The 49,337-nt window shown below is 66.3% G+C and carries 47 protein-coding genes, 2 tRNA genes and 1 pseudogene (1 of these 50 only partly in view); 16 read left to right on the plus strand and 34 right to left on the minus strand.

All coding sequences use genetic code 11. The features are described 5' to 3' along the window. Positions 1-81, plus strand: partial view of a hypothetical protein gene (locus tag FBZ88_RS24495; protein WP_145619686.1) — the 3' end only. 981 nt of this gene lie to the left of the window's left edge; the window shows 81 of its 1,062 coding nt (coding positions 982-1,062); its start codon lies beyond the left edge, outside the window; the stop codon is at positions 79-81. A gap of 80 nt (positions 82-161) precedes the next feature. Here the strand turns inward: FBZ88_RS24495 and FBZ88_RS24500 are convergent, their stop codons facing one another. The 5 genes from FBZ88_RS24500 to FBZ88_RS24520 form a co-directional block, all read right to left on the minus strand. Continuing rightward, on the minus strand, positions 162-701 hold the full coding sequence (locus FBZ88_RS24500; protein WP_145619687.1) for a hypothetical protein: 540 nt from the start codon (positions 699-701) through the stop codon (positions 162-164). Positions 702-874: 173 nt separating this feature from the next. Further along, positions 875-3,523, minus strand: coding sequence for a valine--tRNA ligase (locus FBZ88_RS24505; protein ID WP_145619688.1), 2,649 nt, complete (start codon positions 3,521-3,523; stop codon positions 875-877). Between the two features lie 113 nt (positions 3,524-3,636). After that, positions 3,637-3,996 carry a DUF2497 domain-containing protein gene (locus FBZ88_RS31130; RefSeq protein ID WP_246138843.1) on the minus strand — a complete coding sequence of 120 codons (360 nt, stop codon included), beginning with the start codon at positions 3,994-3,996 and terminating at the stop codon, positions 3,637-3,639. A gap of 538 nt (positions 3,997-4,534) precedes the next feature. After that, positions 4,535-5,908 (minus strand): TolC family outer membrane protein, encoded by a 1,374-nt coding sequence (locus tag FBZ88_RS24515; RefSeq protein WP_246138838.1) that lies wholly within the window; start codon positions 5,906-5,908, stop codon positions 4,535-4,537. A 314-nt stretch (positions 5,909-6,222) separates the two neighbouring features. Beyond that, the gene (locus FBZ88_RS24520; protein WP_145619691.1) at positions 6,223-6,876 is read right to left on the minus strand and encodes a protein-L-isoaspartate O-methyltransferase family protein; all 654 of its coding nucleotides are present in this window, start codon (positions 6,874-6,876) and stop codon (positions 6,223-6,225) included. A gap of 309 nt (positions 6,877-7,185) precedes the next feature. Here FBZ88_RS24520 and FBZ88_RS24525 point away from each other — a divergent pair. Beyond that, positions 7,186-7,259: transfer RNA gene (locus FBZ88_RS24525), tRNA-Cys, on the plus strand. Between the two features lie 200 nt (positions 7,260-7,459). Here FBZ88_RS24525 and FBZ88_RS24530 read toward each other — a convergent pair. The 18 genes from FBZ88_RS24530 to FBZ88_RS24615 all read right to left on the minus strand — a co-directional run bounded on the left by FBZ88_RS24530 (position 7,460) and on the right by FBZ88_RS24615 (position 19,413). After that, positions 7,460-9,058, minus strand: a complete 1,599-nt coding sequence (locus tag FBZ88_RS24530; protein ID WP_145619692.1) for a terminase large subunit — start codon at positions 9,056-9,058, stop codon at positions 7,460-7,462. After that, on the minus strand, positions 9,055-9,453 hold the full coding sequence (locus tag FBZ88_RS24535; protein ID WP_145619693.1) for a phage terminase small subunit P27 family: 399 nt from the start codon (positions 9,451-9,453) through the stop codon (positions 9,055-9,057). The genes FBZ88_RS24530 and FBZ88_RS24535 overlap by 4 nt, the downstream gene beginning before the upstream one ends. A 94-nt stretch (positions 9,454-9,547) precedes the next feature. Next, positions 9,548-9,886: an HNH endonuclease gene (locus FBZ88_RS24540; protein ID WP_246138839.1), complete on the minus strand. Its 339-nt coding sequence runs from the start codon at positions 9,884-9,886 to the stop codon at positions 9,548-9,550. A 4-nt stretch (positions 9,887-9,890) separates the two neighbouring features. Then, the gene (locus tag FBZ88_RS31605) at positions 9,891-10,109 is read right to left on the minus strand and encodes an HNH endonuclease (RefSeq protein ID WP_145619694.1); all 219 of its coding nucleotides are present in this window, start codon (positions 10,107-10,109) and stop codon (positions 9,891-9,893) included. Positions 10,110-10,115: 6 nt separating this feature from the next. Next, positions 10,116-10,325 carry a hypothetical protein gene (locus tag FBZ88_RS24550; RefSeq protein ID WP_145619695.1) on the minus strand — a complete coding sequence of 70 codons (210 nt, stop codon included), beginning with the start codon at positions 10,323-10,325 and terminating at the stop codon, positions 10,116-10,118. A 116-nt stretch (positions 10,326-10,441) separates the two neighbouring features. After that, complete coding sequence (locus FBZ88_RS24555; protein WP_145619696.1) at positions 10,442-11,056, minus strand: head-tail connector protein; 615 nt, start codon at positions 11,054-11,056, stop codon at positions 10,442-10,444. Positions 11,057-11,066: 10 nt separating this feature from the next. After that, the gene (locus FBZ88_RS24560; protein ID WP_145619697.1) at positions 11,067-11,462 is read right to left on the minus strand and encodes a hypothetical protein; all 396 of its coding nucleotides are present in this window, start codon (positions 11,460-11,462) and stop codon (positions 11,067-11,069) included. A 13-nt stretch (positions 11,463-11,475) separates the two neighbouring features. Continuing rightward, entirely contained in the window at positions 11,476-12,639 is a 1,164-nt protein-coding gene (locus tag FBZ88_RS24565; protein WP_145619698.1) for a phage major capsid protein, read from the minus strand. After that, a complete protein-coding gene (locus FBZ88_RS24570; RefSeq protein WP_145619699.1) occupies positions 12,639-13,163 on the minus strand; it encodes an HK97 family phage prohead protease in 525 nt (174 codons plus the stop codon). Before FBZ88_RS24570 ends, FBZ88_RS24565 begins: the two co-directional genes overlap by 1 nt. Next, the gene (locus tag FBZ88_RS24575) at positions 13,150-14,400 is read right to left on the minus strand and encodes a phage portal protein (RefSeq protein ID WP_145619700.1); all 1,251 of its coding nucleotides are present in this window, start codon (positions 14,398-14,400) and stop codon (positions 13,150-13,152) included. The genes FBZ88_RS24570 and FBZ88_RS24575 overlap by 14 nt, the downstream gene beginning before the upstream one ends. A 208-nt stretch (positions 14,401-14,608) precedes the next feature. Beyond that, the gene (locus FBZ88_RS24580) at positions 14,609-15,178 is read right to left on the minus strand and encodes a FliH/SctL family protein (RefSeq protein WP_145619701.1); all 570 of its coding nucleotides are present in this window, start codon (positions 15,176-15,178) and stop codon (positions 14,609-14,611) included. A 1-nt stretch (position 15,179) separates the two neighbouring features. Next, the gene (locus FBZ88_RS24585; protein ID WP_145619702.1) at positions 15,180-16,484 is read right to left on the minus strand and encodes a DnaB-like helicase C-terminal domain-containing protein; all 1,305 of its coding nucleotides are present in this window, start codon (positions 16,482-16,484) and stop codon (positions 15,180-15,182) included. Then, entirely contained in the window at positions 16,471-17,223 is a 753-nt protein-coding gene (locus tag FBZ88_RS24590; protein ID WP_145619703.1) for a DUF1376 domain-containing protein, read from the minus strand. Before FBZ88_RS24590 ends, FBZ88_RS24585 begins: the two co-directional genes overlap by 14 nt. Next, entirely contained in the window at positions 17,223-17,597 is a 375-nt protein-coding gene (locus FBZ88_RS24595; RefSeq protein ID WP_145619704.1) for a hypothetical protein, read from the minus strand. The genes FBZ88_RS24590 and FBZ88_RS24595 overlap by 1 nt, the downstream gene beginning before the upstream one ends. A gap of 5 nt (positions 17,598-17,602) precedes the next feature. Further along, complete coding sequence (locus tag FBZ88_RS24600; RefSeq protein ID WP_211102788.1) at positions 17,603-17,914, minus strand: DNA-binding protein; 312 nt, start codon at positions 17,912-17,914, stop codon at positions 17,603-17,605. A 24-nt stretch (positions 17,915-17,938) separates the two neighbouring features. After that, entirely contained in the window at positions 17,939-18,445 is a 507-nt protein-coding gene (locus FBZ88_RS24605; RefSeq protein ID WP_145619705.1) for a hypothetical protein, read from the minus strand. A 238-nt stretch (positions 18,446-18,683) separates the two neighbouring features. Beyond that, a complete protein-coding gene (locus FBZ88_RS24610; protein ID WP_145619706.1) occupies positions 18,684-19,178 on the minus strand; it encodes a hypothetical protein in 495 nt (164 codons plus the stop codon). Next, entirely contained in the window at positions 19,171-19,413 is a 243-nt protein-coding gene (locus tag FBZ88_RS24615; RefSeq protein ID WP_145619707.1) for a hypothetical protein, read from the minus strand. The genes FBZ88_RS24610 and FBZ88_RS24615 overlap by 8 nt, the downstream gene beginning before the upstream one ends. A 174-nt stretch (positions 19,414-19,587) precedes the next feature. Here FBZ88_RS24615 and FBZ88_RS24620 point away from each other — a divergent pair, with 174 nt between their 5' ends. From FBZ88_RS24620 to FBZ88_RS24640, 5 genes are all read left to right on the plus strand, one after another. Further along, on the plus strand, positions 19,588-19,800 hold the full coding sequence (locus tag FBZ88_RS24620) for a helix-turn-helix domain-containing protein (protein ID WP_145619732.1): 213 nt from the start codon (positions 19,588-19,590) through the stop codon (positions 19,798-19,800). After that, on the plus strand, positions 19,800-20,168 hold the full coding sequence (locus FBZ88_RS24625) for a helix-turn-helix domain-containing protein (RefSeq protein WP_145619708.1): 369 nt from the start codon (positions 19,800-19,802) through the stop codon (positions 20,166-20,168). Before FBZ88_RS24620 ends, FBZ88_RS24625 begins: the two co-directional genes overlap by 1 nt. A gap of 548 nt (positions 20,169-20,716) precedes the next feature. Then, the gene (locus FBZ88_RS24630) at positions 20,717-21,025 is read left to right on the plus strand and encodes a hypothetical protein (RefSeq protein ID WP_145619709.1); all 309 of its coding nucleotides are present in this window, start codon (positions 20,717-20,719) and stop codon (positions 21,023-21,025) included. Positions 21,026-21,104: 79 nt separating this feature from the next. Beyond that, positions 21,105-21,497 carry a hypothetical protein gene (locus FBZ88_RS24635; RefSeq protein ID WP_145619710.1) on the plus strand — a complete coding sequence of 131 codons (393 nt, stop codon included), beginning with the start codon at positions 21,105-21,107 and terminating at the stop codon, positions 21,495-21,497. A 13-nt stretch (positions 21,498-21,510) separates the two neighbouring features. Then, complete coding sequence (locus FBZ88_RS24640; protein ID WP_145619711.1) at positions 21,511-21,783, plus strand: hypothetical protein; 273 nt, start codon at positions 21,511-21,513, stop codon at positions 21,781-21,783. A gap of 66 nt (positions 21,784-21,849) precedes the next feature. Here the strand turns inward: FBZ88_RS24640 and FBZ88_RS24645 are convergent, their stop codons facing one another. From FBZ88_RS24645 to FBZ88_RS24680, 8 genes are all read right to left on the minus strand, one after another. Continuing rightward, entirely contained in the window at positions 21,850-22,233 is a 384-nt protein-coding gene (locus FBZ88_RS24645) for a type II toxin-antitoxin system death-on-curing family toxin (protein WP_145619712.1), read from the minus strand. Beyond that, entirely contained in the window at positions 22,230-22,457 is a 228-nt protein-coding gene (locus tag FBZ88_RS24650) for an AbrB/MazE/SpoVT family DNA-binding domain-containing protein (RefSeq protein WP_145619713.1), read from the minus strand. The genes FBZ88_RS24645 and FBZ88_RS24650 overlap by 4 nt, the downstream gene beginning before the upstream one ends. 59 nt (positions 22,458-22,516) lie before the next feature. Further along, the gene (locus FBZ88_RS24655; protein ID WP_145619714.1) at positions 22,517-23,713 is read right to left on the minus strand and encodes a site-specific integrase; all 1,197 of its coding nucleotides are present in this window, start codon (positions 23,711-23,713) and stop codon (positions 22,517-22,519) included. A 367-nt stretch (positions 23,714-24,080) separates the two neighbouring features. Next, the gene (locus FBZ88_RS24660) at positions 24,081-25,022 is read right to left on the minus strand and encodes an aldo/keto reductase (protein ID WP_145619715.1); all 942 of its coding nucleotides are present in this window, start codon (positions 25,020-25,022) and stop codon (positions 24,081-24,083) included. A 2-nt stretch (positions 25,023-25,024) separates the two neighbouring features. Beyond that, a complete protein-coding gene (locus FBZ88_RS24665; RefSeq protein WP_145619716.1) occupies positions 25,025-26,512 on the minus strand; it encodes an efflux transporter outer membrane subunit in 1,488 nt (495 codons plus the stop codon). Positions 26,513-26,529: 17 nt separating this feature from the next. Then, on the minus strand, positions 26,530-27,984 hold the full coding sequence (locus tag FBZ88_RS24670; RefSeq protein ID WP_246138841.1) for a DHA2 family efflux MFS transporter permease subunit: 1,455 nt from the start codon (positions 27,982-27,984) through the stop codon (positions 26,530-26,532). Between the two features lie 29 nt (positions 27,985-28,013). Next, positions 28,014-29,141 (minus strand): HlyD family secretion protein, encoded by a 1,128-nt coding sequence (locus tag FBZ88_RS24675; RefSeq protein WP_145619718.1) that lies wholly within the window; start codon positions 29,139-29,141, stop codon positions 28,014-28,016. 75 nt (positions 29,142-29,216) lie between these two features. Continuing rightward, the gene (locus FBZ88_RS24680; protein WP_145619719.1) at positions 29,217-29,588 is read right to left on the minus strand and encodes a hypothetical protein; all 372 of its coding nucleotides are present in this window, start codon (positions 29,586-29,588) and stop codon (positions 29,217-29,219) included. A gap of 259 nt (positions 29,589-29,847) precedes the next feature. On the opposite strand from FBZ88_RS24680, the gene FBZ88_RS24685 reads away from it, so the two are divergent. The 7 genes and pseudogenes from FBZ88_RS24685 to glgX all read left to right on the plus strand — a co-directional run bounded on the left by FBZ88_RS24685 (position 29,848) and on the right by glgX (position 43,158). Further along, positions 29,848-30,471: a TetR/AcrR family transcriptional regulator gene (locus FBZ88_RS24685; protein WP_145619720.1), complete on the plus strand. Its 624-nt coding sequence runs from the start codon at positions 29,848-29,850 to the stop codon at positions 30,469-30,471. 14 nt (positions 30,472-30,485) lie between these two features. Then, the gene (gene mug, locus FBZ88_RS24690; protein WP_211102789.1) at positions 30,486-31,019 is read left to right on the plus strand and encodes a G/U mismatch-specific DNA glycosylase; all 534 of its coding nucleotides are present in this window, start codon (positions 30,486-30,488) and stop codon (positions 31,017-31,019) included. Between the two features lie 408 nt (positions 31,020-31,427). Next, entirely contained in the window at positions 31,428-33,842 is a 2,415-nt protein-coding gene (locus FBZ88_RS24695; protein WP_088873447.1) for a glycogen/starch/alpha-glucan phosphorylase, read from the plus strand. 10 nt (positions 33,843-33,852) lie between these two features. Beyond that, entirely contained in the window at positions 33,853-36,072 is a 2,220-nt protein-coding gene (gene glgB, locus FBZ88_RS24700) for a 1,4-alpha-glucan branching protein GlgB (protein ID WP_145619721.1), read from the plus strand. 129 nt (positions 36,073-36,201) lie between these two features. Then, positions 36,202-37,431: pseudogene (glgC, locus tag FBZ88_RS24705) on the plus strand (glucose-1-phosphate adenylyltransferase); the annotation flags it as partial. Positions 37,432-37,495: 64 nt separating this feature from the next. Then, entirely contained in the window at positions 37,496-38,950 is a 1,455-nt protein-coding gene (gene glgA, locus FBZ88_RS24710; protein WP_145619722.1) for a glycogen synthase GlgA, read from the plus strand. After that, the gene (gene glgX, locus FBZ88_RS24715; protein WP_145619723.1) at positions 38,947-43,158 is read left to right on the plus strand and encodes a glycogen debranching protein GlgX; all 4,212 of its coding nucleotides are present in this window, start codon (positions 38,947-38,949) and stop codon (positions 43,156-43,158) included. Before glgA ends, glgX begins: the two co-directional genes overlap by 4 nt. Before the next feature lie 9 nt (positions 43,159-43,167). Here the strand turns inward: glgX and FBZ88_RS24720 are convergent, their stop codons facing one another. Continuing rightward, complete coding sequence (locus FBZ88_RS24720) at positions 43,168-43,803, minus strand: NUDIX hydrolase (protein ID WP_145619724.1); 636 nt, start codon at positions 43,801-43,803, stop codon at positions 43,168-43,170. 300 nt (positions 43,804-44,103) lie between these two features. Between FBZ88_RS24720 and FBZ88_RS24725 the strand changes: the two genes are divergently transcribed. Continuing rightward, positions 44,104-44,179: transfer RNA gene (locus FBZ88_RS24725), tRNA-Asn, on the plus strand. A gap of 588 nt (positions 44,180-44,767) precedes the next feature. Here FBZ88_RS24725 and FBZ88_RS24730 read toward each other — a convergent pair. Then, complete coding sequence (locus FBZ88_RS24730; protein WP_145619725.1) at positions 44,768-45,718, minus strand: ThuA domain-containing protein; 951 nt, start codon at positions 45,716-45,718, stop codon at positions 44,768-44,770. A 357-nt stretch (positions 45,719-46,075) separates the two neighbouring features. On the opposite strand from FBZ88_RS24730, the gene FBZ88_RS24735 reads away from it, so the two are divergent. Beyond that, positions 46,076-48,418: a TonB-dependent receptor gene (locus FBZ88_RS24735; RefSeq protein ID WP_145619726.1), complete on the plus strand. Its 2,343-nt coding sequence runs from the start codon at positions 46,076-46,078 to the stop codon at positions 48,416-48,418. A 276-nt stretch (positions 48,419-48,694) separates the two neighbouring features. On the opposite strand, the gene FBZ88_RS24740 is transcribed toward FBZ88_RS24735, so the two are convergent. After that, on the minus strand, positions 48,695-49,337 hold a 643-nt coding region (locus FBZ88_RS24740), incomplete at its 5' end, for an autotransporter outer membrane beta-barrel domain-containing protein (protein ID WP_342780202.1).

Consider the following 49,337-nt stretch of genomic DNA (forward strand, 5'->3'; position numbering starts at 1 on the left):
CCGTTCCTGGCGGTCGCCCCCCTGCTGTTGAACCGGACCCGCTGGCTGGACGAGGAGGCCATCAAGGCGCCCGCCCCTTGACCATAGGCGGACACGGGTGTGGCAAAAGCCGGGGGCCGCTTCAGCCTGGCCGGACCGGGCGCACCGCCGGAATGCGGATGTTACTGGCCAGTGGGCGCGGCGGGACGGGTGGTGGCGCCCTGGGTGGCGTTGCCCTGGGTGGCGTTGCCCTGCACGTTGATGGTGTAGGTCTGCTTCTGGGTCGTTCCCATGGGGTAGAAAACCTGCACCTCCAGCACGTCCGCACCGGCATAGCCTGGGGCGGGCTGGTACCACAGCTGTTGGGCGGGCATGGCCTTCTTGTTGCAGGCGGCGCGGGGATTGCCGGCAGGGAAGGTCGGATAGTCCGTCCCATCGCGCAAGCTGGCGGTGCCGTGGGCTGGCGCGGTGAGGATTTGCACCGTGATGCCAGAAATCGGGGCGCAATCCTCATGCAGGCCCTGATAGAAATTCAGCTCGCGCTCCTGTCCCACGGGAACGGTGCGGGTCAGCATGACCTTTTCCGGCGTGCCGACCGTACCAGCCGGCCGGGGCGCCGTGCCGCCGTTCATGGTGACGGGTACGACCTGCACATGCTGCACCGCGCAGCCCGCCACAAGGGCCACGGCAGCCATCATCACCATCCAACGCCCAGCGGTCATCGCATCCTCAAGGGGGAAGTCAGGATGCCGCCCCGCGCGACACCTCCCGCATAGGTCGCATTATTCCAATGAATACATCCATGTGACAAACGGCCGCCCCAAAGGCTTTTCCCCGGAGCGGCCGTGCATCACGTCATCTTGACCCGGAGGAGCCCGTGTCAACCCACCCGGCATCAGCCCAGGCGGGACAGCGCCTCGGCCAGCTTGGTGCGGGTGCCATCGGCCTCGGCCCGGCGCTCCCGCTGTTCCTCGATGACCTCGGGCGGGGCCTTGTCGACGAAGTTGGGATTGCCCAGCTTGGCGTCGACCTTGGCGATTTCACCCTCCAGCTTCTGGATTTCCTTGGCCAGGCGGGCCTTCTCCTTGCCGATGTCGATGAAGTCGGCCAGGGGCAGGACCAGCGTTGCCTCATCCACCACCGCCTGCACGGCACCAGTGGCCGGCACCTCCTCGGTCAGGGCGATGTCGGACAGGCGGGCCAGCTTCAGGATCAGGTCGCGGTGGGTGCCCAGGCGCGCAGTCGTCTCCGCCCCCGCCCCTTTCACCAGCAGCGGCAGCTGGGCTGACGGCGGCACGTTCATTTCCGACCGGATGGTGCGGATGGTGGAGATGAAGCGCACCACCCAATCCATCTCGGCCAGGGCACCGGCGTCCTTATAGGCGGCCGGGTAGTTCGGCCAAGCGGCGGTGATCAGGTCACCGCGCTGCTGGCCCTCGCCCAGCTTCTCCCACAGCTCTTCCGTCAGGAAGGGCATGATGGGGTGCAGCAGGTGCAGGATCTGGTCCAGCACCCAGGCGGTGACGGCCCGTGTCTCGGCCTTGGCGGCCTCATCCTCGCCGTTCAGGATGGGCTTGGTGAATTCCAGGTACCAGTCGCAGAAGCTGCCCCAGGCGAAGTGGTACAGGGCGTTGGCGGCATCGTTGAAGCGGTAACCCTCCAGCGCCTCGGTCACCTGGGCGGCGCAATCGGCCACCGCGCCCACGATCCAGCGGTTGACCGTCTGGGTCAGGTCGGTGGGGGCGAAACCCGGGACGGGCGCCACCTGGTTCATCTGGGCGTAGCGGGCGGCATTCCACAGCTTGGTCGCGAAGTTGCGGTAGCCCTCGACGCGCGAGGTCGCCAGCTTGATGTCGCGGCCCTGGGCTGCCATGGCCGTTAGGGTGAAGCGCAGGGCGTCGCAGCCGTACTGGTCGATCAGGTCCAGCGGGTCGATGACGTTGCCCTTGGACTTCGACATCTTCTGCCCCTTCTCATCCCGCACCAGGGCGTGGATGTAGATGGTGCGGAAGGGCACGTCGCCCATGAAGTGGATGCCCATCATCATCATGCGGGCGACCCAGAAGAAGATGATGTCGAAGCCGGTGACCAGCACATCGCCGGGGTAATAGCGCGCCAACTCCGGCGTCTTCTCCGGCCAGCCCAGGGTGGAGAAGGGCCACAGGGCGGACGAGAACCAGGTATCCAGCACGTCGGCGTCGCGGGTCAGGGGCGTGGCGGCGCCGTAATGGGCATCCGCCTCGGCCTGGGCCTCGGCCTCCGTCTCGGCGACGAAGAACTTGCCGTCCGGCCCGAACCACGCCGGGATCTGATGGCCCCACCACAGCTGGCGGCTGATGCACCACGGCTGGATGTTGCGCATCCACTCGTAATAGGTGTTTTCCCACTGCTTGGGCACGAACTGGGTCTTGCCCTGCTCCACCGCCTCCAGCGCGGGCTTGGCCAGGGTGACGGCGTCGCAATACCACTGGTCGGTCAGCCAGGGCTCAATGACCACGCCGCTGCGGTCACCGTGCGGCTGCATCAGGGTGTGCGGGTCGATCTTCTCCAGCAGGCCCAGGGCCTCGATCTCCTCCACCACCTTCTTGCGGGCGGCGAAGCGATCCAGCCCCTGATACTCGGCCGGCGCATGCTCATTCAGCTTCGCGTCGCGGTCGAACAGGTTGATCATGGGCAGGTTGTGCCGCTTACCGACCTCGAAATCATTGAAGTCATGGGCGGGGGTGATCTTCACCGCACCGGTGCCGGTCTCCGGATCGGCATACTCGTCGGCGACGATGGGGATGCGGCGGCCGGTGATGGGCAGGATGACATGGCGGCCCACCAGATCCTTGTAGCGCTCATCGTCCGGATGCACGGCCACGCCGGTGTCGCCCAGCATGGTCTCGGGCCGCGTGGTGGCAACGGTGATAAAGGTGTCCGCCATGCCTTCCACCGGATAGCGGAAGTACCACAGGCTGCCCTTCACCTCCTTCTGCTCGACCTCCAGGTCGGAGATGGCGGTGTGCAGCTTGGGGTCCCAGTTCACCAGGCGCTTGTCGCGATAGATCAGGCCCTGGCGGTACAGCTCCACGAACACCTTGCGGACGGCGGCGTTCAGGCCCTCATCCATGGTGAAACGCTCGCGCGACCAGTCGGGCGAGGCGCCCAGACGGCGCAACTGGCGGGTGATGGTGCCGCCCGACTCCGCCTTCCACTCCCAGACCTTCCGCAGGAAGGCTTCGCGGCCCAGATCATGGCGCGTCTTGCCTTCCTTGGCCAGGTTGCGCTCCACCACCATCTGGGTGGCGATGCCGGCGTGGTCCGTGCCCGGCTGCCACAGGGCGTCGCGACCACTCATGCGGTGATAGCGGATCAGCAGGTCCTGCAGCGTGAAGGTCAGCGCGTGGCCCATGTGCAGGCTACCCGTCACGTTGGGCGGCGGCATCATGATGGTATAGGGCTGGGCGTTGCTGTCCACATGGGCGGCGAAAGCGCCCGAGCGCTCCCAGCGCTCATAGCGGCTGCTTTCGACATCGGCGGGGGAGAAGGTCTTGTCCAGCATGGCGGGCACCTGAAATCGCACTAAAGCGGCAAAAGAAAAGGGCGGCGCGGGGTAGAGCGCCGCCCCCTATGAAATTACCTGGGGCTTGGCAAGGTTTATCGAAGCGGCGCGCCTCAGTCGAGTCCGCGCCGTACCACCTTCTCGATCTCGCGCTTGACCAGGCGCTCGACCAGGGAGGGCAGGTTCTCATCCAGCCATTCGCGCAGGATGGGGCGGACCAGGACGTGGACGATCTCCTCCAGCGTGACGTCGGAGCGGCCGATGGGCCCCTCCCCCGTCAGGCTGGGGCCGCCGCGGCGGAAGCCGGACAAACCGGCGAAGGCGCGGCTGGCCGCATCCTCCGTGAACTGCGACATCAGCCGGTCGTCGTCCATGGGCGGCGGCGGGCGGCGCGGCGGCGGCGGCTCGTACGCGAAGGGGTCCGGCAGGGGTTCGGGCGCCGGCTCGGGCTCATCCGGGATGATGTCCGTCAACTCCAGCACATCATCCTCGGGCGGAGGCGGAGGTGGTGGCGGAGGAGGCGGGGGCGGCGGCATGGGCACCGCCTCGAAAATGTCGTCCTCCGGCGGGGGCGGAGGGGGAGGCGGCGGAGGGGGCGGGGGAGGCGGCGGCGCCTCCGGCTCGGGCGGCGGGGCGTCGGTGTCTTCAGAAATGATCCGCCGGATGGAGGCGAGGATTTCCTCCATCGAAGGTTCTTGTTGTGACTTGTCAGCCATTGTTGCCTAACCTGACCTGTAACGGCGTGGACCTGTAAGCGCGCCGGCCCCGCACCGACGTATGGGCACCGACATTCGGGGCAGCCTAGGGCAAGAACAGTAAAAATGCCATTGGGTTAATCACGGCCGTGCCGGGCGCCAATGCTGGCCCGCGTCATCCCGCCCTCCCCTATTCGCCCCCGCTATTGCTTCCCCTCAAGAATAGGGTGGGTCGCCGCCTTTCCACAAAAGAAAAGGGCGGCTCCCAAGCCATGGAGCCGCCCGTCTGGCGCGTACGATCGGGCGGATCGCCCGCTTACTTCTCGATCGAAGGACCCCAGAGCTTGTCCTTGACCTCTTCATAGTGGGCTTTGGCGTCGTACAGCGGGACGTTCAGGCCCAGCTTGGCGGCGGTCAGGTCGCCCACGGCCGACAGCACCTCGTAGGACGCCACCTGCTCGTCATGTTGGGCGCGAACCAGTTGCACCTTGGCGTTCACCAGTTCCTGCTCGGCGTTCAGCACGTCCAGGATGGTGCGGGAACCCACCGACTGTTCCTGACGCACGCCTTCCAGCGCGATCTCGTTGGAGGCGACGGCGCTCTTGTAGGCCTCGATGGCGGCGCGGGCCGTCACCAGGGCCTGCCAGGCCTTCACCGCCGTCTCGTCGGCCGAACGCACGGCCTCCATCACTTGGGTGCGGCGCTGCTGTTCCGTCTGCTTGGCGCCGCGCACCTTGGCCGAGGTGCCGCCGCCCTCATACAGCGGAATGGTGACGCGGGCGGAAATGACGGCCGTGTCGTACTGCACGCCGGGAAGCGACTGGTCCCAGTTGCGGTAGTACTGGGCGCTGGCCGACAGCTGCGGCAGCATCTGGCCGAAGGCACCGTCAACCGCGTCCTGCGACGCCTTGTGATTGTAGCGCGCGGCGACGACCACCGGGGCCGACACCTCGGCCGCGGCCATGGTCTCTTCCTGGTTCACCGGCAGGTGCACCACGCGGGTCGGCTGCTTCAACGTGCCGGGCACCTGGCCCATCAGCTTGGCATAGGTGGCGCGGCTGGCGGCCAGAGCGCCCTGGGCCGAGATGCGGTCGGCGGTGGCGCCGGCCAGGCGCGACTCGGACTGGCTGACGTCGGTGCGGGTCAGCTCACCCACGCGGAAGCGATCACGCGACGCCTCCAACTGCCGGGTCAGCACCTGCTCGTTGTTGATGTTCAGGTCCAGGACGGCCTGATCGCGCACCACGTCCAGATAAGCGGTGGCGGCGGCCAGCAGCACCTGCTGTTCGGTGTCCAGCAGGCTGGCCCGGCCAGCCTCCACCTGATTCTCAGCCTGGCTGATGCCGGCCTGGATGCTGCCGCCAGCGTAGATCGCCTGGTTGATGGTAACGCCGGTCTGCGCCGGATTCATGTGCGTGATGGCGTTGCCCTGGCTCAGCCGCTCCTTGCCCAGGTTGCCGTCGGCCGTGACGGTGGGCAGCATGCTGGCGCGGGCCTGGGGCACGCCTTCATCCGTGGCGCGCTGGCCGGCGCGGCCGGCTTCCAGCGTGGGATTGTTCTGGTAGGCCTGGCTCAAGGCGTCTTCCAGCGACTGCCCGTGGGCCACGGTCGCCACGGTCAAGGCCAGCGCCGTCAGCGGCAGGGCGGCGGCCAGCCGGCGCGCCCGCTTCACCCAATGTCCGGTTCCCATGCCCTCTGCCCCACATCCAGCGGTGTTCACTTGCATCGCCATTTTCCCCAAACACCTTAAATAAATATCATAGGTGGGGCGCGCCCTGACGCACGCGACCGTAGCAGAACCACACCCCGAATCCCCATCGGCGCCAACGCGCCCCTTAAAAAACACTCTGTAACATGATCGGTGGAACCGCAAAGGTCCACTTAAGGCCATGTTTCGGGGGACCGTCTCCCCCCTAATCCGCCCCTTCCCGGCCCAGGTCGGCAGCGAAAGGGCGGAACGAAGCCCCATGGCGGACAGCGAGCACCCAGCCATGGGGCTTCGGATTAGAACACGAATTCGGCGCGGCGCCCGAAACCCGGCAGGGGCCGGACGGCGGCGTCGAACAGGATGCGGTGCGACACCACGCCACCCACCTTGCGGTAATAGCGCGCCTCGCCCAGGCCGGCGGCGTTGATGACCACAGCCACCAGGCGGCCGCCCTCGGGCAGCTGGTCCAGCAGGCTGGCCGGCACCTCGGCCACCGAGCCGTCGATCAGGATGGCGCCGTAGGGCGCCTTGGCGGGGTAGCCGGCGGACAGGTCACCCTGCACCACGGCGACGCCGGCGACACCGGCCAGCGCCTTGCGCGCGGCCTCGACCAGGGCGGGGTCGCTTTCCAGCGCCACCACCGAACCGGCCATCTCGGCCATGATGGCGGCGGCGTAGCCGGTGGCCACACCCACGGCCAGCACCTTGTCGGCACGGGTCAGGGACAGTTCCTGCACCAGGCGGGCCAGGACCATCGGCTCCATCAGGTAGCGGCCGGGGGCCACGGGCACGTCCTCGTCGACATAGGCGACGCCGGCCAGCGCCTCCGGCACGAACCGCTCACGCGGGATGGCCAGGAAAGCCTCAACCACGAAGGGGTCGGTGACCTTGTTGGGGCGAATCTGCCCCTCGATCATGTTGACGCGGGCGGCGGTGTAGTCGGCGGCCATGGGATATACCGATCTGATGGAAACGAGGCGGAGGAAGATGCGCGCCACAGGGCCGTTCGGCCCGCACACGCTTGAAAAACCAGGATCGGTATATATCTCCCCCGCCGCCCGAAGACAATTGATGCCTGCACCGGGCATCCATCCGCCGCCGCCCGCCAAGCCCTCGGCGCGGCCGGGGCCCCGCGCCGTCACCGAAACGTCAGAAAGCGACGCCAGCATGCTTGACCGCCCCGACGGGCGACGCTATAGAGGCGCCCTGCCCTGACCGCAGGCGCCGCTGGACGGCCCCTTCGGTCGGTTCTCGTGGATGGCGCGGTGGCAGAATGGTGATGCAACGGACTGCAAATCCGTGAATCCGGGTTCGATTCCCGGCCGTGCCTCCAATGACTTAGCAGAAAATCCAGACATAAATTCCAGTGCCAAGTCTCACCGGGGACTCACGGTAGAGCTTGGAATTGCCGGCCACGCCCTAAGGAGAAAGCCGCCGGCTGTCGCGGTTCGTTTCATGCCTGGCCACTCACGACTTACGCCAGTCCGGCGATCCCAGCGGTGAACTACGCCGCCAGGCCCTGCCGGCAGGGTTTCAAATGAACAAGAAGCCGTCCGGTCGCTCGTCCGTCTCGTAAACCGATGGGCCGCCTTCGCCGTGCATGGCCAGCGCAACCGCAGTCGCGCACGCCGCGGCGCCGTCGATCCGCTCCCGGGCCTTGCCCTTGCTGAACAGCCGATTCCCCGCCCTGTCCGTTTCGACCTGGATATTGTCGAAGCACCAGCGCAGCACCGGATGGCCACCATGCTGGAACTGCCGGCCGATGATGGCGCGCTCCAGATCCTTGATGGCGGGCGCCATGGTTACCCACCCTTGCCGCACCTCCACCGCCGGCAAGCCGTCTTCCATCAGGTTGTTGATGGTGTTGCGGGCCAGGTGCGGGTCGAGGCCAATCCCCTGGACGTCAAACTTGTCATACAGGTCACGGATGCAGTCCTCCACGGCTCGGAAGTCCACCACGTTCCCCGGGGTGGGTTCGATTAGTCCCTCCTCCGCCCAGCGCACGTAAGGCACGCCGTCGCGGTCCTGGCGAAGGCGTAGGTTGTCCTTGGGACAGAAGAAGTGAGGCAGCACCGCGTATCCGTCGCCGACGCGCCAGCAGGCCACCACCACCGTCAGGTCAGAGTTTGACGACAGGTCCACGCCAAGCCAGCACGGTTCGCGCTCCAGCTCGTCCAGGTCCAGGGGTTCGGCGCCTTGGTCATAGACGCCCATTTCGACAAAGGGGTCTGTCGAATGGTCCAGCCACACGTTCAGGTGCAGTTGCCGGAACGCCTCCCGGTCGGCGGGCCTGTTCTCTGCCTCACGGGCGAGCTGGCGCAGCCCCTCGATATCGGGGAAGCCGTGGACCAGGCCGGGGTTTGCCCGATACCACAGGGCCTCGTCCCGCCAATCGGCGTCCGCCGCCGTCTCAAACAGCACCGGCAACGTGCCGGGGTCATCAATATCGCCACGCGCCACACGGCGGGCGTAGTCGATGAGGTCGTGGGCGACGTTCTGCTGGCCCCGGCCGGCGGTGGTGATCACCACGCACAGGGAACCGGGCACCTTGGTAAGGCCGGTGCGGATGACGTCCCACAGGTCGCGCTTGGGCCAGGCGTGCAACTCGTCCACCAGGGCGAAGGTGGGGGTTGTACCGTGCTGGCGGGCCGCGTCGCAGGAGATGGCGCGCAGGCTGGCGCCGCTTTTCGGGTGTTCGATGCGGTGCCGGTAATCGATGAACCGCAGCTTGTTGGCAATCCGGCCGTCTTCCCGGCAGATGCCGGATGCCTCCTCGAATCCGATGCGCGCCTGTTCACGGTCGGATGCCGCGAACAGCGCCAAGCCGCCGGGCACGCGCTCGGGTCCGATGGTGTGCAGCAGGCCCAGGCCAGCGCCCAGGCTGGTCTTGCGGCCGCCGCGGGGCAGCAGCATCACCACATTGCGGACGATGCGCCGGCCGTCGGGATGGCGGGGGCCGTAGATGCGCCGGACAAGGCGCTCCTGGAAGTTGTATAGCTGGAAGGCCCGCTTCGGCAGGGTGGACTTTGGATGGCGCAGTACCCGCAGGAAATCGACGGCCCGCTGGCCATAGCCGAACGGGTCATCAATCGCGGAGCCGTCAAACAGCCAATCAGGATAGGTCGACTTCACAGGTCCAGGTCCCCCAGCTCGTCGTCGCTCTCGCTCGGGGCCGCCTTGTTTCGGCTGGCCGGCGTCAAGCCCAACTCGGAAGCCAGCCGGCGGGACTCGGTGAGGGCCTGGAACAGCGTTTGGAAAGCGGGGTGCCGGCGGCTGCCGCCCTTGTCGGTGGTGATGATGTCGCCCTCGGCCGCGATGGTCGCCTGGGCGCGGCGCACCGTGCCGGCGGCCAAGCAATAAGCCTCCAGCATGGGTAGATCGGCCTTGGTGATGGTCCGCCGGTCTTTCAGGGCCGGCACCACCCGCCGCCACTCGGCCTTTCCCTCCGTCGGCAGCCATGACGGCGCCGGCGGGAGGCGGGAAAGTCCACCTTCAATCGCCTTCAGGTCCGGCTTCCGTCCTCGCATTTCACACCTCAATTCCGTATTTGCTCAATTCGGTTCTGTCGGGAGCGTGACCCCCCAACGGTCCCTGACCCCCAGGCGGCCAGGGCATGACCCCCTACCCCCTGGGCCTGGGGCCTCCCTGGTCGCGGCGCGTCCGCTCGGAATGGTGGGCGTGGCAGTAGGGGCGAAGGTTGGTCGGGTCCAGGCGGCGGTGCGGCGCCTCACGCACGCTGACGATGTGATCGGCGTCGATCGCCGCACGGCCGCAGCCTGGCTCATCGCACACGGGGTTCGTCTTGATGAACTCAGCACGCACCCGCTTCCAGTCGCCGTCATAGCCGCGCTGGTGGGCCGTGCCGCGGGCCTTGTCATGGGCCTTGGCGCAGCGCGGACACCGGCGCCCATAAGGCACCAGCGCCCCGCATTTGCACGCCTTGGGTGGGGCATAGGGCATAGCGTCAGCTCCGGCTTGGGCGGTTCAGGTAGTGACAAGTCCGGTGGACGGCGCGGAGATTTTCCGGGTGGTTCGTTCCACCCTGCCGGCGGCCCCGAAGGTGATGCACGATGTCGGCGCCCGGTTGGCCGCACAGATGGCAAATGCCCCCGTCGCGCTCGATGATGGTCTTTGCCGTCTCGCGCCAGCGCGTCTTAGTCATGGATGGAGCAACGCGCGTCATCTGGCGTCACCCCGTAAAGTCGACTTCGATACGGACGGGAGCGGTCCCGATGGGCAATGGCCAGGCGAAGGTGATGACGCGCTGCTGACCATTCCACAGGATTTTGTCCGTAGTACGCAGCGGCAGGAAGCCGGCCGGAAATGGCGTCGGGGACAGGATGGCCCGGTAGTTGCCCTGGCTGCTGCTGGAGCCGGGACGGATGCTCTCCGCCGTCAAGCCGTTGACCCTGGCCCTGCAAGGCACAGAGGGCAAGCCCGTGCGTATGATCGTCACGTCTGCACCAGCGCGTGCCAGGGCACGGTCAAGCGCCGCGATTTCTGCGCTTACGCTCATCACACACCCGGCATCCTGTAGCTGCACAGCAGGGCCTCAACCTCGGGCGGGAGCGCGCCATCCTCACCGGCGCCCCCAACCGCCCAGGTGGTGCTGAGCACACCCGGCACCGTCTCGGACTTCACCAGCGGGTCGCGGGTGCGAGAGAAGTACGCCGACTTGACCAGAAGCACCGCGGCCCGCTCGATATCCTCGGGTAGGTCGCGGCCGGCATCCTCGGGCAGCAGATAGCCGGCGGTGTAATTCGCCACCACCTTGCCGCAGGCCCACGCCTGGAGATGGTCCTGGCCGTCCAGTCGCCAGACGGCGCCGTACTGGTCCACCTCGTATTGGATGGGATCGAGGGGGATGCCGGCTTCGGTGATGGAAGTCAGGGCCGCCAGCGGCCACCGCGTCAGCAAGAGGGACGGTTCAGGGTGCGATAGCCGCCACGTCTCCCGCACACCCTCGCGGGGAAGGACGCGGTTGACGTAGCGGCCTATCGTGGCGCTTGCGCTGTCGATCAGGTCGGCCATCCAACTGTCGTCCGCCGTGCCGGTCAACTGCAACTCAACCTTCACCGCGTCGAGCGTGGTGAGCCGGGTATGGGCGGCGGGCGTGACGACGGTCAGCATGGGCGGCCCCTTATGCCACGGGCGCGTTGCTGGGGAAGCCCAAGACGGCCACCGCCGCGTAGGTCCCGCCAGAAGTGGCGCCCGTGGGGGTCAGGGTCAGGCGGACGTACCGGCGGGAGCCGGAGTAGCCGACGCGCTTGGTCTTTCCGTCGTCCGTGGCGACGAAGCTGGGCAGCGTGCCCAAGATGCCGTCGCTGGTCACCGCGGCGCCGTCGGACAGGTTGGCGGCGTCACCCTCGGTCAGGGTGGCGGCCACCGTGCCATCGGTGATCGTGCCGGCGGTGACGACGAACTCCAGGCCGTTGAATCCCAGGGTGTCGATGATGGCGCCATTGACGGCGCTGGTGGTGATCACCTGGGCGGACAGGGCCGTGACGGCCCCGATGTTGTGGTGCAGGTCCCGCATTGGGGGTTCCTCCTTAAGACGTGGCGATCTTGAGCTTGCGGATAGCTTCGGCCCGGCGGACACCGGCGGCGACGCGGCGCCGGCCGTGGAACCGGACGCGACCCTTGGTTCTCTGGGTGAAGTCGTCGCGGACGATGGACAGGGCGACCCGGTCATAGATCCGGTAGCCGATGCCGAAGTCACCGAAGGCGATGGGGTAAGCCCCGCCGGCCACGTCGGGCATATCCACCGCCTCCACCACGGGGCGGCCCAGCAGCAGGGTTGAGGGCGCGTTGGCCATGCCGCCAATGTCCACCAGGTAGCGGCCCTGGCTGTCCTTCAGCTTCCGCACGGCGGCCAGGGTCGTGCTGTTCATCAGCCACACCCCGTTCTGGCGATAGGCCGGCTTCAGGGCGTGGAACAGGTCGATCAGGCCGTCCGCCTTCACCGCGCTCGCGTCACCGCCGGGCGTATAGGACAAGCTGGGGTCGGCCATGAAGCCCATCGGTTTCAGGGCGCCGTCGCCATTCACGAACGCCTGGCTTTCCGTCACCCCGAAGGCTTCGGCGAACTCGCTGGCCAGTTCGGCCGCCACGTCGACGGCGGCGTCTTCCAGCAGGCTCAGCGACACGTCGACGTAGGTCCCCAGCTCGCGGACATTGAAGGTCTGTTGCCCGTATTTGACTTCCGTCTCGGGCCGGTCGTCGTCCTCGCCAACCCAGGTCGCGGTGGCGGGGCTGGTGCGGCGCAGGGTGTTCACCTCGCTGCGGCCCGTCGTGCGGACGGTCGCCAGCGCCCGGATGGGGCTGAACAGGGTCAGGTCCTTGTCGATTTCAGCCTGGAAGTCCGGTGGCGCCAGATAACCAGCGGCTTCATCGTCCGACAGGCGCAGGGCCCGGGTTTCGTCGGCGCTCATGCCGGCGGTGCCGGTGCGCAGGTAGCGCGCGAACGCCCGGGTCTCTACCTGGACCGCTTGGCCCTGGTCACCACCGCCGTTGCCACCGCCCGGGCGACGCATCACCTGTTCCGTGCGGTCCATCCGGGAGCGCAGTTCGCTGGCGCCCGTCTCAATGGCGGTAAGGCGCTGCTCCACCGTGGACGTCAGCCCATCGACCGCAGCGCGAATTTCGGTCAGGGGGTCATTGCCGGTGCCGTCGTCGCGGGTTTCCCACGGCGCCGGTCGCTTGATCATGCTCATCACTTCATTCCTTTCAGACGTTCCGCGCACTGGCGGATATGCGCGGCGATCCCGGCCGCCTCGGGATGCGAACGAACCGAGGTAATCCGGGCCGCCGGCTGAGCCGGGCGCGCGACCAGGGACACCTCAATCAAATCCATGGCGTCGACCCGCCGGCCGCCTTGGGGTTGCTTCTGCGCTTTGGTGGTGCGGAAGCCGATGGACAGGCCGTCCACGGCACCGGCCTTCACCATGGCGAAGGCGTCGCGGCCCGCCGTGGCATCCATGACCAGACGCCCGGTGACCTTCAGGCCCCGGGTGTCTTCCTCGATGGCGTCCCACACCCCAATCGGCGTGGCTGGGTCATGGGCCCACAGCATCAGGGGGCGGGTGCCGGCGGCGCGGTGCTGCTCCAGGCTCTTGGCAAAGGCGCCAGGGGTCACCACGTCGCCAAAGGCGTCCGGCTTGCCCCACAGAGCGGCATAGCCGCTGATCAGCCCGGTATCGTCAGGCGTCAGGCGGATTTCTATGTCACGGCGTTCCATTGGTCGCCTCCGGGATGTTGGCCGCTGGCGTTGCCGGGCCGGCGCTTGGGGTGGGCGCCACGTTCACGGCCCTGACGAACTCGTCGCCACCGGCGTAGGGCGCCCTACCCTCCAGGCGGCGGGCCTCGTTCGGGTTCAGCACGCCGCTCGTGATCGCCTGCGAATAGCTGGCGAACCGGGCCGCCATGTCGGCGCGGGCGATGCTGTCGGTGTCGAACGCGATATAGAGGGTCTTGCGCTCCTCAGGGGTCAGGAGCGTCAGGGACAGGCTGTCCACCCAGATCCGCACCAGGGGTAGAATGCAGAAGGTCAGGAACTGGCTGCCCAGGATTTCGGCGTTGCTGTAGGTGATCCTTTCCAAGTCGGCGATCAGGTGCAGGGGCACGCGCCATACCCGGGCGATTTCCTGGATCTGGAACTTCCGCAGTTCCAAGTATTGGGCATCGGTCGAGTTGAGCTGAAGCGGCTGGAACTCGACGCCATCCTCCAGGATCAGCGTCCGGCCGGCGTTGTCGCCACCGCCGTAGAAGCCCTGGAAGGACCGGCGCAGGCGGCCCAGCAGGTCGTCGCCCATCTTCTTTCCGTACTTCAGCAAACCGGACGGGCGGGCGCCGCGGCCGAACAGGCCGGCGCCGTACCGCTCCAGCACGAGGCCCAGGCCGATTGCTTCGCGGGCCGCCGTGATGGGGCTGTCGCCACGATAGGTTTCCAGGCCGATGGTCCGCAGATGGACCATATCCCGGCGTGATACCTTGGTCTGCTGCCCCGCCAGGTTGCTAAAGATGTAAAGGGGTTCCTGCGTTACCTGGTCCACTTCGATTGCGACCTGGGTGGGCTTCAGCACCAGCAATTCCGCCACCGCGCCATCGGCGCCCCTGTTGGCGTAGGCATAGGCGTTGCCATAGGTGGATAGGTAGGTCTGCAGCTGCTGCCGAAACTCTGCGGCGGGGGTCCACTCGTTGGCGGCGGACGTCAGCAGAGGGTGCAAGGGGTGATCAGTCGCCTCATCCCCACCATCGCCTTCAGTGCGCCGATAGATCGAACAGGGAAGCTGGGCCAGCGTTTCGGCAAGCACCCGGACGCACCCGTAAACAGCAGTGTTCCGCATGGCGGTTTCGGGGGAGACGGGGACACCGGAGTCCGTTGGCCGGCCGATGTCCATAAATGCGTGCGGCGGCGTAACGGTAATCCCGCGCCGCTCAATCTTGCCAAAGATTGAAAGTAGGCCATTCAGCATTTGAGCCGACCGCTATAGTGAATTTGACGATGGTCGGTCCAAATTTCGGCACCAACAAGTCAAATATAGCTGGTGGTATGAGTTAGTTTTTCTGCTGTTTTCCCGAGTTTTCTGATGCTTTCTCGGGCATGACTATTATTCGATCTTAGTTCAATTGCCGAGATGGAACAAGTCATGGACATGTGTGTCAGGTGCGACGGCGGCGAGCCTACCGACTTACCCGTGTCGAGCTGGGCGCCGCGAAACGGCGGAGCGCGGCGCGGTCGATAAGCGTCAACTGGCCAATACGGGCACGCATCAGCACCCCTCGGGCGAAGGCGACTTGCGCACCTCGCTGGTTCTTATGGGCGAACCGTTCGGCCAGGGCCGGCCAGTCGAGCGGCGGTCTGTAGGCCTCAAGCTCCACCTCCAGTTCGCGGAGCCGCGCGTTCGCCTCCATTTGCCCTTCTATGCGGCCAGCCTCTTGCCCGCGCCGATACCCCTGGGCGTGGGCGGCTTCGAGTTGCGCACCATCGGCGCCCGCAGCAAGCCGCCCCTCCAGGTCGACCAAGCGCCTCCGGCACGCGGCCAGTTCACAGCGGAGGATTTGGGCCTCAAAATCGGCAACCGGGGTCACGGGCACGGGCGCCGTCATCGCTTCCGGCAGGCTCAGGCCAGCGGCCCTTGCCATAGCGGCGGCCTTGCGTACCGCGCCCAAGGCTTCGCCGTCATGCGGGGATTCCGACAGCGCCAGCAGCTTCAGCAGGCGGTCGCGGTTGATGGAGTGGTTGGCGACCATATCAACCCCGCAGAGTGGACAAGTCACGGAAGTGCGGCCCTGGCGATTCAATGGCAAACGCAGGGCGATCCTTCGATCCAACGTCAGCGACGGGCGTGAACCGGCTCGCCTTCATCTCCAGCCATCGGGACGGGCCGTCGGGTTCTCCGCGGATGAAGAACACCTGGTCCGCGTTGCGGGTAAGGCCGGTGCGGCTTACTGCCGTCGCCTCCCCATCATCCGCGAGCTGGGCGAGTATCATCATCCACATGCTCAAGCGCTTGGCGGCGGCGGCTAACCACTCGGCCACGCGGCGGAGATGCTCCTCCTCCGTCACCGTCCTATCCCGGCCACCGATCAGTTGCCAGTAGTCGATAACGGCGCCAGCGCATCCATGCCGGTGCTTGGCCGTCAGCACCTCGCTACGCAGTTGGTCGGCCGTGCCGCCGGGCATGTCGAGGTAGCGGATGTTGTCGGGGGCTTCAGCCGCGTACAGGCCCGCCCGGCTAAGCAGGTGGGTGGAGACGTTACCCCGAAACATCATGGCGTTCACGTCCAGATCCCGGGCCATGCTGCGCAGCTCGATTTCCTTGGCGCCCATTTCCAAGGCCGCATAGGCGTGGCGGACCCCCGCCCGGTTCAGGTTGGCTGAGATGGTGCCGGCCAGCAGGCTCTTGCCACTCTTGCCCTTCCCGGCGAAGGCATACATGCGCCCCACCTCCAGGCCGCCGCCCATCGCACGGTCGAGGGCCGGCAGGCCGGTGGGGTAGACTGGCGCCGGCTTCTCCATCGCGGCCACCGCCGTCCGCAGAACCTCTGCGCGGGTCTTCGACCGGCCGCCGTCGATCAGGGCCTCCGCCGTCGAGATCGTGGCGGAAATGGCATCGTCCACGTCGGGCCCTTCGGCCGCTGCAACCAGCGCGGCCAAGGCGGCATCCATCAGCCGACGGCGGCGGGCCGCATCGCGCACCTGGTCGGCGTAGTCCGGCACGGCCATTGGCGGGCAAGCGGCGGCCACAAGCTGGGCGATGTAAGCTATACCGCCGCCGTGGTCTTTCAATTCACCGTCCAGCGCCCGGCCCAGGTCCGCCAGCAAGGCCGCGTCCACCGTCTTGCCGGCGCCACGCCGCTCAGCGATGCCGGCGAACAGGCGGGCGTGGGCCGGGTCGAAGAAATCGCCAGCGTCCACACGGCCCAGGGCCCTGCCCCAGGCGGCCGGGAAGTTCAGCAGCGCCCCCAGCAGCATCCGCTCCACCTCGTTGCAGGCCGTGGCGGAAACGAGATGCTGGACGGCGGGGGCCTGGTTCAGGGCGTCAATGGCGGACAAGGTCGAACTCCGGGACGTCTGCGGCTTGGGGGCGGGACTTGGTGGTAGCTGTCGGCGGGGGCGCCAAGTGGTCGGCCCATCGCTCCTGCCGCAGCCAGGTTGCCGCCTGCGCGACGAACTGCGGTTCGGTCTTCTCCCGCGCCACCGCCGCGGCGTAGTTCGCAGCGCCGCGGATGATGGCCAGCGGGTCGACACCGCGCCTCACCGCCGCCTGGAACTTCTCCGCCGCCGGCTTGCGGGGGTTCCCGTGGGTGCCCCGGCTCGGGTACGCCGACCAGAACTTTTCGAAATTTTCATCCGGCTTCTCGGTCCCCCGTTTTGGGGGACTATAGGGGGTTATATTAGGTGTAGGTGTAGGGGCATCGAATTGGGATGCGTTTGGCTCTGCCACGGCATCACCAGTTTCCTTTGTTTTCGACCACTTAGCCTTTGCATTGGCCGATTGAGAACGCCGCTTGCGATTCACAAAATCGTGTTCCCTTAACAACTGGTCGTGCGTCCAGAATCCCGCTTTCAGATTCCAAAACGACATGATGCGATCCCGCACTTTCGGCCACCGCCTGGGGTCAATGCGGCTCCAGCGCTGGAGCAACGTTTCGTCGTCCGGAAGGTCGCAATCCGGCCGGCGCCAGGCACACATCATCAGCATCAGCAGGCCGCCCGTTTCCTCGGCTGTCAGGGCCGACGTGTCGGCAATGAAGGCGTCGGTCAGCAGGGGCATCGTCGGGAATACGGACATCACCTCTCCGCGAAACGATCGGTGTAGATTTTCCGAAGGGTGGCCACCTGCCTGTCGCTGAGGCCCCGGACCTGCTTCAACTGCTCCAGGACGGACCCGACGAAGCCCTGTTCCCATTCGGTGAGCCGCTGGCAGCGCCAGAGGGTTTCGGCCATGACGCGAGTGTTGGGATGGGCTGCCCGGGCGGACTGGCTGAGGCGCCCGGGCGACGGGTCCAGAGCGGCCACGACGTCGTGCCAGGTCAAGCCGGCGCCCGCCAGCGTTCGCCCGATGGCCGCAGCCGTGGCCACCACTTCTCCCGGCTGGTCGGACCCCAACAGGGGGATCAGCTTGACCAACCGCGGCGCGATCGGGGAAAGCGAGGGGGCGCCCATGATGATCAGGTCCCGGCCTTGGGTGTGTCGTACTCGGAGGTGCTGGCCACCAGCTTGCCCAGGCGGGCGGTGGCCCAGGCATCCAATTGGCTGGTGGGATATAGCGGGCTCCTCCCCACAAGCTGGTAGCTGGGGCCGCCACCGACGCTGGCCAGCTTTGCCAATGTGGCGGGCTTGATGGCCAGGCCGTGAACCAAACCGAGGTAGTCGGCCGCTTCCCAGCGGCGCAGGCGGGGCTTACGGAGGGCGGGCGGCAGGCAAACCTCAGGCGTTTCCAGCCGAGGGGTTTCCCCCGGCTGGCTCATCGACATGATCATGGTTCGATCTCCTATCGGGGCGGATTACTCGGCGTCGTCTTCCTCGCCGAAGGTGTTGCGCTCCACGTCGATCGCATCCGCGATGATCTTGCGGACATGGTTGACGTAGAAGTCGATCGTGAACAGCACCGGGCCAACCCCGGGATAATGGGTGCCATTCTTGGTGTGGTCCGGGTCGTACTGAATCTTAACCTCGCCATTCAGGAGGCGAGCCGTAGGGGCGGTAAAGAACGAGCCATAGACGCCCTTGACGAACGTGATGCGGTCGTTGTGCTTCGCGTTTTCCAGACGGCTTTCCGTCGCAATCTGGCAGGACATCGGCCCAGCAACCGAAGCCGGGAGCCCCAGGTCGGTGAGCCGCGCGAAGAAGTACAGCGGCAGCAAATCCTCCTCATGGAAGAGCCTGGCGGAGCCCTTCATCGTGTGGGGCGCGCAGGGGTAGCTGCCGTTGGAAACGGCGTCGTTGAACTTCACACGGTCCAGGCCGGCGATGCGGCAGGCCAACGCGGCGCGGATGCGAACCTTAGACATGGGAATCTCTCATATGGCTGTAACTGCGATGGGCCAGTTATAGCAAAACCATAAGTACATTCCTAAAGCTTTTTTGGCATGGTTTTTACGCCGCTTCGACCTTTCCGCTTCTGACCACGTAACTTTTAATCATGGGGTCGTGGGTTCGAATCCCACCCCATCCGCCACCCAAGGAAACGGCAGGGCCGCAGCAGATGGCCGGCGTTCTTCGGGCCCAGGGCGACGGTGGGAAGGGCGGTCATGATACCGCCCTCTCATCGGCCATGAGGACGGCCTGAATCAGATTGCGGATCACCGGGCCCTCATCCGCCCCCAGAAGGCCCCAGCCGGCGCCATCAAAGACTTCCGGCGCCGGGATCTCATCATAGTAGACGAAGCGCTCCGCATAGGTTTCGCAACTGACCTGGGTAATGCAGTAGCGAAGTCCTGCCGCCAGGCCGGCCCAGGTGGTCCCGCCCTCGATGGCGTTGAACTCATCAAGCGCGGCTTGCGCCCGATCCCACGCAGCCAGCTTCTCGGGCGCCTCGTCGGAGCCCTCGTCGCGGAATTCCAACCAGATACGCATGGCAACCACGTGGCGCTGCCAAGCCGCCAGCCGGGCCGCGCCGGGGTCTTGGGCTGGTAGAGGGGCCGCCACATTGGCCACGATGCCCGCGGTGGGCGCCGCGACCGCCAGACCGGCCGCCAGCGCCTGCATGAACCGTCGGCGGTGCAAGGGGGATGCTTCAGCCATGGCGCAGGCCCTCCGTCTGAGCGGACGGCACCAGGCAGCCGCCGAAGATGTCGCCCAGCTCCTCCGCCGGGGCATCGTCCTCCAGCGACTCCGGCTCCAGGTCTTCCGCCGGCGCGTCACGGCGGTCCAGCTCGTCCATGAGCGCGTCGATGGCGGCGTGGATGATCGACCGCGGCATGCGGGCCAAGATCTGGCGCACACCGGGCAAAGGGGTGGTATTCTCGGAAACAGCCATCGGCCGTCCTCCTATCCAGGTCGGTTGTGGTGAGGCCGGGCGCGGGAGCTACTACCTTCCCGTCCGGCCGCTCATAACCTTGATCCAAGGTCAGAACACAGTTACGATAGCGCCATTCGCCCCCATGGGCAACAACTTCGTTACGGTGTTACGATGATTGCAGCACAAAGCCGGATGGCTCGGGCGGCCCTTGGATGGGGAGTCCGCGATTTGGCGTCTGCGGCAAAAGTATCCCCAGACACCATCGCCCGGCTGGAGCGCGGTGAGACGCTATATCCGCGAACCGTGGACGCCATCCGCGGCGCCCTGGAAGCCGCCGGCATCATCTTCATCCAGGAGAATGGCGAAGGGCCTGGCGTGCGTCTGCGGAAAACGGCGGCCGAATAATGGCCGATGCTGTTAGCCGGGCCAAGATCGCCAATTCACGCGCCCGATGGCGTTTGTTGGATACGATCGCCGAGTCTGATTTGGACCCGATGGTGTTCAGGGTCGCCTATCTCATCGTCGCCAGGATGGCGGTTCGAGATAAGCCGTATCGCTGTGCCTACGGCACGTTGGCGAAGCGGGCGCGATGCAGCGTGGATACGATCCGCCGAGCCGTTCAAACACTCAGTGAGAAAGGCTTCCTCCAAGTCACGAAAGGCGGCGGCCATACCTCCACCACCTTCAGCTTTGACTGGTCCAGATGGAGCGGCCCGGGCGACGATGAAGACAAAGGCAAGACCATCTCGGATGCCACCGATATCCCGTTTTGAGGCCCCAAAATGGCATAGGAAGAGGTGGCGTACATGCTAGGGGAAGGTAGCATGCATGCCCCCTCTGAGGTGGCATCGTTACCGGCCCTAAGGTTGCACGTATGCAACTCCGGAGGTAGCGTGTGTGCTATCCATATATCACAAGCACTACGGCAAGTTCCGGCATGGTTGTGGGGCATGCCAACGGCATGATGGATCGCGACGATTTTTGCGATCTGGCGAAATGGGCTGTAGCGCCGGCCGATGGGCGCCCCTGGAGAGCCCCGGTAATTGGGCGCCGGAGCCTTTCGAATAGAACATCGGCGGGCCAAAACACGCACATGCCAAGAACGGCCACCAGACGGGCTCTGGATGCGCTCTGTGTTTTCTGGCTAGGGTGGTAGCAGTCGACGCACCAGAGGCCATCCAGCAGCCGCCGGGCCGGCAGGAAACGGGTTTCAAAAACTGGTGTTCGGGATTTCCGCACTTTGGGCAGCCGTTCCCCCTTTGCCCCACTCGACCCGAGCCGCGCTGGCAGCATAATCATTCTCGCAAAACGGGAGGTTCAATTGCATAAGCTCGCCTTGGCGTTTAGCATTGCCGTAGTTGGCCTGTCCGCTAATGCGGTGGGCCAGGAAGCCAAGAGCGGTGGCGCGTATTGTGTCGCCGGCACAGCTCTGCTCATGAACGACAGTATGCAAGAGACCCTCAAGAAGGTCGGAGCCATGTGTCGGCCAAACGACATCATTGCGATTCCCCCCGGTGCTGGTGGGAACGACGCCATCGCCCAATTATGTGACTTCCGCCAAGCTATAGCCGTTTCCAACGGAACCACCTATTGCGCGATTGTCCCCGCTCGCCCACTTCGTAACAAGTGATCGATTGACACGGCGAGCATCATCCGCGTCGCCCCAGAGGCTACCGACGTCGAGTTCATCCCGAGAAAGGATAGGAAAAATGGCTGATGGATTCACTGAGATAAAAATAAAAGAATTAGATGATGAAGCATCTGCACCATCTGGTGTTGGGTCATTAATGCGGATTGTTCTCCGCTTGTCCAGCCATGCCCCCATAGAATGGGAAAACTATTTTAATGCGGCATGGGAACAGCACTTCTATATGTCAAAGCGACAAGCCTACGTTGCCGGTGATCGGCTTGAAATAATTTGCGCGCTTTCTAACCTCGAGAGCGAGCACATTCCTGAGTTAAAGAAGGTGATTGATGATACCAATCGCACATATCAAAATTACAAAATAGAACAAGATCGCATAGCTGAAGCGGAAGAGCATAAGCGGAGCCTGGAGAGGCAGGAGCTATCCGACCTAAAGGGGCGCCTTAAATTCGATTAAATGGAAAATCCTAATGGATGACGATACTTTCTTGAATATAACTACGCTTACCGCTCATGAATGGCGAGGCGTCGAACAGCTTGCCAACGCCATTTCTGAATTTGAACCTCTCGCCAAACGAGGAAATCTAGGCGTTGTCGTCGCCGAACGCCTGGTCGATCTTCGCTTGGCCGAAAAAGGACCGTGCTCACCCCGTTATGCCGCGATTGGTTACACGGAAGGTTATCGGTTGAGTGATCTGGGATGGAAGGTAAAGCAGCGAGGCAGGCAGGCCGGTCCTCGGTGAGGAGGCTCTATTCGCAGGCTGCATTAACATACAAAATTGCAAGGAATGGGCAAGGGTGTTGCGCGGTCAGCTCACGAGCCGCTGCCGGAACCAATCCGCCAACGCCTCCTCGCCAAGGGTCCCGCCGGCAACGGACTCCATGGTCTTGACGGCCTCCAGCTTGTCGAACTGGAGACGGTGCCCGTTGTCGGCCAGGAACAGGCGGGCAATGACCCAGGCCGTGCGCTTGTTGCCATCGGCGAAGCCATGGTTGCGGGCCAGGCCGAAGGCGTAGGCCGCCGCCAGCGCCGCGGCGTCGGGGGTGCCGTAGGCCGCAAGGTTCTGGGGCCGCGCCAGGGCGGACTCCACGGCGCCCCGGTCACGCACACCATCAAGGCCGCCGTGCTCGGCCAACTGCCGGTCATGGATCGCGTAGACCAGGGAGGGATTGACCCAGCGCCAGGTGGTCACTTGGCCAGCGCCCGGAGGATGTCCCGGTCCTCGTGCATGATCTCTTCCGCCAGCGCCATCTGACGTTCGAAGTCCGGGTCATAGGGCGTCAGGCGATACCCGCCATCCGGGCTTTCGGTCAGATAAACGGTGTCGCCCTTCTGGATCTTCAGCCGTGCCATGGCTTCCTTGGTCAGGATGAAACCGGCCGACGAACCAACGGTGGTGACTTTGAGGGTGAGCATGATGCGGCTCCTATCTATATAATGTTTGTTATATAGCTGGGGGCAGCAGGGTTCAAGGGTCATCCCCGCCCTTCCACCTTACCCCCCGCCTTCAGCGCCCCCATGATTCGCCCCTCCACCTTGTCGGACAGCTCGCGGAGCGGGTTGGCGTCCTTACTGACGTACCGGCCCGTCATGGCCAGGGTCTTGTGCCCCAGCTTGTCGCGGACCAGGAAGGCGTTCGCCCCCGTCTGGCCGGCGAAGGTGCCCACGGTGTGCCGTAGGTCATGCACGCGGGCGTCTTCCAAGCCGGCTTCCTTGCGCAGCTTCCGCCACATCACATCCACGGCGATGACGCCGATGTGGGTATCCGTCTCCCTGGACATCAGCACCCACGGGCCCGTGCGCTCCAGACCGGACAGGAAGTCGACGGCAGCCGCGCCGATGGGGTGCCGGCGCCCGCCCGCCTTGGCATCGCGGATGACCAGCATCCCCTCCCCTAGCTGGACATCCTCCCAGCGCAGCGCCACAGCCTCACCCACACGCATCCCGGTGAGCAGGAGCAGGGTGATAGCGGAAAGGGACGAGGACGCACCGTAGGCCTCCTGGCGGGCGTTTATGGCCTCGCCCAAGCGGGCGATCTCCTCCACCGACAGGAAGCGCTCCCGTTTCACCTCCTTGTAGCGCTCGATTGCCCGGCATGGGTTGGATGCGTCCGGCCGGAAACCCCATACCTCCGCCAGCGCCATCATCTTGGACAGGACGGCCAGCACATGATTTGCCTGCCGGGGCGTCTCCCGGAACTTGTGGTGCAAGGTGGCGACGTCCGCACGGGTGATCGATTCGACTGCCCTGGCGCCCAGCTCGGGCTTGATCACCTTCTCGACCAGGCGCGTTGCTTCCGCGACAGTGCTGGGCTTGTTCTTGGTGCCGGCGTGCTGGAGCAGGTAGCGGTCGGCCAGGTCCGCCACGGTGAACGCCTGGACCAAGCGGGCTCGCTTCTCCTCCACCGGGTTGCCGCCCAGGCGCACCCGGCCCAGCAGCCTCTCCGCCTCGGTACGGGCGGTTTCGGGCGTCCAGGGGGAGCCGTGACGGCCGATGGTGAACTTCTGCAGCGGCGTCGCCCGTCCGCCCATGCGGTAGCGCACCAGGTAGGTCTTCGTCCCCTTGGGCGTGACCTTCAGCAGGAAGCCCTTCAGCACCGTGTCGAAGATCACGATATCGACATGGCCGGGCTGCACCTGGTCGACCAGCTTCTTGGTGATTTTCGCTTGCATGGATCTACTCGTATTTTTTCAGGACCCACCGGGAGGTCTCACCGGGGACTCACCGTTTCGACAATCTGTGGGTTTTCCGTACAAGCGGGGAAAACTGAGCGTCGCCGGTAATAGACTGAAATTACACGAGTTTCGACACACGGAAAAGTGGGGAAAATGCTGGCAAAAAGGCGGTTATATAAACTGCAAATCCGTGAATCCGGGTTCGATTCCCGGCCGTGCCTCCAACTCCCTCTTTATATAAGTGTTGTTAAACGGCCCAAAGGTTGCGCAAAACGGCGCATAATCCTGCGCGATTCGGCGCACAGCCGGCCAGTCCAAGACGCGCGGCGTCCTGAACGCAGCCGGCGGCACGGGCAAGACCGGGCTATCTTGTCCGGGGGATGAAGCCGGGCACGCCGGTTTCGACCACCGTATTGAACCGGATGTTCGTCCCGATGTCGTAGCGCATCTCCTGCATGGCCGCTTCCGGCAGTGCCGTGATCTCGAAGTTTTCCCGTATATGGTCGGGATTGATCGATGTCGTCAGGAACGCGGTGCCCCGTTGCACGGCCCAGGCCAGCGCCACCTGCGCGGGCATCCGGCCAAGACGGGCCGCGATGGCGACCAGCACCTTGTCGCCCAGCACACGGGGTTCCATGGCGTGCCCCAAAGGCGCGAATGCCTGCATGAGGATGCCGTGCTGCCGGCAAAAATCGAGCAATTCCCACTCCTGCAGGTAGGGGTGGGATTCCACCTGCACCATGGCGGGCTTGATCCGGGCGATGGCGACGATGTCCCTCAGCGCCTCCAGCGTAATGTCCGACAGGCCGATCGAACGGCACCGTCCCTCCTCCACCAGGCTTTCCATCGCGCGCCAGGTGTCCGCCAGCGTGACATCGGGATCATAGATCACCTGCCCCTGCGCATCCCGCGGATCCTGCTCCTCACCTGGGCGAAAGGCGAAGGGCGTGTGGATGATGTAGCAGTCGATGTAATCGACCCCCAGCCGCCGGCAGCTCGCCTCAAAAGCGGGGCGGACGCGCTCCGGGCGATGGTTCGTGTTCCATAATTTGGTGGTCAGGAAGACATCTTCACGCTGAACCCCGCCCGTCCGAAACGCCTCCTGCAGCGCCTCGCCCACCGCCGCCTCGTTGCGATAGCGTTCCGCGCAATCGAAATGCCGGAACCCCACCTCCAAGGCGGCCTTGACCGCCCGTCTCGTGGCCGCGGCGTCGGGGATCAGGGTACCGAAGCCCATGACCGGGATCTGTCCCGCCCCATGGTCAGACGGGAAGGTCGTACGGAAAAACGTCTCATTAGTGGTCATGATCATGGTTCCTTGCTTGCGCTGGCCACACGCCCGTAAGAGCCGGAGGCATTGCCGCCGAGCGCGATGAAGAATTGCACCGTGTCCAGATACCGGGCCGTCTTCGCCCGGATCTGGCCTAACAGCGCACGTTGATGGGCCCGTTCGGCATCGAGCACCTGCAGGACACCTGTCTCACCCGCCCGGTAGCCGTCCCGGTTCAAGCGCAGGCTGGTCGCCGCGGCGGCCAGAGCCCGCTCTTGGGCGGAATACTCGTCGCCGTCGTGGTCGAGCGCCTGAAGCACATCGGCGACCTGTCCCAATGACCGGACCACGGTCCGCTGATAAGTCGCACGCGCCGCGATGTAGCCGTCAACCGCGGCCCGGCGGTTCGCTTCCAAGGCACCGCCGTGGAAAAGGGGACTGGCCAGGCCGGCGGCGACACCCCAAAGCGAATTGCCGGCCTGGAACACCGATGCGGGATCGGCACCGGCCTGGGTCAGCGAGCCGGACAAGGTCAGGTGGGGGTAAAGGTCGGCCGTGGCCACGCCCACGGCCGCGCTGGCGGCCCGCAGGGCGGCCTCGGCCTCAAGCAGGTCGGGGCGGTCGTGAGCCATTTCGGACGGCAGGCTGAGCGGCAGATCCGGCGGCAAGCTGAAATCATCCAGGTCGAAGTCCGGCACCCCCCCCTCCGCCGGCCCCTGCCCCGCCAGGACGGCCAGCGCGTGGCGCGTCGCGCCCCCTTGCTGGGCCAGCGGCGGCAACAGGGTCTGGTCCTGCGCCAGCTGCGTTTCAGCCAGTGCGACATCGGGCTGGGCGACACCGCCCTGCATGTGCGCCCCGCGCAGAAGGGCCAGCATGCGCTCGTCGTCGGCCAGCAAGGTCCGTACCGCCGCGATCTGGGCCCGTGCGGACGCCAGCAGAAAGGCTTGGCTCGCGACATCGCCGGTCAAGGTCAGATAGGCCGCCTCGAAACGATGTTTCTGCGCGTCGGCCAAGGCGCCCTGTTGCTCGACAAGCCGCTTCGTCCCGCCGAAAATATCAAGGTCGAAGCTCACCCGCGGGCCGACGGCATAGAAGTTGGCGGTCGCCGGTGTGGGCGCATTCGACCGGCCCCGGCCGATCTGGGCCCCCAAATCCACTTGCGGATAGAGATCGCCCCCCGCGGCCCGGACGGCCTCCGACGCCTGTGCTATCCGCGCGTCAGCGATCTTGAGATCGAAATTCCCGTCGATCGCCCCGCGCATGGTGAGGTTGAGCCGCGGCGAGCGGAACACCGTCCACCAGTCCCCGTCCAACGCTTCGCCAAGCTTGGTGCGCTGGTCGCCCGGCCGATCACCGCCAGAGGCGAGCCGGCTTTCCGCCTCGCGATCATAATGCGTCGATACCGGCGGCGCCGGCGGCGTGTAATCGGGACCGACGGTACAGGCCGGCAGGAGGACCAGCGACAAGGCCGCCGCCACCGCAGCCCGGGGAAGCCGCCCGTCAGGCAGGGATGCAAGGGACGCCATTTCACGGACCTCCTGGATTAGCGGTTGGCGGAGCGCGGCGCGCGGAGCAGTGCGACGAGCGGGCTTACGGCCAGCACCGCAAGCATCAGGATCTTGAATTGGCCGATGATGGCGACCGTGGCCGCCTGGCCGGTGACCATCTCATTGAACCGGGCCAGCGTCGGTCCGGCGGCCTGCGCCAGACCGTGGGCCGCGGCGCGATAAGGCGTCAGGTCCTTGGCCAGCGCCAGGTGCATGGCCTGAGTGTTGCCGTAGAAGAAAATCTGGACCACCGCGATGCCGATGGTGCTGCCGTACAGGCGCGACAGGTTGAAAAGCGCGGCGCCGTCCGGGTGGAACTTGCGATCGAGCGTGCTGAACGCCGCCCGCCCCAGTGCCGGCAGCAAGATGCCAAGGCCCAGGCCCTGCAGCAGGCCGGCGATGGCAACCGGCCGCCAATCCATCGCCGGCGAATAGCCCAGCATGCGCCAGTTGGCGTACGCCACCAATGCCATGCCAATCAGGAGAGGGACGCGGTTATCCACACGCGCCGGCATCCGGCCGGCCAGCATCAGGGCCCCCACCAGCGCGACGCCGCGCGGAATGGCCATGTAGCCGGTGGTATCGACCGGATATCCGAAGAGTTCCTCCAGCATCGGCGACGTCAAGGCCAGGGTCGGTAGCAGGACGAAACCAGCGGCGAAGACCATGATGACCGACAGGACGAAATTGCGGTCCCTGAACAGCGCCTTGTCCAGAAAGTGTGCCTGCGCCGTCAGGACATGGATGACGAAAAGATAGAAACCGAGTGCGGCGGCGATGGCCTCCACCCAAATCTCCGGCGCGGCGAACCACTCCAGGCGCTCACCCCGGTCGAGAAGCATCTGCAGGCCGACGATGCCCAGCGAAAAGGCGGCCCAACCGAAGAAATCAAAGTGCGGGTTCCGCTCGGCTTTCTTCTCCGGCAGCCAGAGCGCCATCGCCAGGAAAACGAACCCGACCAGCGGCAAGCTGACGTAAAAGATGGAGTGCCAGCCGTGATAGTCGCTGAGCCATCCGCCGAGGGGCGGGCCGCTGCTGATGCCGAGCAGCGTGCATGCCGCGTGCGTCACGCCGACCTGGGCGTGCCGCGCCGGTGGCTGCACATCAAGCAGGAGTGCCAGCGCCAGGGGACCGAGCGGGCCACTCGCCGCCCCTTGGATGATACGGGCCAGGACGAACTGTGTGGAGGTCCGCGCCAGGACATCAAACACGAGGCCGGCGGCGAAGACAGCGATCGACCACTGGAAGAGCGCCTTCCGCCCGAAGCGGCCGGCGAGCCAGCGCGTCATGGGCAGAACGACGATGCCGGCCGTGACATAGGAGGTGAATATCCAGCCGATCTGATCATCCGCCATCGACAGCGTGCCCTGCATGTGCGGCAGGGCGGCATTGGGGATGGATATGTTGACGCCCTGCATGAAGGTCGCCGCGAAGGCCGCGATGGTGAGCACACGGCGGCCTTCAGATGGGGGGCCAGCGGTCATTTGGCGCCCCCCGCCCCGGACGCGGACTCAAAAGGTGCGAACCAGTTACGCCGGTGGGCGGTATCGACCCGGGCCGTGACGCTGATGCCGGAGAACAGCGACCCGTTTGGTGTCGGGCCATCGAGTTCCAGGCGCACCGGCAGGCGCTGCACTACCTTGACCCAATTGCCGGTCGCGTTCTCAGGCGGCAGGGCCGCGAAATCCGACCCCGTGCCCGGGCTCATGCTGACGACATGGGCGCGGAAGCGGCTGTCGGGAAAGGCATCGATGCGGATGGTCGCGGACTGGCCAGGCTTCATATGGGTCAGGTCGGTTTCCCGGAAATTGGCTTCCACCCAGACATGCTGGCTGGACAACAGGGTGAACACGGGCGCGCCGGGGGTGACGAAGTCACCGACCTGCAGCTCATCGACCCGTGTCACGATGCCGTCGTCGGGCGCGGTCACGGCCGTGTAGGAGAGGTCGAGCCGGGCCCGGTCGAGTTCGGCCCTGGCCGCACGCACAGACGGGTGGCGGTCGATTGCGACATCCGGATCCCCGTCCAGGGCGACCACGGTGCTCGCCATTTGTTGCTCCAGGGATGAGATGCGCCGGCGTGCGACCTTTAGGTCCGTCTCCGCCCGCTCATAAACGGCGCGCGAGGCGAAATCCGACGCGACGAGCGCCTTCTTACGGGCATAGTCGCGATCATAGAATTCGGCGGAGTCCCTGGCAGACTGCAGCTCCGCCAACTGTTGACGGTAGGTCGCCTTCAACGCGCCGATCTGAAGGCGCGCCGTGTCGAGCCGCGCCTCCGCTTGGTCGACCACCAGGCGGTAAGGCTGGGGATCGATCTGGAACAGCAGTTGCCCTTTGCGGACGCGCTGATTGTCCCTGACGGCCACGTCGACAGCCTGGCCACCAACACGGGCGTTGACCGATTCCTTGGCCATGCGGACGAAGGCGTCGTCGGTCGAAACATAGGGTTCGTCGGCGATGTACAGCCGGGCGCCCACCGCGGCCAGCACCAGAGGGAACGCCACAAACAGGGGCAGGCGCAGTCGTTCCCTGAGGCTCTTCCCCGACTTCGCCGCCCCCGTCGTGGGCGGGTGAACATCAAGCGGCCTTTCGATTTGCGCGTCCATCGCGGGACCTCTCGTTCGAGGATGGTTGATCCGGCAGCCGCGCCCCCTGCCACGGGGACGCGGGCCGGAACCAGGTCAATTGGGGGCCAGGCGGGCCTGGATCAGCGCGCCTTCCAGGTTGGTGGCACAGCGGGCATAGCCCGCGCTGCCGGGCAGCAGGCCGACCTCGGCGCAGGCGGAGCTGCCGCCCGGCGCGCTATGCCGCTCTGCGGGCAAGGCCACAGCCAATGCCTGTTCCAGCGTGCTGACGCAGGCGGCATAGTCCACGTCGTTGATCGTCAGGCCCAGGGTCTGGTGGCAGGTGTGCCGGACGGCGGCGGCGTCCCCGGCCGCGATCGGCGCGGTGGCCGCCGCGGCGAAGGCAGCCGGAGCGCCCAGAACCGCCGCCCCCGCCAGCATGGCGGCGGTGATGTATTTGATCGAATTAGACAAAGTCCGGGTGTTCATGGCCTTTACTCCATGGTCGAGTGGGTCGGATTTTCAGTGGGGTGATCTTCAGCGTCGCCCATGACGGCGACGGGCGGTCGCCTCAGCCGGGGGGGCTGGAGCCGGAATGCCGAGGCGCCGAATGGCACGTCGGCGGCCCTTCACGTTGCGCGTTCATCATGGAACCTCTTTCAGGAAGGCGGCACCGCGCCGCCCTTGTTTTTGTACTGCTCAGTATATATATCCATCCCAAGACCCGCGTCAAAGGATTTTATGCGATATGGTACAAAAAAAAGATGGCGACGAAGCGAAGCGTCGCGGCCGCCCCCGCGCCTATGACCCGGAGGAGGCCCTTCGGCGGGCGATGGACGCATTCTGGAAAAGCGGCTACTCCGGCACCTCGCTCGATGACCTTTCCGCCGCGACAGGCATGAACCGGCCCAGCCTCTATGCCGCGTTCGGCGACAAGCGCTCGCTCTATCTCAAGGCGTTGGCTTATTATTGGCAGGTCGCCCTGGGCACCATGCGCGCCGATCTTGCCCAGGACAGGCCCTTGGCGGATTCGCTGATGCGGGCCTATGAGGGGGCCCTGTCGATCTATTTTTCGGGAGACGATCGCCCGCGCGGCTGTTTCGTGGTGGGCACCGCGGTCACGGAAGCGATGGAGGACGCCGAAATCAGAGAAAGCCTGATGACGGGCTTCCTGGAATTCGACGCGGACTTCGAGGCGCGGTTCCGGATGGCGCGGGACAATGGCGAGCTGCGGGAGGACGCGGACCCGGCCACGCTGGCGACGCTCGCGACCGCGGTGATGCACACCATCGCCATCCGGGCCCGGACCGGCACCCCTCGCGCCGATCTTGCGGAATTCGCCCGCAAGGCAGTCCGTGCCATTTGCGGATGACGGTGACCCCAACATTGCCGGACATCCTGGCGCCCGACCTGGACGTCGTCTTCTGCGGCATCAATCCTGGCCTGGCCGCGGCGGCGGCCGGCCACCATTTCCTCGGCCGGGGAAACCGTTTCTGGCGTGTGATCCACCTCGCCGGCTTCACACCGGTGGAAATCCGGCCCGAGAACGACCGGTCGATCTTGCAATACCGGTGCGGACTGACAGCCGTCGTTGATCGCCCAACGGCCCAGGGGGCACAGGTGGCGGTGCAAGAGTTCGTCGCCGCAAGCGCACGGTTCGAACGAAAGATCACGCGTTATGCGCCACGCTTTGTCGCCTTCCTGGGAAAGGCCGCCTATGCCGCCCTGTCCGGCCAGGCCGCCCCCGCGTGGGGCCCTCAGGAGCAACTTTTTGGCGGGGCGACCGTGTGGGTTCTACCGAATCCCAGTGGGCGGAACCGGGCCTTCACCGTCGAACAGTTGGTGAGCGCCTACCGCCGTCTCCATTGGGCGGTGGCCGAAGACCGGCAAAGCGGTATGCCTCTTGCCACTCGGCCATAGGCGCGCCGTCCGTCGTGATTCGGCCGCAACGCCCCTGGCCTCATGCCCCTCCCACGGTATCCGCGATGGAACCAGCGGGCGGGGATCTCGGTTGCCACCGCCGAGACCACCGTCCGCGTCCCCTTTCCCGGTTTTCCGACAGGGCGTCGCATGGCGGCGCGTCCCCCGCAAAATATTGTCATATCAAAGAAGTGACGCGGGCGGGTGGCGGCCTATCTGATGGTGTCGGTCAATATTGCCGCGGTGCAACAGACATGCAAAGCTGATGCGGCGATGTCTTGCTTCGAAAGGAATGACAGCGTGATCGACCAGCCTGTCCCGTCCGTCCCCCCAGAAGACTCCGTCCAGGCAGACCCTGTCCCTATCGCTGATGAGGCGCCGCCGCCGGCGCCCGTGGACCGTGACACGATGCGCGCGGCCATCGTCGCCAAGCTGATGTACGCGGTCGGCAAGAATCCCGAAGTCGCCAGCCAGCGTGACTGGTTCATCGCCACCACCCTGGCGGTGCGCGACCGCATCGTCGACCAGTGGATGGCCTCCACCCGCGCGACCTACGAATCCAAGCGCAAGCGGGTCTATTACCTGTCGCTGGAATTCCTGATCGGCCGCCTGCTGGTCGATGCCCTGATGGAAACCGGCCTGACCGAGCCGGTGCGCCAGGCGCTGGACGACCTGGGCGTGGACCTGGATCAGCTGCGCAAGATCGAGCCGGACGCGGCCCTGGGCAATGGCGGCCTGGGCCGCCTGGCCGCCTGCTTCATGGAAAGCATGGCGACCCTGCAGATCGCCGCCCACGGCTACGGCATCCGCTACGACCACGGCCTGTTCCGCCAAGTGATCAAGGACGGCTGGCAGCGCGAATATCCGGAAAACTGGCTGACCTTCGGCAACCCCTGGGAATTTGAACGGCCGGAGGTCGATTATTCCGTGGGCTTCGGCGGCACCGTGGAGACGGTGGAGGTCAGTGAGGAGATCACCCGGCATTACTGGCGGCCGGAGGAGACGGTGGACGCCATCGCCTTCGACACGCCGGTGCCCGGCTGGCGGGCGCGCCACGTCAACACCCTGCGCCTATGGTCGGCCCGCGCGCCGGACGCCCTGCGGCTGGACGCCTTCAACCAGGGCGACCACGTCGGCGCCCTGGCCGCCCGCGTGCGGCTGGAGGCCATCTCCAAGGTGCTGTACCCCAGCGACGCCACCCCGGCCGGCCTGGAGCTGCGCCTGCGGCAGGAGTACTTCTTCGTCTCCGCCTCGATGCAGGACATCATTCGCCGCCACAAGCAGCACCATGGCGAGCTGGAGCTGCTGCCGGAAAAGGTGGCCATCCAGCTGAACGACACCCACCCGGCCATCGCCATCGCCGAGCTGATGCGCGTGCTGATCGACCTGGAGGATTTCGGCTGGGACGAGGCGTGGGAGATCACCAAGGCCGTCTTCTCCTACACCAACCACACCCTGCTGCCGGAGGCTCTGGAAAGCTGGCCCGTCCCGTTGATGGAACGGTTGCTGCCCCGGCACATGCAGATCATCTACATGATCAACGCCCGCCACCTGGACCTGGTGCGGTCCAAGGGCGAGCATGACGGCGGCGTGCTGTCGGAACTGTCGCTGATCGATGAGAGCCATGGCCGGCGCGTGCGCATGGGCAACCTGGCCTTCATCGGCTCGCACAAGATCAACGGCGTGTCGGCCCTGCATTCCGACCTGGTGCAGCGCACCCTGTTCTATCAGCTGAATCGCTTTTATCCGGGCCGCATCGTCAACAAGACCAACGGCATCACCTTCCGCCGCTGGCTGTTCGAGGCCAACCCCGGCCTGACCGAGCTGCTGGTCGATTGCTGCGGCTCGCGGGTGATGGACGACCCGGCCGCCCTGATCGACTTCGAGAAATACGCCGGCGACGCGGGCGTGGTGGACCGCTTCCGCGCCATCCGCCGGGCCAAGAAGGCGGAGCTGGCCGGACTGATACGCCGGCGGCTGGACGTGTCGGTCAGCCCCGACGCCCTGTTCGACGTGCAGATCAAGCGCATCCACGAGTACAAGCGCCAGCTGCTGAACATCCTGGAGATCGTGGCGCTGTACGACGCCATCCGCGCCAACCCCGGCGGCAACTGGGTGCCGCGGGTGAAGATCTTCGCCGGCAAGGCCGCCGCCAGCTATCACCAGGCCAAGCTGATCATCAAGCTGGCCAACGACGTGGCCCGGCTGGTGAACCGCGACCCGGTGGTGCGCCGCCTGCTGAAGGTGGTGTTCCTGCCAAACTACAACGTCAGCCTGGCGGAGGCCATCATCCCCGCCGCCGACCTGTCGGAGCAGATTTCCACCGCCGGCATGGAGGCGTCGGGCACCGGCAACATGAAGCTGGCGCTGAACGGCGCGCTGACCATCGGCACGCTGGACGGCGCCAATGTCGAGATCAAGGAGCATGTCGGCGACGACAACATCTTCATCTTCGGCCTGACGACGGAACAGGTGGAGGAACGCCGGCGCAAGGGCATCGACATGAGCGACGTCATCGCCGCCTCCCCCCTGCTGGAGGAGGTGCTAGACGCCGTCGGCGCGGGTGTCTACTCCCCCGGTGAGCCGGGCCGCTTCGGCGACCTGGTGAACAGCGTGCGCCACCACGACTATTTCATGGTGGCCGCCGACTTCGACGCCTATTACGCCGCCCAGCGCGCCGTCGACGCCCGCTGGCAGGACACGGCGGCATGGTGGCGCTCGGCCATCATCAACACGGCGCACATGGGCTTCTTCTCGTCCGATCGGGCCATCGCCGAGTACGCGACGGACATCTGGGGCCTGCCGGCCCCCCGTATGGGTTGAGGGAGGCCTGATGGCCCGGACCAAAGGCGAGGCATCCTGGACCGCCCGGCAGGAGGACATGGACGCCTTGCTGGGCGCCCGGCACGACGATCCCTTCGGCGTGCTGGGGCCCCATGTGTCGGAGCGGGGTATCACCATCCGCGCCTTCGTGCCGGGGGCGGAAACGGTGGAGGCGGCGACCCCCGACGGGAGCCTGGTCCTGCCCCTGACCCGTGTGCATGACGCCGGCCTCTTCGAAGGCCGGGCCGCCCGGCGCAAGCGCCCCTTCCGCTACCGCCTGCGCTGCGCCAACACCGGGGGCGCCTGGGAATTCGACGACCCCTACAGCTTCGGCCCCCTGTTGGGCCCCATGGACGACTATCTGTTCGCCGAGGGTACGCACAAGCGGCTGTATGAAAAGCTGGGCGCCCATCTCAAGACCCACGAAGGCGTGGACGGTGTGCACTTCGCCGTGTGGGCCCCCAACGCCCGCCGGGTGTCGGTGGTGGGCGACTTCAACGGCTGGGACGGCCGGCGCCACCAGATGCGGCGGCGGCTGGACAGCGGGGTGTGGGAGATCTTCGCCCCCGGCCTGGACCAGGGTGCCGTCTACAAGTACGAGATCGTGGGACCCGACGACACCGTGCTGCCGCTGAAGGCCGACCCCTTCGGCTTCGCCAGCGAGCTGCGCCCCTCCACCGCCTCCGTCGTCGCCCGCACCGACAACTTCACCTGGGCCGACGACGCCCACATGGCGCACCTGAAGACCATGGACGCGCGCCGTTCACCCATCAGCATCTATGAGGTGCACCTGGGTTCCTGGCGGCGGGGCGACGGCAACCGCTATCTCACCTGGGACGAGCTGGCGGACCAGCTGGTGCCCTATGCCGCCGACATGGGCTTCACCCATCTGGAATTCCTGCCCATCTCGGAATTCCCCTTCGACCCGTCCTGGGGCTACCAGCCCATCGGCCTGTTCGCCCCCACCGCCCGCTTCGGCACGCCTGACGGCTTCGCCCGGCTGGTGGACCGTGCCCATCGGGCGGGCCTGGGCGTGCTGCTGGACTGGGTGCCCGCCCACTTCCCCACCGACGTGCACGGCCTGGCCCGGTTCGACGGCACCGCGCTGTACGAACATGCCGACCCGCGCCAGGGCTTCCACCCCGACTGGAAGACCGCCATCTACAATTTCGGCCGGCATGAGGTGGTGAATTACCTGGCGGCCAACGCCCTCTATTGGATCGACCGCTTTCACGTCGACGGGCTGCGCGTCGACGCCGTCGCCTCCATGCTCTACCTCGACTATTCCCGCAAGGACGGGGAGTGGATCCCCAACCGCGAGGGCGGCAACCAGAACCTGGAGGCAGTGGCCTTCCTGCAGGCCGTCAACACCCTGGTCTATGGCGAACATCCGGGCGCCATGACCGTGGCCGAGGAGTCCACCTCCTGGCCCGGCGTGTCGCAGCCCACCTACGCCGGCGGCCTGGGCTTCGGCTTCAAATGGAACATGGGCTGGATGCACGACACCCTGGAGTACGTGTCCAAGGAGCCGGTGCACCGCAAATGGCATCATGACAAGCTGACCTTCGGCCTGCTCTACGCCTTCTCGGAAAACTTCGTCCTGCCGCTCAGCCATGACGAGGTGGTCTACGGCAAGCGCTCCATCATCGAGAAGATGCCGGGCGACGACTGGCAGAAGTTCGCCACCGCCCGCGCCTACTACGCCTTCATGTGGGGGCACCCCGGCAAGAAGCTGCTGTTCATGGGCCAGGAGTTCGGCCAGCGTGCCGAATGGGATTTCCAGCAGAGCCTGGACTGGCACCTGCTGGCCTATCCAGCGCATGAGGGCCTGCGCCGCCTGGTGCGCGACCTGAACGCCGGCTACCGCCAGGAACGCGCGCTGTATGAGACCGATTGCGTGCCCGAGGGATTCCGCTGGATCGTCGCCGACGACAAGGACCAGTCGGTGTTCGCCTTCCTGCGCTTGGGCGGCGAGGGCGCGCGGCCCGTGGCCGTGCTGTGCAACTTCACCCCCGTGCCGCGGCCGAACTACCGGGTGGGATTGCCCGCGGCGGGCCGATGGCTGGAGATCCTCAATACCGATGCCGGCGGCTATGGCGGCACCGGCATGGGCAACCTGGGGGCGGCGACGGCCACCGACCAGCCCGCGCACGGCCTGCCGGCCTCGGCCGTGGTGACCTTGCCGCCCTTGGCCACCCTATGGCTGGCCCTTGACGAGCATCAAAGCTAAGTGACGGGCAATACTTGATAATTTCAGGCGGCGCGAATAGCCGCCCCAGGGAGGAAGAACGTGACAGGACCCGCGAAGCGTTTCAATAGGGCAACCAGCGATCGTCACGCCGGCCGCGGTCCCCTCGCCCGACACGCCATGGCCTATGTGCTGGCGGGCGGGCGCGGGTCGCGCCTGATGGAATTGACGGACAGGCGGGCCAAGCCGGCGGTCTACTTCGGCGGCAAGTCGCGCATCATCGACTTCGCCCTGTCCAACGCCCTGAACTCCGGCATCCGCCGCATCGGCGTCGCCACGCAGTATAAGGCGCACAGCCTGATCCGGCACCTGCAGCACGGCTGGAACTTCTTCCGCCCGGAACGGAACGAGAGCTTCGACATCCTGCCCGCGTCCCAGCGCGTGTCGGAAGAGCATTGGTATGAGGGCACGGCCGACGCCGTCTATCAGAACCTGGACATCATCCAGGACTATGAGCCCCGCTACATGGTCATCCTGGCCGGCGACCACATCTATAAGATGGACTATGAGTTGATGCTGCAGCAGCACGTCGACTCCGGCGCCGACGTCACCGTGGGCTGCCTCGAGGTCAGCAAGGAAGAGGCCAAGGGCTTCGGCGTCATGCATGTGGATGCGGAGGACCGCATCATCTCCTTCGTGGAGAAGCCCAAGGATCCGCCCACCATGCCGGGGTCCACGGACCGCTGCCTGGCCTCCATGGGCATCTACGTCTTCAACACCGAGTTCCTGTTCGACCAGCTGCGCCGCGACGCCGCCACGCCGGGGTCCAGCCGCGATTTCGGCAAGGACATCATCCCCTACATCGTGAAGCACGGGAAGGCGGTGGCCCACCACTTCTCCCGCTCCTGCGTGCGCTCCAGCTCCGAGGCCCAGCCCTACTGGCGCGATGTCGGCACGGTGGATGCCTATGCCGAGGCCAATCTGGACCTGACCGACCTGGTGCCGGGCCTGGACCTTTACGACCAGGACTGGCCCATCTGGACCTACAGCGAGATCACGCCGCCCGCCAAGTTCGTCCATGACGAGGAGGGCCGGCGCGGCCAGGCCATCTCCTCCCTGGTGTCGGGTGGCTGCATCGTCTCCGGCGCGTCGCTGAAGCGGGCGCTGCTGTTCACCGGCGTGCGCATCAATTCCTTCTCCTCGGTGGAAAACGCGGTACTGCTGCCCTATGTCGATGTCGCCCGGTCGGCCCGGTTGACCAACGTCGTCGTCGACCGCGGCGTCCACATCCCCACCGGCCTGGTGGTGGGCGAGGATCCGGAGGAGGACGCGCGCCGCTTCCGGCGCAGCGCCAGCGGCACCTGCCTCATCACCCAAGCCATGATCGACCGCCTGGCCTGATTTGCCTGCCTTGATTTGCCTGCCCTGATCGCCTGCCCTTGATCGCCTGAAGGACTGATGCCCCATGCCGATTTCCGTGCTCTCGGTCGCCTCGGAGGTGTTTCCCCTGATCAAGACCGGGGGGCTGGCGGATGTGGTGGGGGCCTTGCCCGGGGCGCTGGCGGCCGAGGATGTGGCCGTCACCACCCTGGTGCCCGGCTACCCCGCCGTGACCGAGTCCCTGCAGGACGGGCGGGAGGTTCATGCCTTCGCCGAGCTGTTCGGCGGGCCGGCACGGCTGGTTGCCGGCACGGCCCACGGCCTGGACCTGATCGTGGTGGACGCTCCGCACCTGTATGCCCGGTCGGGCAACCCCTACATCGGCCCGGACGGGCGCGACTGGCAGGACAACCCCCTGCGCTTCGCGGCACTAGCGCGCGCCGCGGCGGAGATCGGCCTGGGCCGGGGCGGCGTGCCCCAGCCCGACATCGTCCACGCCCATGACTGGCAGGCCGGCCTGACCCCGGCCTATCTGGTCTATGATGGCTGGCAGCGGCCGGCCACGGTGATGACGGTGCACAACCTGGCCTTCCAGGGCCAGTTCGAAGCGACGCTGCTGCCCCGCCTGGGGCTGCCGGCGCATGCCTTCAACATGGAGGGCGTCGAGTATTACGGTGCGGTGGGCTACCTGAAGGCGGGGCTGCAGCTGGCCGACCGCATCACCACCGTGTCCCCCACCTACGCCCAGGAAATCCGCGGCCCTGACGCCGGCATGGGGCTGGATGGCCTGCTGCGCGCCCGGGCGGGGCAATTGAGCGGCATCATCAATGGCGTCGACACCGCCATCTGGGACCCGGCCGCCGATCCCTTCCTGCCCGCCCCCTTCTCGCCCAGGCAGATGAAGGGTCGTGCCGCCGCCAAGGCGGCCCTGCAGGAACGGTTCGGCCTCGCCACCAGCCCCAACGCCCTGCTGTTCGGCGTGGTCAGCCGCCTGTCCTGGCAAAAGGGCCTGGATCTGCTGCTGGAGGCCATCCCCACCCTTATCGCAGCCGGCGGCCAGCTGGTGCTGCTGGGCGCCGGCGAGGCGGCGCTGGAACGCGGCTACCGCAACGCCGCCGCCGCCCACCCCGGCCGCATCGGCTGCGTCATCGGCTATGACGAGCCGCTGGCCCATCTGATCCAGGCGGGGGCGGAGGCGCTGATCGTGCCCTCGCGGTTCGAACCTTGCGGCCTGACCCAGCTGTACGCCCTGCGTTATGGCGCCATCCCCGTCGTCTCCAGCGTCGGTGGCCTGGCCGACACCGTCATCGATGCCAACGAGATGGCGCTGGCCAGCGGCGTGGGCACGGGCCTGCGCTTCCAACCGACCACCACCTTGGCGCTGGAGGGGGCCATCCAGCGCGCGGCCGCCCTGCATGCCGACCAGACGGTGTGGAAGCGCCTGCGCCGCAACGCCATGGCGACGGATGTGTCCTGGACCAATCCGGCCCGCCGCTACGCCGCCCTGTACCGCGACCTGGTGGGGAACCGCGCATCGTGAGCGTCCGCCGCCCCGCCGATGGCCCCGGCACCTCCGAACCGCTGGGCGTCACCCTGACGGCGCACGGCATCAATGTCGCCGTATATTCCGCGCATGCCACCGCCATCGAGCTGTGCCTGTTCGACGCGGACGACGGCACGGTGACGGAAACCGTCCGCGTCGCCCTGACGGAGCGCACCGGCGACGTCTTCCACGGCTTCGTGCGCGGCATCCGCGCGGGGCAGCGCTATGGCCTGCGGGCCCACGGTCCTTTCGACCCGCGCGCCGGCCATCGCTTCAACCCGGCCAAGCTGCTGCTGGACCCGCACGCCACCCGGCTGGACGGGCCTTTCCTGCCCCACCCCGCCCAATTCGGCCACAAGCCGGGGGAGCTGGACGCCGACTTGACCGCCGATACGGTGGACAGCGCCCCCTTCGTGCCCAAGGCGGTGGTGGAGGGGCCGTTCGATCCCGGCCCGGTGACGCGCCCCCGCGTGCCCTGGGGCCGCACGGTGATCTACGAATGCCACCTGAAGGGTTACACCGCCCTGCATCCCGAGGTGCCGGAGGACCTGCGCGGCACATTCGCCGGGCTGGGCCATCCGGCGGCGGTGGATTACCTGAAGCGGCTGGGCGTCACCACCCTGGAAATCCTGCCGGCCATGGCCTGGGCGGATGAGCGCCACCTGGCGCCCCTGGGCCTCAGCAACGCCTGGGGTTACAACCCCATCGCCTTCTGCGCCCCCGATCCCCGCCTGGCGCCGGGCGGCTGGGCGGAGGTGCGTGCCGCCGTGGCGGCCCTGCACGCCGCCGGCATCGAGGTCATCCTGGACGTGGTGCTGAACCACTCCGCCGAATCCGATGAGCTGGGCCCCACCCTCAGCCTGCGCGGCCTGGACAACGCCAGCTACTACCGCCTGCGCTCCGATGATCGCCGCTATTACGTGAACGACACCGGCTGCGGCAACACCTTGCCCGTCGAGCGGCCGGTCCTGATGCGCTTGGCGCTGGACGCGCTGCGCACCTGGGCGACCCGTGCTGGGCTGGACGGCTTCCGCTTCGACCTGGCCGCCACCCTGGGACGGACGGACAGCGGCTTCGACCCCAACGGCGCCTTCCTGTCCGCCCTGTCCCAAGATCCGCTGTTGCGCGACCTGAAACTGATCGCGGAGCCGTGGGACATCGGCCCCGGCGGCTACCGTCCCGGCGGCTTTCCCGCCGGCTGGGGCGAATGGAACGACCGCTTCCGCGACGACATGCGCCACTTCTGGCGTGGCGACGGCCATAAGCTGGGGGCTCTCGCCACGCGCCTGGCGGGCTCTGCCGACCTGTTCGGGGCCAAGCGCCGCCCCTCGCGCAGCGTCAACTTCATCGTCGCCCATGACGGCTTCAGCTTGGCCGATTTGGTGAGCTACCAGGGCAAGCACAATGAGGCCAATGGCGAGTACAACCGCGACGGCACGGACGACAACGCCAGCTGGAACCATGGGGTGGAGGGGCCCAGCGACGATCCGGCCGTGATCGCCGCCCGCCGCCGCGACATGCGGGCCCTGATCGCCACGCTGATGGTGGCGCGGGGCACGCCCATGCTGGGCATGGGGGCGGAGGCGGGACGCACGCAGGACGGCAACAACAACGCCTACGCCCAGGACAACCGCCTGAACTGGCTGGACCATGGCGCCATCGACGCCGGCCTGTACGATTTCACCCGCCGCGCCATCGCCCTGCGCCAGGACCATCCGGCCCTGCGCGCCGACCACTTCCTGACCGGTGAACCGGATACGGCCGGCGTGCCCGACGTGGAATGGCTGCGCGCCGATGGGCACGCGCTGTCCGGCGGCGACTGGGATGGCGAGGGCCCGCTGGTCGCGGTCTTCGCCGCACCGGCCGGGACGGGCGACATCGACCGCGTGGCCGTCATTGTCAACCGCGCCTGGGAGGCGCGGACCGTTACCCCGCCGTGGAACCGCGCCGGCCACGGCTGGTGCCAAGTGCTGGACAGCGGGGCGGAGGCGGATGTCGACGGCGACGATGCCCCCATCGCTGGTCCCTTCCCGGTAGGACCGCGCAGCGTAATGGTCCTGGCGGAGCAGCCGGCCGACGAAGGCCGCCGGCAGTCCCCGCCCACGGCCGACCTGCTGGACCGCTACGCCCGCGCCGCCGGCATCGCGCCGGACTGGTGGGACGAGATGGGTGGCCACCACCCCGTGCCCGACCAGACCAAGCGCGCGCTGCTGGGCGCCATGGGCCTGGACGCGGAAACCCTGGGCGCCGTCCGCGACGGGCTGGAACGGCTGTCCGAAGAGGGACCGTTCCGTCCCCTGCCCCGCACCTTGGTGGGCACGGCGGCACGACCGCTGCGCCTGGTGGTGCCCCTGCCGGACACGCCGGCGCTGGACCTAGCGCTGCGGCTGGAGGATGGGACGGCCCGGCCCTTGAAGGTGACGTTGGACGGCCGGCGCCTGCCCGTCACCGCCCCGGACGGGCGCCGGTGCACGATGGTGGAGGTGACGTTGGACGCCTTGCCGGCGGGCGTGCACCGGCTCTGCCTAGCCAACCGGCCGGAGATCGCCGCCACCCTGGTGGTCGCCCCGCCCCGGGCCTACCTGCCGCCGGCCCTGGCCGACGCGCCGCGCTTCGGCATCGGCGCCCATCTTTATGCCCTGCGACGCGCGGGCGACCAGGGGTCCGGCGACTTCACCACCCTGGCGCGGCTGGGTGCCGGCGCGGGGGCGCTGGGCGCCGTCACCGTCGGTATCAACCCCCTGCACGCCCTGTTCAACGGTGACCGCGACCGCGCCAGTCCTTACCAGCCGTCCGATCGCCGTTTCCTGGACCCCCTCTACATCGACTTGGCCGCCCTGGGCGATGCCGATCCAGCGGGCGCCGCTGCCGTCCTGATGGCGGCCGAGGGGGCGTCGTTGGACCAGCTGTCGGCCCGGCGCGCCATCGACTATCCGGGGGTGTGGGCCCTGAAGCGCCAGGCCCTGGCCGCCGCCCATGCCGGCTTCCGCGACCTGACACGGCGGCAGCCGGACCACGCGCTGGCGCGGGACCTCGCCGCCTTCGTCCACGCGGGCGGCGAAAGCCTGCAGCGCTTCGCCCGGTTCGAGGCCTTGGCCGAGATGCATACCGGCCCTTGGGCGCATTGGCCCGAGGTGGCGCGCGTGGCGGACGCCACCGTCGCCCCGGAGGGCATGGACTTTCCCCTCTGGCTGCAATGGCTGGCCGACCGCCAGCTGGCCGCAGCCGACCAGGCCGCCCGCCAGGGCGGGCTGCAACTGGGCTTATACCGCGACTTGGCGGTGGGGGCCGCCTTCGACGGGGCCGAGACCTGGGGGAATAGGGCGGAATTCGCGCTGGACGCGTCCATCGGCGCGCCGCCGGACCTGTTCTCGGCCGAGGGCCAGGTGTGGAACCTGCCGCCGCCCAATCCCCTGGCGCAGGAGGCCAATGCCGGCGCCGCCTTCGCGGAGTTGCTGGCAGCCAACATGCGCCATGCCGGCCTGCTCCGCATCGACCATGTCATGGGCCTGAAACGCCTGTTCTGGGTGCCCAAGGGGGCTGCCGGCCGCGATGGCGCCTATGTGGCGGCCCCGTTCGACCTGCTGCTGGCGCGCACGCTGCTGGAAAGCCAGCGGGCCGGCGTGGCCGTGGTGGGGGAGGATCTGGGCACCGTGCCCGAAGGCTTCCGCGAACGGCTGGGCGAGGCCGGCATCCTGTCCTACCGCGTGCTGTGGTTCGAGCGCGAGGGAGAGCGTTTCCGCGACCCGGCGCGCTGGCCGGCCAACGCCGCCGCCTGCGTTTCCACCCACGACCTGCCCACCCTGGCCGGCTGGTGGATGGCGGCCGACATTGCCGAGAAGCGCGCCCTGGGCCTGCTGGACGACGCGGGCGAGGCCCAGGCCCGGGCCGCCCGGCGGGAGGAGAAGCGCGGGCTGCTGGACCAGCTGGTGGGCGCGGGCCTTCTGACCGACGGCGGGGATCTGGACGGAGACCTGGACGACACCCTGGCCGCGGCCATCCACGCCTTCGTCGCGGCGGCGCCCTCAACCCTGATGCTGGCACAGGTTGACGACCTGGCCGGCGAGGTGGACGCGGTGAACCTGCCGGGCACCGACCGGGAGCGGCCGAACTGGCGCCGCCGCCTGGCCCCGGACGTGAACACACTGCTGTCCACCAGCCGCAGCCGCGCCATCATGGCAGCGGCGGCGCGGGAGCGCCGGTAGGGCCGCCGCCTATCCGGCGAACCCGGCCGCCACCAGGGGCGCCAGATCGGGTGGCAGCGTGCCTTCCAGGTGCATGAGGCGGACCCGCAGCAGGGCGGCTATGGTCATGGCGTCCAGAATCTCGCCCGATAGCGCCATGTCCAGCGCCGCGCGCAGGGGCAGGCGGCGGATGGTCAGCTGCTCCGTCTCATCCGGCGCCACCGGCACCTCGGTCAGGTCCCAGGCCAGGTAAAGATGGGCATGCTCGTTGCCCACGCTGTTGGACATGTCCATGCGCTGGATTTCCAGCCAGCGGCTGGCGCGCAAGCCCGCCTCCTCCCGCAGTTCCTCGGCGGCGCCGGCCAGGGGCCCGACCGCCTTGGGACCCGCCAGGGGTATGCCGCCCTCCACCATTTCCCAGCTGTAGCGGCCGGCACCGAAGCGCCACTGGCCGACCAGCCAGGTGTCGCCGTTGGCCGCCACGGGCAGCACGCCCACCGCCACGGTGGCGAACTCCACCGTGCCGAAGATGCCAGGGCTGCCGTCGGGGCGCAGGACCTCGTGATGGAACACCCGCAGCCATGGGGTCTCATACCGCAGGTCGCGCGACAGCACGGTCCACGGGTTCTGCTCGGACGATGGCGGCGTGCGGGCGGGGTCGGACATGGGCTTTCGGATTCCTGATGGGGCATCGGCCCTAGGGATACGGCAAACGGCGCCGGGGTTCACCCCCTATCCGGCGATGCGCCATCATCCATTGCTTCGGCCACCATCCGCAAAGGACTGTTTTCCAAGCCTTTCCCGAAGGAGGCACCCCGCCTCCACCCCTCTCCATCCGGGGTCCGTCATATTTTTTTCGATTTTGCCAAACAAAGGGGTTCCCATCCCAAAAACGCTTTGCTATATCACCGCCCACCGCAGCGCCGCTGACTGATCGGTCAGACGAAAACGAAGCAGGCGCGCTGATCCCAGGTAGCTCAGCCGGTAGAGCAGGTGGCTGTTAACCACCGGGTCGGGGGTTCGAGTCCCTCCCTGGGAGCCAATAGAGCCCCCGGAACCGCAAGGTTCCGGGGGTTTTTCTTTGCCTAATGGCCACCATCTCCTTAATTACATGATATTTCTGGTACGTCGTCGCACCGGGTCGTAGGCGAGCGCAGGTGGTCCAACGAGGGTCGCTGTACGAAATTGTTGGTATCCTGGCTGTACCGACGTCGCCGCGTTGGTATCCTTGGCTGTCACTGGACAGGTGATGGCCATGGTCCTTAACGACTTGAAATGTCGCGTGGTTCGGCCCACCGGCAAGCTCAAGAAGTTTTCGGGGAGCGGCGGTCTGTAAATCATCAAGATAAATGACCCTGCTGATTTCAATAAGATCAGACGGTTGCTCTTTTTTACCTCTTCAACTGCCTTGTCCGTTGCCTCGCCTTTCCCAAGAGGCCCACTTCGATGCCGGTTCACACTTGGTGGAGAGATCGACTGGGGCTTCTTGGAACAACGCCTGGGCGGGGTCTATCGCGACGACCTAGCCCTCCCGCTTGAGCTGGCGTCAGACCTTGCGTACGCCATGGACGGCCAGCCTACGCGCATAAGCGTGCCCAACCCCCTAGATCCGAAGGGGTTGGGCACCCATTCAGTGGGTCGGAAAGTCTTTGGCCTCTTCCAGCACCGGCAGCGTGACGGCACCGCTGGCGGCCCATTCGGTTCCCCGGAGCATCAAAGTCTGCAAACCTGCGAAATGCAGTGAAACCTCGTCGTGCCCCAGCGTGATCGAGAAGACGCGCCCCTTGCCATAGTCCGCCGTCCAGACCTGTGGATGGTCGGCGTCCATGCCCTTCATCGCCTTGAGCTTATCAGGAGTATAGGCCGCGACTGGATATTTCGGCCCGGCCAGTTCGGGGGCGTAGCTGGCAGAGGAATCGTGGGCCGTGGCCAACACGTGAATCTTCACCTCGGGATCCATCTGCATGTTGGTGTACATGTCGTCGTTGTACGTCCAGATATATTCCCGCATCCCCTGGGTGATGGGATTGGTGCGATCGACGATGTGGACCGGGAAGGCACCAGGCGGTGACCGGCGGCTGTCATGCGGAGTCATGACCGCGCCGATCAGCTTCCGATACTCTGGAATGTCTCGGCCCCAGGTGAAGGACGAGTGATAGGCGACCAGGCCGCCGCCCTGACGCACATAGTCATAGAGGGCTTTGAACGCCTGGTCGGACCAGAGGTGCTGTGAGGCGTCTGCGTAATTCCACCGGCTTGAATAGTTCAGCAGCACGACATCATAGGCCTTGAGCATTTCCAGCGTGCCCTGGTCGAAGTCCTCCGTCACTCGGACGTCGAAGCGGCCGGTGTCCTGCATCAGGGTGCGCAGCATGTTGTTCACGCCGGTCCAGTCATGCTCATAGCTGTTTTGGCCGCTGATAATCAGCACCTTGAGACGCTTCTCCGCCGGGTTTACCGGGATGGCCACGCGCTGCACGGTTTCAGGGGGCCGATAGTTGACCGTCACGATGACTTGCGCGCTGGCGGTCGTCGCCACCAGCGTCAGCGCCGCGATCTTCAGAGCCTTGGCTGCATTCATGATTTTTCCTCCCGGAATTGTTGATTGCCTCACCGCCATCAGGTACCCGCGGCGGTTCTAAGGTGTCCGCCCGCCATAGGTTTGTCTATATAGAATTAATGTTCTTATTATAATGTAAGGGTGCCGCTAGAGCCATCCCGGTTTTAAACGGGCGAACTGCGCCTAACCGGCTGACCGAAAGCATTTTCGCGTGGCCGAAGAGGCTGAGAGGCCTTAAATCGCTTTCCTGTCAGGGGAGGAATGTGGAAGCCCTTGACAGGAGGCGCAGCATTTTAGAAATTAGAATTCTAATTTCATGGTTCGGAAAGCGCATTGCCGTCGAACCATTACGCAAAAAAAACCGGGGAGGGATTGCCTATGTCGAAAATGTTCCTGAAAGGCATTTTGCTGATCGGCGCGTGTGGCTGCGCCCTGAACACGGCCGCCCGCGCACAGAGCGTGCCGACGGCCGACAGCGATATTCTTCAAGAAGTGATCGTCACCGCGCAGCACCGTGCAGAGAACGTGCAGGATGTTCCGATTGCCATGTCCGTGGTTTCGGGTGAGGCGCTGGCACAGAAGGGCGTGACCGATTTCACGTCGATGCAGAAGCTGGCGCCATCGCTCAACATCACCAACGACACCAACAATACCCGCGTCAGCGTGCGCGGCATCGGCACGCTCAGCAATAACGAAGCCCAGGACCAGTCCATCGCCGTCAATATCGATGGCGAGTACATCAACCGCCCCACCATTCTGAACGCCGCGATCTTCGACGTCGATCGCGTGGAGGTGTTGCGCGGCCCCCAGGGCACGCTCTATGGGCGGAACACCACGGGCGGTGCCGTGAACTTCATTACGCGCAAGCCCGGCGATACCTGGGGCGGGAACGCGGCGGTGACCTACGGCAACTACGACCAGGTCATTGTCGAGGGCGGCATCGACATCCCGCTGGGTAACGTGGGTGGTCTGCGCATCTCTGGCGTCCACCGCTCGCACGACGGCTATGACGAGCATACCAATACGCCATTCAGCCCGACCTCGGCCTATATCCCCAGCAGCGCCAACCGCAGCGACACCGACGACACCAACGCTGGCCGTGTCACCTTGGTCCTGAAGCCGGTGGAGGGCTTGACCGTCCAGGCGGCGGTGGAGCGCATCGTGCAGGACATCATCCCGGCTTCCCAGGCCTGGGCCGATATGACCAGCGCGCAAAACAACCCCGGCACCAGCACCACCACCTGTGGCAACGGCTGGGTATCGGCGGGCACCGCGGGCGGCAGCGTGGCCTGCATACCGCAGAACACCCATGCCCTGTCCGGCATCAATCGCCATACCTATGATTCACCGCTGATGGGCGTGGGCTGGCTGCAACAGCATTCCACCGCGGCGCGCGGGCAGATCGCCTATGATTTCGGGCCGGCCACGGTGACCTACACCGGCGGCTACCGCACCACGGCAGACACCAACGTCCTGACCTTGGCGCCTGCCTTCCTCTTCACGCACTACAACGAGACGGTGGAAACCCAGAGCCACGAGTTGCGTTTCAATGGCGTGTGGGACGGTGTGCTGTGGCAGGGCGGCGCCTTCTATTTCCGTGAGTTGCAAGCCACGAATGGCGGTCTCTACACGCCCTTCGTCGGCGACAAGGGCTCCTACGTGAACTACTTCCAGCACCCGACCGACAGCCGCAGTTGGTCCGGCTTCGGGCAAGTCGAGGTGCCGCTTTTCGATGCGCTGACCGCCGTGGTCGGCGGCCGCTACACGTCGGATGTGCGTACGGCCACCTTCGCGAATTTCAATCCGTTCTACTATGTCTTCTCCGGCGGCACCGGCGCCTACAACACCGGCCCGACGGACCTGTCCGGCATCGCCAGCTCGATCGGCGCCAGCCGGTTGCCGCTGCATTACGAAGGCAGCAAGTTCACCTGGCTGGCTGGCCTGAACTACAAGCTGGACGCCGATACACTGATCTACGGCAAGGTTTCGACCGGCTTCAAGGCCGGCGGCTTCGACGGGACGGGAAATTCGTTCCGGCCGGAGACCAACACGGCGTACGAGGGCGGCGTGAAGCTGACGCGCGGCGACAACAGCCAGTACACGCTGGACGTCGCCAGCTTCTATTACGACTACAAGGACCTGCAGAACGACGTGCTGCTCAATCCCGCCGCCGGCGCACAGACCTTCAATGCCGGCAAGGCGACCATCTATGGCATCGAAGTGGAGGGCAAGGTGCGGCCGACCCGCGACGACACCATCTCCGCCTCGGTGAACTGGCTGCACGCGACATACGACAAATTCCTCGGCAGTGTCAGTTATTACAATGAATCAGGCGCCGAGGCGCCGACCATCGACTTGTCCGGCAATCGCCTTCCCCAGGCGCCCGAATGGGTGCTGACATTGGGCTACGACCACGTCTTCCATCTCGGCACTGCCGGCAGTCTTACTGCGTCGGCCTATACGCGATATAAGGGCGACTATTATCTCGACTTCTACAATTACAGCGACTCCCATCAAGTCGGGCATACCGAGACCGACCTAAGCGTGACTTACAAGCCTGAGAGCAAGGCCTACAGCGTTCAGCTGTATGTGCAGAATCTGGAGGACTACCGGTCCCTCGCCTACGCCGGTAACACCGTCGTCCCCGGCCAAGCGAATATCTGGAACTGGCAGTTCGGCCCGCCGCGTACCTTCGGTGTCCGCGCATCGGCCGACTGGTAAGCAATCCCTCCCGTTGCTCCCGGTCCTCTTCTCACCCGGCGCCGCCTCCCTGCGGCGCCGGGCTTTCTTTTGGTTCATCGCGGAACACCGGGGAATCGGAAGAGCGAGGTTGAGTGCGAGCGAGCTCGGGGGCCCCTATCGGCGCCGGTTCACAGTGGGGCTGGGCATTATGCTATGCGGCAGCGGCCCGCAAAAACGCGCCCATGCTGGGCGCACCAACAAAAAGCCCCGCCGGATCGCTCCAGCGGGGCTTTTCGTTGGATGCGCTTGCTGGCCTCAGAAGCTCCAGCTGGCGCGCAGGACGCCGCCGTGGCTCTGGTAGTCGTGGCGGTACTCGCCGTTGTACTCCAAGCGCAGGCTGAAGGCTTCGCTCTGCTGCAGGGTGGCGCCCAGGTTGACGGCCAGGCCGTCGGTGTTGACCCGGCCGGTGGTGCTGGCGAAGGCCACGCCGGCCAGCACGCCCGTGGTCGGGATGGGCCCATCCTTGAAGTCGTGCACCCAGGCCACCCGCAGGTCCGGCGACAGCAGGCCGACGCCCGTGTTCCACTGCGTGTCCACCTTCAGCCCCAGCTCCTGCGTCACCGCGTTGGTGCCCAGGACATCCACCTTCAGGTCGGCCGGACCGGCGTCGTGTTCCTGGTAGGCATGGTTCACCAGGCGCACGAAGCGCAGGCTGTACTGCGGCGTGAAGGTGAACGCCCCCTGCTGCGGCAGGTCGTAGCCCACCGTCACCTTGCCCAGGTACTGCTCGCCACCGTAGTTGGCGTTGGCACGCGCGCCCAGGAAGGCGATGTCGCGGCGCTGGTCGAAGTGGTTGTAGCCGAAGCCCACCTGGCCCTCCACCGACAGCTTCTGGTCGGCGAAGTCCGGACGCCAGACGCTGTAGGCCGTCAGCTGGTAGCTGCCCACCCGTGTCAGG

The organism is Nitrospirillum bahiense (genome assembly GCF_007828025.1).
Lineage (GTDB): Bacteria > Pseudomonadota > Alphaproteobacteria > Azospirillales > Azospirillaceae > Nitrospirillum > Nitrospirillum amazonense.

What these genes read in the sequence shown, in the direction of transcription:
- FBZ88_RS24680 (WP_145619719.1), bottom strand. Translation starts at nt 29,588, where the DNA reads ATGAACACCCGGACTTTGTCTAATTCGATCAAATACATCACCGCCGCC.
- FBZ88_RS31605 (WP_145619694.1), bottom strand. Translation starts at nt 10,109, where the DNA reads ATGACGCGCGTTGCTCCATCCATGACTAAGACGCGCTGGCGCGAGACG.
- FBZ88_RS24615 (WP_145619707.1), bottom strand. Translation starts at nt 19,413, where the DNA reads ATGGCTGTTTCCGAGAATACCACCCCTTTGCCCGGTGTGCGCCAGATC.
- FBZ88_RS24720 (WP_145619724.1), bottom strand. Translation starts at nt 43,803, where the DNA reads ATGTCCGACCCCGCCCGCACGCCGCCATCGTCCGAGCAGAACCCGTGG.
- FBZ88_RS24685 (WP_145619720.1), top strand. Translation starts at nt 29,848, where the DNA reads ATGGTACAAAAAAAAGATGGCGACGAAGCGAAGCGTCGCGGCCGCCCC.
- FBZ88_RS24505 (WP_145619688.1), bottom strand. Translation starts at nt 3,523, where the DNA reads ATGCTGGACAAGACCTTCTCCCCCGCCGATGTCGAAAGCAGCCGCTAT.
- FBZ88_RS24665 (WP_145619716.1), bottom strand. Translation starts at nt 26,512, where the DNA reads ATGGCGTCCCTTGCATCCCTGCCTGACGGGCGGCTTCCCCGGGCTGCG.
- FBZ88_RS24675 (WP_145619718.1), bottom strand. Translation starts at nt 29,141, where the DNA reads ATGGACGCGCAAATCGAAAGGCCGCTTGATGTTCACCCGCCCACGACG.
- FBZ88_RS24515 (WP_246138838.1), bottom strand. Translation starts at nt 5,908, where the DNA reads ATGGGAACCGGACATTGGGTGAAGCGGGCGCGCCGGCTGGCCGCCGCC.
- FBZ88_RS24565 (WP_145619698.1), bottom strand. Translation starts at nt 12,639, where the DNA reads ATGAGCATGATCAAGCGACCGGCGCCGTGGGAAACCCGCGACGACGGC.
- FBZ88_RS24735 (WP_145619726.1), top strand. Translation starts at nt 46,076, where the DNA reads ATGTCGAAAATGTTCCTGAAAGGCATTTTGCTGATCGGCGCGTGTGGC.
- FBZ88_RS24605 (WP_145619705.1), bottom strand. Translation starts at nt 18,445, where the DNA reads ATGTCTAAGGTTCGCATCCGCGCCGCGTTGGCCTGCCGCATCGCCGGC.
- FBZ88_RS24650 (WP_145619713.1), bottom strand. Translation starts at nt 22,457, where the DNA reads ATGCTCACCCTCAAAGTCACCACCGTTGGTTCGTCGGCCGGTTTCATC.
- FBZ88_RS24620 (WP_145619732.1), top strand. Translation starts at nt 19,588, where the DNA reads ATGGCTCGGGCGGCCCTTGGATGGGGAGTCCGCGATTTGGCGTCTGCG.
- FBZ88_RS24660 (WP_145619715.1), bottom strand. Translation starts at nt 25,022, where the DNA reads ATGACCACTAATGAGACGTTTTTCCGTACGACCTTCCCGTCTGACCAT.
- glgA (WP_145619722.1), top strand. Translation starts at nt 37,496, where the DNA reads ATGCCGATTTCCGTGCTCTCGGTCGCCTCGGAGGTGTTTCCCCTGATC.
- FBZ88_RS24595 (WP_145619704.1), bottom strand. Translation starts at nt 17,597, where the DNA reads ATGGGCGCCCCCTCGCTTTCCCCGATCGCGCCGCGGTTGGTCAAGCTG.
- FBZ88_RS24635 (WP_145619710.1), top strand. Translation starts at nt 21,105, where the DNA reads ATGGCTGATGGATTCACTGAGATAAAAATAAAAGAATTAGATGATGAA.
- FBZ88_RS24575 (WP_145619700.1), bottom strand. Translation starts at nt 14,400, where the DNA reads ATGCTGAATGGCCTACTTTCAATCTTTGGCAAGATTGAGCGGCGCGGG.
- FBZ88_RS24695 (WP_088873447.1), top strand. Translation starts at nt 31,428, where the DNA reads ATGCGCGCGGCCATCGTCGCCAAGCTGATGTACGCGGTCGGCAAGAAT.
- FBZ88_RS24500 (WP_145619687.1), bottom strand. Translation starts at nt 701, where the DNA reads ATGACCGCTGGGCGTTGGATGGTGATGATGGCTGCCGTGGCCCTTGTG.
- FBZ88_RS24570 (WP_145619699.1), bottom strand. Translation starts at nt 13,163, where the DNA reads ATGGAACGCCGTGACATAGAAATCCGCCTGACGCCTGACGATACCGGG.
- FBZ88_RS24520 (WP_145619691.1), bottom strand. Translation starts at nt 6,876, where the DNA reads ATGGCCGCCGACTACACCGCCGCCCGCGTCAACATGATCGAGGGGCAG.
- FBZ88_RS24590 (WP_145619703.1), bottom strand. Translation starts at nt 17,223, where the DNA reads ATGTCCGTATTCCCGACGATGCCCCTGCTGACCGACGCCTTCATTGCC.
- FBZ88_RS24560 (WP_145619697.1), bottom strand. Translation starts at nt 11,462, where the DNA reads ATGCGGGACCTGCACCACAACATCGGGGCCGTCACGGCCCTGTCCGCC.
- FBZ88_RS24555 (WP_145619696.1), bottom strand. Translation starts at nt 11,056, where the DNA reads ATGCTGACCGTCGTCACGCCCGCCGCCCATACCCGGCTCACCACGCTC.
- FBZ88_RS24540 (WP_246138839.1), bottom strand. Translation starts at nt 9,886, where the DNA reads ATGCCCTATGCCCCACCCAAGGCGTGCAAATGCGGGGCGCTGGTGCCT.
- glgB (WP_145619721.1), top strand. Translation starts at nt 33,853, where the DNA reads ATGGCCCGGACCAAAGGCGAGGCATCCTGGACCGCCCGGCAGGAGGAC.
- FBZ88_RS24730 (WP_145619725.1), bottom strand. Translation starts at nt 45,718, where the DNA reads ATGAATGCAGCCAAGGCTCTGAAGATCGCGGCGCTGACGCTGGTGGCG.
- FBZ88_RS24640 (WP_145619711.1), top strand. Translation starts at nt 21,511, where the DNA reads ATGGATGACGATACTTTCTTGAATATAACTACGCTTACCGCTCATGAA.
- FBZ88_RS24610 (WP_145619706.1), bottom strand. Translation starts at nt 19,178, where the DNA reads ATGGCTGAAGCATCCCCCTTGCACCGCCGACGGTTCATGCAGGCGCTG.
- FBZ88_RS24580 (WP_145619701.1), bottom strand. Translation starts at nt 15,178, where the DNA reads ATGGTCGCCAACCACTCCATCAACCGCGACCGCCTGCTGAAGCTGCTG.
- FBZ88_RS24600 (WP_211102788.1), bottom strand. Translation starts at nt 17,914, where the DNA reads ATGATCATGTCGATGAGCCAGCCGGGGGAAACCCCTCGGCTGGAAACG.
- FBZ88_RS24535 (WP_145619693.1), bottom strand. Translation starts at nt 9,453, where the DNA reads ATGCGAGGACGGAAGCCGGACCTGAAGGCGATTGAAGGTGGACTTTCC.
- FBZ88_RS24625 (WP_145619708.1), top strand. Translation starts at nt 19,800, where the DNA reads ATGGCCGATGCTGTTAGCCGGGCCAAGATCGCCAATTCACGCGCCCGA.
- FBZ88_RS24655 (WP_145619714.1), bottom strand. Translation starts at nt 23,713, where the DNA reads ATGCAAGCGAAAATCACCAAGAAGCTGGTCGACCAGGTGCAGCCCGGC.